This is a genomic window from Gimesia benthica (genome assembly GCF_009720525.1).
GTDB classification, from domain to species: domain Bacteria; phylum Planctomycetota; class Planctomycetia; order Planctomycetales; family Planctomycetaceae; genus Gimesia; species Gimesia benthica.
In genome coordinates, this window is the sequence record NZ_CP043930.1 from 5300335 (window position 1) to 5357036 (window position 56702).

The 56702-nt window shown below is 54.8% G+C and carries 57 protein-coding genes and 1 pseudogene (2 of these 58 only partly in view); 26 read left to right on the forward strand and 32 right to left on the reverse strand.

Going from position 1 to position 56702, the window contains the following annotated elements; genetic code table 11:
• Positions 1-341: the 5' end (the start) of a hypothetical protein gene (locus F1728_RS20625; RefSeq protein WP_155365656.1), read on the reverse strand. 487 nt of this gene lie to the left of the window's left edge; only the first 341 of its 828 coding nucleotides appear in the window; it begins with the start codon at positions 339-341; its stop codon lies off the left edge, out of view.
• Positions 342-390: 49 nt separating this feature from the next.
• Between F1728_RS20625 and F1728_RS20630 the strand changes: the two genes are divergently transcribed.
• Entirely contained in the window at positions 391-663 is a 273-nt protein-coding gene (locus tag F1728_RS20630; RefSeq protein ID WP_155365657.1) for a hypothetical protein, read from the forward strand.
• A 191-nt stretch (positions 664-854) separates the two neighbouring features.
• Here the strand turns inward: F1728_RS20630 and F1728_RS20635 are convergent, their stop codons facing one another.
• From F1728_RS20635 to F1728_RS20670, 8 genes are all read right to left on the reverse strand, one after another.
• On the reverse strand, positions 855-1304 hold the full coding sequence (locus F1728_RS20635; protein WP_155365658.1) for a hypothetical protein: 450 nt from the start codon (positions 1302-1304) through the stop codon (positions 855-857).
• 35 nt (positions 1305-1339) lie between these two features.
• The gene (locus F1728_RS20640; RefSeq protein WP_155365659.1) at positions 1340-3067 is read right to left on the reverse strand and encodes a CocE/NonD family hydrolase; all 1728 of its coding nucleotides are present in this window, start codon (positions 3065-3067) and stop codon (positions 1340-1342) included.
• Between the two features lie 131 nt (positions 3068-3198).
• Positions 3199-3357: a hypothetical protein gene (locus F1728_RS20645; RefSeq protein ID WP_155365660.1), complete on the reverse strand. Its 159-nt coding sequence runs from the start codon at positions 3355-3357 to the stop codon at positions 3199-3201.
• A 27-nt stretch (positions 3358-3384) separates the two neighbouring features.
• Positions 3385-3939, reverse strand: coding sequence for a hypothetical protein (locus tag F1728_RS20650; RefSeq protein ID WP_155365661.1), 555 nt, complete (start codon positions 3937-3939; stop codon positions 3385-3387).
• Positions 3940-4074: 135 nt separating this feature from the next.
• Complete coding sequence (locus F1728_RS20655) at positions 4075-5400, reverse strand: Gfo/Idh/MocA family protein (RefSeq protein ID WP_155365662.1); 1326 nt, start codon at positions 5398-5400, stop codon at positions 4075-4077.
• A 271-nt stretch (positions 5401-5671) separates the two neighbouring features.
• Positions 5672-6265, reverse strand: coding sequence for a hypothetical protein (locus F1728_RS20660; protein WP_155365663.1), 594 nt, complete (start codon positions 6263-6265; stop codon positions 5672-5674).
• A gap of 33 nt (positions 6266-6298) precedes the next feature.
• On the reverse strand, positions 6299-6793 hold the full coding sequence (locus F1728_RS20665; RefSeq protein WP_155365664.1) for a GNAT family N-acetyltransferase: 495 nt from the start codon (positions 6791-6793) through the stop codon (positions 6299-6301).
• 44 nt (positions 6794-6837) lie between these two features.
• Positions 6838-7575, reverse strand: coding sequence for a class I SAM-dependent methyltransferase (locus tag F1728_RS20670; protein WP_155365665.1), 738 nt, complete (start codon positions 7573-7575; stop codon positions 6838-6840).
• A 211-nt stretch (positions 7576-7786) separates the two neighbouring features.
• On the opposite strand from F1728_RS20670, the gene F1728_RS20675 reads away from it, so the two are divergent.
• Positions 7787-9409 carry a mechanosensitive ion channel family protein gene (locus tag F1728_RS20675; RefSeq protein ID WP_228030262.1) on the forward strand — a complete coding sequence of 541 codons (1623 nt, stop codon included), beginning with the start codon at positions 7787-7789 and terminating at the stop codon, positions 9407-9409.
• 85 nt (positions 9410-9494) lie between these two features.
• On the opposite strand, the gene F1728_RS20680 is transcribed toward F1728_RS20675, so the two are convergent.
• The 5 genes from F1728_RS20680 to F1728_RS20700 all read right to left on the reverse strand — a co-directional run bounded on the left by F1728_RS20680 (position 9495) and on the right by F1728_RS20700 (position 14007).
• The gene (locus F1728_RS20680) at positions 9495-10517 is read right to left on the reverse strand and encodes a carbon-nitrogen hydrolase family protein (protein ID WP_155365667.1); all 1023 of its coding nucleotides are present in this window, start codon (positions 10515-10517) and stop codon (positions 9495-9497) included.
• A 92-nt stretch (positions 10518-10609) separates the two neighbouring features.
• On the reverse strand, positions 10610-11374 hold the full coding sequence (locus F1728_RS20685) for a DUF3050 domain-containing protein (RefSeq protein ID WP_155365668.1): 765 nt from the start codon (positions 11372-11374) through the stop codon (positions 10610-10612).
• A gap of 239 nt (positions 11375-11613) precedes the next feature.
• A complete protein-coding gene (locus tag F1728_RS20690) occupies positions 11614-11997 on the reverse strand; it encodes a VOC family protein (protein ID WP_155365669.1) in 384 nt (127 codons plus the stop codon).
• A 36-nt stretch (positions 11998-12033) separates the two neighbouring features.
• The gene (locus tag F1728_RS20695) at positions 12034-12588 is read right to left on the reverse strand and encodes a DUF3239 domain-containing protein (protein WP_145442544.1); all 555 of its coding nucleotides are present in this window, start codon (positions 12586-12588) and stop codon (positions 12034-12036) included.
• A gap of 153 nt (positions 12589-12741) precedes the next feature.
• Positions 12742-14007 (reverse strand): tetratricopeptide repeat protein, encoded by a 1266-nt coding sequence (locus tag F1728_RS20700; RefSeq protein ID WP_155365670.1) that lies wholly within the window; start codon positions 14005-14007, stop codon positions 12742-12744.
• Between the two features lie 307 nt (positions 14008-14314).
• On the opposite strand from F1728_RS20700, the gene F1728_RS20705 reads away from it, so the two are divergent.
• The 9 genes and pseudogenes from F1728_RS20705 (at position 14315) to F1728_RS20740 (ending at position 21453) form a co-directional block, all read left to right on the forward strand.
• Positions 14315-14764, forward strand: coding sequence for a beta-lactamase hydrolase domain-containing protein (locus tag F1728_RS20705; protein ID WP_145043338.1), 450 nt, complete (start codon positions 14315-14317; stop codon positions 14762-14764).
• Positions 14765-14796: 32 nt separating this feature from the next.
• Complete coding sequence (locus tag F1728_RS20710) at positions 14797-16203, forward strand: MBL fold metallo-hydrolase (RefSeq protein WP_155365671.1); 1407 nt, start codon at positions 14797-14799, stop codon at positions 16201-16203.
• A gap of 118 nt (positions 16204-16321) precedes the next feature.
• Entirely contained in the window at positions 16322-17644 is a 1323-nt protein-coding gene (locus tag F1728_RS20715) for an APC family permease (protein WP_155365672.1), read from the forward strand.
• A 271-nt stretch (positions 17645-17915) separates the two neighbouring features.
• Complete coding sequence (locus tag F1728_RS20720) at positions 17916-19253, forward strand: DUF1501 domain-containing protein (RefSeq protein ID WP_155365673.1); 1338 nt, start codon at positions 17916-17918, stop codon at positions 19251-19253.
• Positions 19254-19265: 12 nt separating this feature from the next.
• Positions 19266-19496 carry a hypothetical protein gene (locus F1728_RS20725; protein WP_155365674.1) on the forward strand — a complete coding sequence of 77 codons (231 nt, stop codon included), beginning with the start codon at positions 19266-19268 and terminating at the stop codon, positions 19494-19496.
• Between the two features lie 193 nt (positions 19497-19689).
• The gene (locus F1728_RS20730) at positions 19690-19989 is read left to right on the forward strand and encodes a Rho termination factor N-terminal domain-containing protein (protein ID WP_155365675.1); all 300 of its coding nucleotides are present in this window, start codon (positions 19690-19692) and stop codon (positions 19987-19989) included.
• 30 nt (positions 19990-20019) lie between these two features.
• Positions 20020-20670: a class I SAM-dependent methyltransferase gene (locus F1728_RS20735; RefSeq protein WP_155365676.1), complete on the forward strand. Its 651-nt coding sequence runs from the start codon at positions 20020-20022 to the stop codon at positions 20668-20670.
• Between the two features lie 122 nt (positions 20671-20792).
• A pseudogene (locus F1728_RS32835) lies at positions 20793-21128 on the forward strand (DUF7710 domain-containing protein).
• Entirely contained in the window at positions 21088-21453 is a 366-nt protein-coding gene (locus tag F1728_RS20740; protein WP_155365677.1) for a hypothetical protein, read from the forward strand. The pseudogene F1728_RS32835 and the gene F1728_RS20740 overlap by 41 nt, the downstream one beginning before the upstream one ends.
• Positions 21454-21459: 6 nt before the next feature.
• Here F1728_RS20740 and F1728_RS20745 read toward each other — a convergent pair whose 3' ends face one another.
• On the reverse strand, positions 21460-22023 hold the full coding sequence (locus F1728_RS20745) for a fused DSP-PTPase phosphatase/NAD kinase-like protein (protein ID WP_155365678.1): 564 nt from the start codon (positions 22021-22023) through the stop codon (positions 21460-21462).
• Between the two features lie 493 nt (positions 22024-22516).
• On the opposite strand from F1728_RS20745, the gene F1728_RS20750 reads away from it, so the two are divergent.
• The 5 genes from F1728_RS20750 to F1728_RS20770 all read left to right on the forward strand — a co-directional run bounded on the left by F1728_RS20750 (position 22517) and on the right by F1728_RS20770 (position 27785).
• Entirely contained in the window at positions 22517-23260 is a 744-nt protein-coding gene (locus tag F1728_RS20750) for a type 1 glutamine amidotransferase (protein ID WP_155365679.1), read from the forward strand.
• Between the two features lie 37 nt (positions 23261-23297).
• A complete protein-coding gene (locus tag F1728_RS20755) occupies positions 23298-24629 on the forward strand; it encodes a glycosyltransferase family 4 protein (protein WP_155365680.1) in 1332 nt (443 codons plus the stop codon).
• Positions 24630-24779: 150 nt separating this feature from the next.
• The gene (locus tag F1728_RS20760; RefSeq protein WP_155365681.1) at positions 24780-25988 is read left to right on the forward strand and encodes a 2,3-bisphosphoglycerate-independent phosphoglycerate mutase; all 1209 of its coding nucleotides are present in this window, start codon (positions 24780-24782) and stop codon (positions 25986-25988) included.
• Positions 25989-26235: 247 nt separating this feature from the next.
• On the forward strand, positions 26236-26892 hold the full coding sequence (locus tag F1728_RS20765) for a MotA/TolQ/ExbB proton channel family protein (RefSeq protein WP_155365682.1): 657 nt from the start codon (positions 26236-26238) through the stop codon (positions 26890-26892).
• Positions 26889-27785 (forward strand): hypothetical protein, encoded by an 897-nt coding sequence (locus F1728_RS20770; RefSeq protein WP_155365683.1) that lies wholly within the window; start codon positions 26889-26891, stop codon positions 27783-27785. Before F1728_RS20765 ends, F1728_RS20770 begins: the two co-directional genes overlap by 4 nt.
• On the opposite strand, the gene F1728_RS20775 is transcribed toward F1728_RS20770, so the two are convergent.
• Positions 27782-28966, reverse strand: coding sequence for a glycine C-acetyltransferase (locus tag F1728_RS20775; protein WP_155365684.1), 1185 nt, complete (start codon positions 28964-28966; stop codon positions 27782-27784). The genes F1728_RS20770 and F1728_RS20775 overlap by 4 nt on opposite strands.
• A gap of 45 nt (positions 28967-29011) precedes the next feature.
• Positions 29012-30043 carry an L-threonine 3-dehydrogenase gene (gene tdh / locus F1728_RS20780; RefSeq protein WP_145190381.1) on the reverse strand — a complete coding sequence of 344 codons (1032 nt, stop codon included), beginning with the start codon at positions 30041-30043 and terminating at the stop codon, positions 29012-29014.
• 133 nt (positions 30044-30176) lie between these two features.
• Here tdh and F1728_RS20785 point away from each other — a divergent pair, with 133 nt between their 5' ends.
• Positions 30177-30794, forward strand: a complete 618-nt coding sequence (locus tag F1728_RS20785) for a helix-turn-helix domain-containing protein (protein ID WP_155365685.1) — start codon at positions 30177-30179, stop codon at positions 30792-30794.
• Between the two features lie 25 nt (positions 30795-30819).
• Here the strand turns inward: F1728_RS20785 and F1728_RS20790 are convergent, their stop codons facing one another.
• The 4 genes from F1728_RS20790 to F1728_RS20805 form a co-directional block, all read right to left on the reverse strand.
• On the reverse strand, positions 30820-31860 hold the full coding sequence (locus tag F1728_RS20790) for a bile acid:sodium symporter family protein (protein ID WP_155365686.1): 1041 nt from the start codon (positions 31858-31860) through the stop codon (positions 30820-30822).
• A 43-nt stretch (positions 31861-31903) separates the two neighbouring features.
• Complete coding sequence (locus tag F1728_RS20795; protein ID WP_155365687.1) at positions 31904-33619, reverse strand: hypothetical protein; 1716 nt, start codon at positions 33617-33619, stop codon at positions 31904-31906.
• 159 nt (positions 33620-33778) lie between these two features.
• A complete protein-coding gene (kdsA, locus tag F1728_RS20800; RefSeq protein WP_149344159.1) occupies positions 33779-34621 on the reverse strand; it encodes a 3-deoxy-8-phosphooctulonate synthase in 843 nt (280 codons plus the stop codon).
• A 39-nt stretch (positions 34622-34660) separates the two neighbouring features.
• The gene (locus F1728_RS20805; protein ID WP_155365688.1) at positions 34661-35557 is read right to left on the reverse strand and encodes a diacylglycerol/lipid kinase family protein; all 897 of its coding nucleotides are present in this window, start codon (positions 35555-35557) and stop codon (positions 34661-34663) included.
• Positions 35558-35973: 416 nt separating this feature from the next.
• On the opposite strand from F1728_RS20805, the gene F1728_RS20810 reads away from it, so the two are divergent.
• Together F1728_RS20810 and F1728_RS20815 are read left to right on the forward strand one after the other, a co-directional pair.
• Positions 35974-37704, forward strand: a complete 1731-nt coding sequence (locus F1728_RS20810) for a response regulator (RefSeq protein WP_155365689.1) — start codon at positions 35974-35976, stop codon at positions 37702-37704.
• A gap of 177 nt (positions 37705-37881) precedes the next feature.
• On the forward strand, positions 37882-39189 hold the full coding sequence (locus tag F1728_RS20815) for a Gfo/Idh/MocA family protein (RefSeq protein ID WP_155365690.1): 1308 nt from the start codon (positions 37882-37884) through the stop codon (positions 39187-39189).
• Positions 39190-39291: 102 nt separating this feature from the next.
• On the opposite strand, the gene F1728_RS20820 is transcribed toward F1728_RS20815, so the two are convergent.
• Together F1728_RS20820 and F1728_RS20825 are read right to left on the reverse strand one after the other, a co-directional pair.
• Positions 39292-39675, reverse strand: a complete 384-nt coding sequence (locus tag F1728_RS20820) for a hypothetical protein (protein ID WP_155365691.1) — start codon at positions 39673-39675, stop codon at positions 39292-39294.
• A gap of 278 nt (positions 39676-39953) precedes the next feature.
• Positions 39954-40919, reverse strand: coding sequence for a mannonate dehydratase (locus F1728_RS20825; protein WP_155365692.1), 966 nt, complete (start codon positions 40917-40919; stop codon positions 39954-39956).
• Between the two features lie 215 nt (positions 40920-41134).
• Here F1728_RS20825 and F1728_RS20830 point away from each other — a divergent pair, with 215 nt between their 5' ends.
• A complete protein-coding gene (locus F1728_RS20830; RefSeq protein WP_155365693.1) occupies positions 41135-42832 on the forward strand; it encodes a formate--tetrahydrofolate ligase in 1698 nt (565 codons plus the stop codon).
• A gap of 16 nt (positions 42833-42848) precedes the next feature.
• On the opposite strand, the gene F1728_RS20835 is transcribed toward F1728_RS20830, so the two are convergent.
• Together F1728_RS20835 and F1728_RS20840 are read right to left on the reverse strand one after the other, a co-directional pair.
• The gene (locus F1728_RS20835; RefSeq protein ID WP_155365694.1) at positions 42849-44066 is read right to left on the reverse strand and encodes a mandelate racemase/muconate lactonizing enzyme family protein; all 1218 of its coding nucleotides are present in this window, start codon (positions 44064-44066) and stop codon (positions 42849-42851) included.
• Between the two features lie 29 nt (positions 44067-44095).
• Positions 44096-45568: a M81 family metallopeptidase gene (locus tag F1728_RS20840; RefSeq protein ID WP_155365695.1), complete on the reverse strand. Its 1473-nt coding sequence runs from the start codon at positions 45566-45568 to the stop codon at positions 44096-44098.
• 45 nt (positions 45569-45613) lie between these two features.
• Here F1728_RS20840 and F1728_RS20845 point away from each other — a divergent pair, with 45 nt between their 5' ends.
• Both F1728_RS20845 and F1728_RS20850 read left to right on the forward strand, forming a co-directional pair.
• Positions 45614-46483 carry an IclR family transcriptional regulator gene (locus tag F1728_RS20845; protein ID WP_228030263.1) on the forward strand — a complete coding sequence of 290 codons (870 nt, stop codon included), beginning with the start codon at positions 45614-45616 and terminating at the stop codon, positions 46481-46483.
• A 7-nt stretch (positions 46484-46490) separates the two neighbouring features.
• Positions 46491-47159: an RraA family protein gene (locus tag F1728_RS20850; protein ID WP_155365696.1), complete on the forward strand. Its 669-nt coding sequence runs from the start codon at positions 46491-46493 to the stop codon at positions 47157-47159.
• Positions 47160-47169: 10 nt separating this feature from the next.
• Here the strand turns inward: F1728_RS20850 and F1728_RS20855 are convergent, their stop codons facing one another.
• Positions 47170-48624 (reverse strand): sulfatase-like hydrolase/transferase, encoded by a 1455-nt coding sequence (locus F1728_RS20855; RefSeq protein ID WP_155365697.1) that lies wholly within the window; start codon positions 48622-48624, stop codon positions 47170-47172.
• Positions 48625-48969: 345 nt separating this feature from the next.
• Between F1728_RS20855 and F1728_RS20860 the strand changes: the two genes are divergently transcribed.
• From F1728_RS20860 to F1728_RS20875, 4 genes are all read left to right on the forward strand, one after another.
• Entirely contained in the window at positions 48970-50202 is a 1233-nt protein-coding gene (locus F1728_RS20860) for a hypothetical protein (protein WP_155367444.1), read from the forward strand.
• Positions 50203-50270: 68 nt separating this feature from the next.
• A complete protein-coding gene (locus tag F1728_RS20865; RefSeq protein ID WP_155365698.1) occupies positions 50271-51632 on the forward strand; it encodes an NAD(P)/FAD-dependent oxidoreductase in 1362 nt (453 codons plus the stop codon).
• Positions 51633-51651: 19 nt separating this feature from the next.
• A complete protein-coding gene (locus F1728_RS20870) occupies positions 51652-51918 on the forward strand; it encodes a hypothetical protein (RefSeq protein ID WP_155365699.1) in 267 nt (88 codons plus the stop codon).
• Between the two features lie 94 nt (positions 51919-52012).
• Positions 52013-52219, forward strand: coding sequence for a hypothetical protein (locus F1728_RS20875; RefSeq protein WP_155365700.1), 207 nt, complete (start codon positions 52013-52015; stop codon positions 52217-52219).
• Between the two features lie 25 nt (positions 52220-52244).
• On the opposite strand, the gene F1728_RS20880 is transcribed toward F1728_RS20875, so the two are convergent.
• The 6 genes from F1728_RS20880 to F1728_RS20905 all read right to left on the reverse strand — a co-directional run.
• A complete protein-coding gene (locus F1728_RS20880) occupies positions 52245-53684 on the reverse strand; it encodes a mechanosensitive ion channel family protein (protein ID WP_155365701.1) in 1440 nt (479 codons plus the stop codon).
• A gap of 227 nt (positions 53685-53911) precedes the next feature.
• The gene (locus tag F1728_RS20885; RefSeq protein ID WP_155365702.1) at positions 53912-54391 is read right to left on the reverse strand and encodes a hypothetical protein; all 480 of its coding nucleotides are present in this window, start codon (positions 54389-54391) and stop codon (positions 53912-53914) included.
• Positions 54392-54413: 22 nt separating this feature from the next.
• Positions 54414-55223: an oxidoreductase gene (locus F1728_RS20890; protein WP_155365703.1), complete on the reverse strand. Its 810-nt coding sequence runs from the start codon at positions 55221-55223 to the stop codon at positions 54414-54416.
• 70 nt (positions 55224-55293) lie between these two features.
• Entirely contained in the window at positions 55294-55680 is a 387-nt protein-coding gene (locus F1728_RS20895; protein WP_155365704.1) for a hypothetical protein, read from the reverse strand.
• Between the two features lie 105 nt (positions 55681-55785).
• The gene (locus F1728_RS20900) at positions 55786-56262 is read right to left on the reverse strand and encodes a hypothetical protein (protein ID WP_155365705.1); all 477 of its coding nucleotides are present in this window, start codon (positions 56260-56262) and stop codon (positions 55786-55788) included.
• A gap of 38 nt (positions 56263-56300) precedes the next feature.
• On the reverse strand, positions 56301-56702 hold the 3' portion of the coding sequence (locus F1728_RS20905) for a hypothetical protein (protein ID WP_155365706.1). The gene runs 63 nt beyond the window's last position; only the last 402 of its 465 coding nucleotides appear in the window; its start codon lies beyond the right edge, outside the window; its stop codon occupies positions 56301-56303.

A 56702-nucleotide genomic window follows, 5' to 3' on the forward strand; every position in this document is an offset into this window, starting at 1 on the left:
TTCTCTTCCGATCCATCGTACCACCAGTCATCATCAAACCACTGGTCGTCGGGATTGTCGTCTCTGCGTCGATGCTCCGCAGGCCGATTCACATAATCCGGCGGATTCTTCGCTCCCCGTCGTGCGTTCTCACGTCGTGAATCGTTTGGCATTTTTCGATCACCCTCTTGATTCTCTTCATTGAAATTCACAGACAGATCACTGTCGTCAGGTTGATTGGCCGGATAGTAAGGGCTAAAACCCAACCCTTCGCTCGGGGTCTCCTGGGCCGCTGCCGAGGACAACCCACCCGGATCCGGCTGCAGCAGCACCAGCCCCAGACCCAGACCGAGAAATATCAAATATCGCATCCCTCGAATTAGCATCATCTCTCCCTTGTGGTTGGTGTGGTTGGCATTTGAAGTCGGAGCAGAGACCGACGATTACGCCGATATGCTGGGCAGTGGCAACACTGCCGGCAGGACATTCTTCAACACAGAAGCGGGCCGGCTGAATCACTGCGACATCCTGTCACCCATCAGCGACAGTCATGCAGGATCGGGTGTGACTCACGATAAAACAGCACAGCCACAGCGTTGCCCGCATGGTTTTGAAAAATGTGCAACCACTATGCCAGCAGGCAAGATCATTCAAATCCGTTGTCATGAAAAAACAACAGATTGAAAACACCTCTTCGCATCACTCAATTTATAAAAAATGAAGTGCCGGAAAATTTCATCGGAATCGAAAGAGGTCTGATCAGACAGTGTCGATCAGAGTCCTCGCGCTGAATGCTGAGCCACCAGCCTGATCGCGCAGAAAACATGACAGTCTGGCAGAAGGGTTTCTCCCGACCGAAAATTTCGCTCCACAAGCTAATCCAGAATCGCCAGGTAAATGATGTAAGCGTCCATACCTGCGATGTAAATGAAGATCAGGCTGGCGTCGATGAATGTCAGGTTCCGCTTCTGATATTCTCTCTTCTTCCACCGTTTGTAAAGCTCCTGGATTCCGAAGCCTTCGGTCAGTCGAGCTTGAACGTGGACTACCAGAGTCCAGACCAACAATACCAGAAATGCCTGCAAGGTCCCATTCCACGAACGTGATCCCAGTAGAGCCAGTCCTGTCAACCAGAAGATCATCCAGAACAATACCATCTGCAGAAACAGCGCGACAAAATTCAGTTCGGGATGTTTCAGTTCCGCTTCCCCATGCGAAGGAATTGTACTGTCTGAATTGCTCTGGACTTCACACATCGCGGCTTCTCCGCACGGCATCAGCCGCAGGGCGTTAGCCCCGGTTGAAACGACTTTGGTATATACCATCCAGGTTAAGAAACGCTACCTGGCACCCGTGCCGCTCAATACCGACACGGCAAAATAATCTGTGACGGCCGGACCGCATCGTGATACACCTTCTCGGTCGCCACTTTGGTCCCCTTGCCGAACGGACCTTCTCCCGTATTCGGATTTCGATCGAACAGCGGAAAATACGCACCGCAGATATCCACCCGCAACTTGTGCCCCGCGCCGATCTGGGCGGCAATCGGTCCCAGGTCGACCGTGATCTCATACACCTGCCCCGGCTGCAAAGGTGTTGGCTCTAGTTCCGAATCGCGAAACCGGCCGCGGAGAATTCCCACCGCCAGGTTCTGTGCGAACCCGTCCGGATGCACGTCGATCAGTTTCACCACCCAGTCCGCATCGGGGGTGTCGGCTGAGACGAACAGCTTCGCCCGCGCATTGCCGGCAAACCGCAGTGGCTCCGTAAACGCACCGGACGTATACACCAGCACGTCCTCCCGCTTCTCAATCGGGCGCTGATCGACGGGAGCCCAGGTCGCCGCGATCAACGGACGCTTGTCCGTCACCGGGCAGGCCGGTGCGGGATCTGCCGGATCCGCTTGGAATATATCCGCAGTTTCCGCATCCGTCGGCGGACAGTAAGTCAGCGTACCGTCTCCGCCACCTGTATTCGCGTTCCCCGCAGAATGCAGATAGAACGGTGTTTCACAAAACCCTTGGGGCGGCCACGTCTGTGCTTCCCGCCAGACGTTATCCCCCATCGAGAAATAACGTACGGGGACCTCAACCGCAGAGTCGTTCTCGGACCCCGCTTTCAGATAACGTTCGAACCACTGCAGATTCTCCCCCGCCTTATCCATGACCGCGTTCTGACCAAAGTCCACCTCACCAACCTGGGCGCGGCCGATCGAACCATGATCCCAGGGCCCCAGAATCAGCTGTTGCTGTCGACGTGTTTTCGGATCGAGAGCCTGTTGCTGCATCCGTACAAAATTCCCCACGGTTTCCCGCGAGAAGAAATCGTAAGACCCCACGATATGCTGCATTGGCAGTTTCAGGTCGACGATTTCATCCGTCAGTTCGGTCCGGTTCCAGTAGCCGTTATGCTCCGGATGAGTCAGCATTCCCTCCAGCCAGGGGATCGACCAGCCGATCTGTTCGTCGATCTCACTCATCGGCAGATGCAACAGCGTCTTCCGCCAGTCGGTGGTGACTTCGGCCCCCTCCGGTTTTTGGGAATTCCCCGAGGCCCACCGCGTAATCAGCGAGAGCCGCATCGCGCCACCCAGATACAGGTTGCGATAAAAACTGCTGAAGGTCGCCATCGGTGCGATCGTGACCAGTCCCGGCGGACGCTCGTTCGCCGCCAGCCACTGGGTCGCTCCCACATAGGATGCCCCCCACATGCCGATCCGTCCGTTGCACCACGGCTGCTTGCCCAGCCACTCGATCGCATCGTAGCCGTCACGCCCTTCATGGTCGTAAGGATAGAAGATCCCCTCCGACTGAAACTTACCCCGGCAGTCCTGCACGACGGTGATAAAACCCGCAGCCGCATAACGCTCCGCGATCTTTTTCACGCGGTCCTTATTGTAAGGCGTCCGCATCAGCAGCACCGGCGCCTGTTTGAGTTGCGGATCACGATAGACGTCGGTCGCCAGCAGCACGCCGTCCCGCATCGGCACCATGATGGTCTCTGACGTGACGGAAGGCGTCTCCGCGGCGTAAAGGCAGGGCGCGACGAACAGACAGAAACAGACAGCCAGGACATGCGAGCGTTTCATGGGCACAGTCTTTCCTCAGCAGGGGAATGGAGAACAGGTTCAGGCAGGTCGCTCTCTTGTTCTTACCAGCTTCCGCAGGAAACTGCAATTCCACCGACCGTTCACTCAGCTCTTGAATCTGGTATCTCGCCTCAGCAGTCGGTAGCCACGGTATGTGTTTCCGGTTCTTCTGGTGGAGACTCTTCTTCCGGCAACCAGTCCAGATGCTCTCGCCGTGCGTGATAGACATCCAGGCTAAATGGCTCCAGCAGGCCGATGGCTTTCATCCAGATGCGAAAACGAAGTAGCATTTCAGAAATCCCCCATGAGCGAGTTTGTCACAACCATTCACCGGACACAGCGGAACCAGCAATGAAAGCACAAAAGAAATTGAGCAACAGCGCCAGCAGGCAGAATGGAATCACAAATGAGTTACGTCCGTAATTGAAACCGATCGCCAGAATTGCGTTTAAGAATATCGCATGGAAAATGAATCGCAGAAAGGCAATATGGCTTCGGTCATAATTCCCGCTATATTTCTCAGGGTTATAAAACAGAGTCCCCCAGAACAACATCGACAACGGCAGGACAATCAGAGGCACCAGCCAGAGCAGGCGCAGGCTGCTCATTTCATTGCGTTCCAGACAGCGACGCCAGCCAAGATAAAGCCAGATGAGTAACGGAATGGACATGGGCCAGGCCGCCAACATTCCAGGAAGCGCCTGGCGACACAACCAGAAATAAATTTTTAATTGTCCCGTTTGCAGGATGATCAGGAACTCACTCAAAAGAGGTCCGCAGACCAGCACTACCCACCACCAGGCAGAGAATGTTCCCGGTGAACCATTTAGTACAGCGCAAGGTTTTGTATTCTGTGAAGAGAACGGGGACATGGAGACCTCCTGAAGAATTCAGGTTTCTAAGTCTCATCATATCTCAGCGCAGGACGATCAGCAAACAGAAACTGAGCGGCACGACAACCGGTGCCCTACCGCTCAGCAATGTGGTACATTCAAACCGCAATCAACCTAACTCGTAAACTCTTCCCACCCCTTGCGGAATTGCGAGTGGAGATACTGGTTCGCGTTGTCATTCCCCTTCGCGGTCAGCGTCGAGGCATCCCAGTCGAAGCCGCCGCCCGCGCGGTAGGCGGTGTTGCCCAGCAGCACGGTTTCGGACAGCGGTCCTGAATAATCAAAGTTGCAGGTGGCCGGTTCGCCCCCCTTGCAGGCTTCGATCCATTCCTTATAGAACCCGGGTGAATCGGGAATGAACTGTTCGGGGGCTTTAAAGTTCGCGAACGATTTTTCGGGGAACAGTTTCAGCGAACCGAAGCCGGTCAGCAGCATCCCCTTGGAGCCGATAAACAGCGTGTTGGCCCCTTTCAGATTGAGCCCCTTCTCTTTCAGGATCGCCGGGCCGCCCCGTTCCTGTGACCAGTGCAGCTTGATCGGTCCCCGTTTGTCGTTGGCCGGGAAGTCGAAACTGGTCAGCATTTCGGTCGGCGTCCGCTCAGCATCCCGTTTCGGTCCCGAGGCATCCACGTGCGTCGGATATTTCAGATCGAGGGCCCAGAACGGAATGTCCAGAATGTGGCAGCCCCAGTTGCCGGTCTCCCCGGTGCCGTAATCCCACCAGAACCGCCAGTTGTAAGGTGCCAGCACGCCCTCTCCCTTGGAATTGACCGCGTACGGACGAAACTTCCCCGGACCGATCCACAGATCCCAGTCGAGAGTTTTCGGCGGCGGAACTTCCTTGACCGGTTCGGGAGGCATTCCGCGACTGGAACTGATCCAGCTGTAAACTTCGCTCACATCGCCGATCGATCCCGACTTGATCAGTTCCACGGCCCGGTGCATGTTCGACAACGCATGCCGCTGCATTCCCAACTGTGTCGCCAGTTTGTTCCGCGCCGCCAGTTTCGTCATCTCGCGGACTTCCCACACCGAATGCGCCATCGGCTTCTCACAGTAGAGATGCTTGCCCATCGTCATCGCGATCATCGAAGGATGAAAGTGCGTATGGTCGGGCGTGCTGACAACGACGGCGTCGATCTGGTTTTCCATGTCGTCCAGCATCCGCCGGTAGTCGGCGTATTTTTTCGCTTTGGAATATCGCTCATAGGCTTTGCCCGCCCGCTTGTCGTCGACATCACACAGCGCGACAATGTTTTCCGTCTTGCCGACGCCGCTGAGGTTCGCTGCCCCTCGTCCTCCGACGCCAATCACCGCGACATTCAGCTTCTCATTCGCGGCGGCCCGCGTCGGTTGCGTCGACGTTCCCAGCCAGAGGCCGGCTCCCAGGGCAGCAGTCGTCTGCAGCGCTTCGCGACGGGTAATCTGATGGACGGACATATGATTTCTCCTCTCGGTTGAGCGTTAAAGATGAAATTCAATGCTGTCAGTATAGTCAAACAGCTAAGAAAATTTGACCACAGTTTTTTACCCCTGTCGAATTTTCGCGTTTTAGTTACATAAGAACTGTTATTAATTGAGCTGTTTGGTGTGAGGACGAAGATGAACTGAGCGGCAAGGCGCTAGCCGCCGGTAATTTATCTGCCGCTGATCATTGTTGCTGCCAGGAAACGCCATTCGGTCCAGAATGAAGAGTATTATCATTCCGGTTTCACTCTTGCACCTGCTCCCACTTCACCCCGGATTCAATATTCTCGAACACATTCTCAAATACCCAGAACTTGAAGTCACCGAAGTTGCTATCGTTGCGATGGACTCTGTTCGGCTTCTCTCTGTTAAACGTCAGTGTCAGCTCAGAGATGACGGGGGGTGAAGACGGAATTTCGTGTCCGAACTTCTCCGGTGTCTCTGCTTCCCGAAGCAACGCTTCATACAACAGGCAGAGCCGGGCATAGTCTCTCAGGTCAATCGTTCCTGTATACACGCCGTCTTTCTTAGAACCGGAAATCGCGTGCAGCAGCGCTTTCCCATCAACATGAAATTCAACGTACTCGTTAACAGCCCGACCGCCGTTGAGAACATCAGGCGAGCCGAATCGCTGCAACTTGATCCGCCGAAACGGCAGCGACTGGCGAATGGATGCTTCCTTCTCTTCTGTCAGGGGGGCTTGCAGGAATTCATATTTCCCTTGAGGCTGCGCCGCCCAATCGCTTTTGACGGACACAGGTTCCTCTGCCCCCTGCAGCAGACTGACGCCGATGACAATCAGCACGCACACAACTGCCTGTTTGGCTCGCGATGACATTGCATCTCCTCCACTCGATAAGAACGCGTTCCGTTACTTCTGTGTAATGACAATACGCTCCATCTTCACATCATGCACTTGTGAAAAGGTTTTGCTCTGACACCAGGTCGCCACCTCTTCCCGGGTAGCTCTGAATCCCAGTTTTTCGAAGAGAGGGACGTTTCCTGTTTCTTTAATGGTATCCAGTACGACCACTGGTTGCCCAAGTAGTACTGCCCGCTGATCGATTTCGTCCAACAGACAACGGGCCACACCGCGACGTTGATAATCGGGATGCACGGCCAGGCCAATTACGTGCAGATGCCGAGTGTGCAGATCATATTGAACGGTTCCGACAAGAGTGCCCGCGAGCTCTGCCACCAGTCGCGTTCCCGTTTGAGCGCGTTCAGCCTGTCGGGCAAGCGCTTCCCCCTTCGGTCGATAAATGGAACGCAATGGAGCAAAAGCGGCTTCGCAGATAACCGCGACTCTCTCTGCATCATCGTTTCTCGCATCACGGACATAAATGTCAGCAGGTGAATCAGGCATTTCATTAGTCTAGGCGATTTTGAAATCGATGCCATCTCTGAATCTCACTTCACGCATTCAATAAACGCGATCGGGGAGTTCTCCAGCAGCGGTGACCAGAAGTCGTCGGTCTGATCCTGCAATCCCTCCGGCGAGAGTTGAGGCGGATGCCAGCGGACCTCGCTGAAGCCGGCCTGGCGGAACGCATCTTCGTGGGTCGCGACGCTCAGGTAATAGTTTTCAATGTCGAAGGGGCCGTCCTCCAGGTGGAACGTCCAGGTGATCGGCGTCCCTTCCTGCCAGTCGCCCACCGCTCTGGTTTCAAAGCCGAACTGACGAAACGAGGGAGACGCGGGAAAGTGAAACGCCGGGCTGCTGTTGACGGTTACAAAGCGTCCCCCCGGCTTGAGCGCCCGCGCGATGCCGTTGCACATCGACTGCAGTTCCTCGCGCGTACGTGCGTAATTCAACAGATACGCGGCGATCGCCAGGTCGTATTCTTCCTGAACCGGCAGCTCACGTGCATCGCCGACAATATAAGCGATGCCCTGCTGATGCGCGTCTTCCTGCTGTTGGGCCAGAGAGATCATGCCCTGAGAAAGATCCACGCCGGTCACTCGGGCTGCACCGCGCTGACGAATCATTCGCGTATAAAAACCTTCACCACAGGCAATGTCCAGTACCGAGAGACCGCTGGGATTCCCCGCCAGTTCCATCAACGTAAAACATTCCACAAAAGTCCGCCACGGCATCTGCTTGGACCGTTTGTACTGCTCAGCAATCGGGTCGTAATTCGTCGTCATGAGCGCAGGTCACTTTCAAAAATGTGGATCTGTTGATTTGAGACAAAAAATTTTACGGCTGCACAAATATAACGTAAGATGGGATAGTGGATTCACTGTGTTCTGGAAAAATTCATCAGAATCACTCTCAAAGACGCTCAGAATTCATTAGAGTGCTCGCAGGATAGTCGGGCCCGCGACCAGATTTTTATTCCAACCCTCGGAGTTGATTGTGAGATTGCCAAAGCTGTTACTGTTTATAGTGTTATTCTGTTTTGTATTTATATCGGGGGCACAGATCCATGCCCAGGAAACCAAAGAGAAAACGGAAGCAAAACAGGCAGAACCCCCTCCTTCGGTAAAAGAGTTAAAACCCGTCACCACAATCGATCCCCTGGTCCCCCTCGATCAACTGCGCATCATGGTGCGCCCCCTGACCAAAGACGAGTTGCAGGTCGAAGCCAATGCCTGGTTTGAACTGCTGCGCAACAAGGCCCGCCAGATTGCAGCGGCCCGGCTGGGGGTCAAGAAAACCAACGAAGCCATCGCCACGAACGATGATCAGCAGGCCCTCGATTCGCTGAAAAAAGCAGAAACGGTTCAGCACATGGCCGACGAAAAGGCCCGGCAGACCGAAGAGGAACTGACGAAAAAAGCACAGGAAACTTTAGGCGTGGATGCCGCCGTCGATGCCGCGAAACCCGATCCCGCCCAAGCGGAAGAGGGAACAACCGCATCCACGGAAGAAAAATCAGTAACAACAGCAGGCAGCACGACCACGCCTGACAATGCTACCACCACACAATCCGCCGAAGCGATGAAGGCGGCGTTCCTGCAGAATATCAATCGGTTGCAGGACGAACGCACCGCGCTGAGTGACCGGCTGGAAGTGATCCTCACTTCACTGGCCGCCAAGGGGGGCGATGTTGAAACCTATCGTAAATACATCGCCGCCGTCTCCGGTCTCGAACTCGATACCTCGGATGCCAGTGCGGCCTGGTCGGGCATCAAAGGCTGGTTCATCTCAAAAGAAGGGGGCCAGCGGATGGGCTGGAACCTCGGGAAATTTCTGATGATCCTGTTTCTGACCTGGGTCGTAGCCCGCGTCGGTTCGACCGTCATCAGCTGGCTGCTCGAACGGAAGGTCCGTTTAACACAACTCGCCGAAAACCTGATCAGCGGCACGATCCGCAACGTGATCTATCTCGTCGGTTTTGCAGTCGCCTTGACGGCACTCGAAGTCGATATGACCCCGGTCCTCGCAGCCATCGGGGCCACTGGTCTGGTTGTCGGTCTTGCACTGCAGGGAACCTTGAGTAACTTTGCCAGCGGTCTGATGATTCTGATTAACCGTCCCTTTGATGTCGGCGATGTCGTCACCGCAGGCGGCGTTACCGGAACCGTCAAACAGATGAACCTCGTTTCCACGAACTTCCGCACCTTTGACAACCAGACCATTCACGTGCCGAACAACTCGATCTGGAATGGCGTGATCACCAACATCACTGCCAACAAGGTCCGCCGCGTCGATCTCGAATTCTGTATCGGGTACAGTGATGACTTCGAACAGGCTGAGCAGATCATCCGTGACGTACTGGCGGACCAGGAACTCGTTCTCCGCGAACCCGAAGCCGTCGTGGTCACGCATGCCCTCGCCGATTCGTCGGTCAACATCGTCTGTCGCCCCTGGGCCAAAACCACCGACTGGTGGGCCGTGAAAACCGCGGTCACCCGCGAAGTCAAACGCCGCTTCGACCAGGCCGGCATCTCGATCCCCTTCCCGCAGCAGGACATTCACGTCTACTCAACGGATGCATCCAAAGGGAACGGCAAAATCGAAACGGTCAGCAAGTAACACTTGCAGCTGCTTCAGATAATTCACAGCGTGCCTCTGAATTCCTCATCGAGTTCAGAGGCACTTTCTGTTGACGCGATTGCCTTTATGAATGGAACGTCAACGTATCCGCGTCTGCATCAGGAGTATCCCCATTGTCGTGGAAGCGAACGGGCCGTTGCGCTCTGCGATCGACGGTCAGCTGGAAGATATCAAACCGGTTGTAACCGCCCACCAGGTCGTGCAACTGTTTGGGCTCGACGCACAACGCCAGATCGACGTCCGCGTAGAGCAGCCCTTCGTCTGCCTGTTGAATCTCACTGATGGGGGTGCCGCTGGGACCGATGGCCACCGAAATCCCCCGCGGACTCGCATCCAGAATGCGGCCCGCCTCTTTGTCCCGGCTGGCCAGTTGATCGCGTGCTGCACGATCCAGATAGCCCGCAGCTACCAGGTTGAACAGTTTTCCTTCGAAGGCATGGGCACCCGCGCGAATCAGAATCGCGTTTTTCAGATCGTAGTTCTCGTGTACCGCAGGATCGTGCGAGGGCCAGACCGGTGGATAGGTCGAGAGATGCACCTGCTCTCCCTGGGCAAGCAGCGTAAACCGCGCCAGGGGATTCGTATTCTCACCGCAGATCAGCATCCCTACCTGCCCCAGACGTGTCGGGTTAACCACCAGGCCGGCCCCATCGCCGGGAGCCCAGACCAGCTTCTCATAAAACGTGGGTACGATTTTACGGTGATGATTGAGAACCGTCCCCTCATCGCTGATCAGCACATTGGAATTCCAGATGCAGCCGCCACTGACGTGCGTTCCTTCGTTGAAGCCCATCGAAACGAAGATCCCGCACTCCCGGGCGACCTCAGCAATCATCGCCAGTTCCGGTCCGTCCACCTGAATTGTATTCGCCGCCAGTTCGCAGAACAGATCGTGGTTATGAATGGGGGCCTGCAGTGCGCACCAGACCGGAAACGTCGGAATGTAAGTCTCCGGAAAGACAATGATCTCCGCTCCGTTACGGGCCGCCTCGCGAATCAGCGAGCAGGCTTTTTCGACCGTCCGGTCTTTATCGAGAAATACGGGAGCAACATGCGCGAGAGCGGCTTTGAATGCAGGGTAAGTCATCTAGGAACGCCACCTGTTGAGAACAGAATGTAAGGGAATTCAAACGGGCGCTCTGATTGTAGAGCATCTAAGTCATTGTCGCTACCAGATTTTCAGACCGATGCCTGAATGCTCTCCAGCACCCCGTCCCACAACTGCAGCCGGGCCTGAATGGCCTCCTGCGCCGCTGTGATTGCTTCCTGAATTTTAACTTCGTCTCCCCCACACAGTCCGTTGAGCAGTCGCAGTGACAGCGGGGCATGGAAGTCACCATCCAGTTCCACGTGCCGATTCAGATAGTAATGAAACACGGGCGCCTGTTGTTCTGAAACACCGGTCTGCTTCAGGATCGCACGGAACATGCTGGGAATGATGTGTTCGCGCCCCAAAGCGAAAGCAGCCGCGATTTTATGTGGCGCGCCATCGGCGATGAACTCAAATGTTTTGGTGGTGAACTGCCGCGACGGTTCGGGCAGAGAGGGGAGAGCCAGCGCACTCTCGATCCCGCTCGATTTGACGGTGGCGATAAATTCCTTCAGCGGTCCCGTGTCGGCCCCCACTTCATTCATGGCTGTCTGATACAGTTCGAAATGGCTCGCGAATTCGCCGTCCGCGGTTTCGTCGCATTCTTCTTCCAGCACGATCTCGTTGATAAACCGTCTAATGCTTCCGTCACCGACCGGCACCCAGGGCGCTCCTGTGGGAGCGACAATCCCCTGCAGCGTCTTCACCAGCGACATGAAATCCCAGACCGAATAGACATGGTGTTCCATGAACCGCTGCAGATCCTCCAGCGTCGCCATCGACTCATAAATCGGATGAGTTTCGAGTGGTTCGGAAAACGAAGCAATGATTTCAGACGTAATTTCCCGTGACATGAACAGACCATTCTCTGGAGATTTAATTTTAAGCGGCGCGGAGTAGCCGTCGGTAAATTGAATTAATGATCTGAGCGGAATGGCCCTGGATACCGTGGTAACAGAAAACGTCTGTTACCTGCTCACCGACGGTGGGCAACGATCCCCTCACTGAGCGCGTTTCCAGAACGAACTCTCCCGCGATTATAGTTCTCAGCGGCTGTTCTGGTAGGGCTTTCAGAATAATTTCCGGGGACCTTTCAAAGATCGCCATACTTCGTCGCCAGTACGACAGTGTAGCCGTCCGGATCGCGCACCCAGAGCTCACGATGTTGTGCATTTGGGTTGACCAGCGGCCCGTCCAGAATCTCTGCGGACATCGAATCCGCCCGCGCGACCGCCTCGGTGAAATCATCAATTTCAAACCAGAGCAAGGCACCGTTCCCTTTCAATGCCTCGGGATCTCCCAGAAAGGGATGCTCGTGCACGTCCCACTGGTGCAGTTGCAGGATCAGTGTACCATCCTCGCGGACCAGCTGTTCGTACTCATCGCCGCCATGTCCAATTTTGACATTCAGCAGACTCTGATACCAGCGACTGCTGGCCGGGACATCATTCACAACAATCATCGGCTGTGGTCGCATGCTCGTTTCCTCCCCTGTGTCAGGTGAGCTGGGGAATCAGAGTGGATAGATCCCCGCTTTATAAGGTTGATCCAGCTTCTTCACGACTTTCAGCAGCAGTTCCCACTCTTCCTCATCGATGGCGTTAATCGCCCGTTTAATGGTTTTACGACTGGCAGTCGCACAGTTGACAGCAATCGGATTGAAATCGGTCCAGCGCTTGTTGCTCACGATATTGCTGTTATGAAATGTGGCGACTGTCGCCAGCCGCGATCCCTTCTTGAACGGAGCGCCGGTCGCACTTTTAATCGGTCGTTTGACGATCTTGACCACCGGATACGGGCGGCCTCCCTGAGCATCCATGTTCGCGACGACCGCAATCAACCCCTTATCCGGGTTAACCACAATCGCTGGTAACAACGCACCCTGAGCGAAATGACCTTTCCAGGAATTCAGATTCATGATGCAGGCAATCACAGAAACACCGGCAATCGCTCCGCCCAGTGCAGTATGCACCGTCATCAGGGCCAACCCCACGATCACACCGACCACATAAAAAATGACTTCCCCGGGATAACAGCGGAGCAAGACTTTATAGTTCACTTTAATCATCGGTATTCGCTCTGGTGCCTGGCAGTGTTGTAACAACTGGAGAGAGCGGCTCCTTGATTGCGGAGGAACCACTGGAACACCCGGCAGTATACACTCGTGATTGGGTTCTGGCAATTCGTTCACGGAAAAGAATCAAGAGATTCTGCCCGTCACCTAGTTAAACCAGAATGCCAGCGTGAAGAACCGGTTACGGCCGAACGTCCTGTTAATCCGGGCCCACATTTCGGGATTGGCGAAGTCTGTGATCTCACCCTTTTCAAGGTACGGGGCCGCCGCGGTTCCCTGGAACCACAGAAACGGATCGATCTCCCGCGGTTCGGTAAATACCCGTCGCAGGTTCACACCTTGTGTCCCCGGTTTGCCCCGCCAGAAGGGAATCAGCTTCTTGCCCTGCAGTACCTCTCCCGCTTCGTCCAGCACGACCAGCCAGGTATCGACCATCTCCTGCGTAACCTTGATTTCGAGCACGCCGGTCTGCTGTGGATTGGGGATCCATTCGCGTTCGTTGTCGGTTTCCGTCAGATAAAACTTCCACATCGATTTCGCGTGCCGCTGCATATCTTCCAGGTGTGCCAGCGCCGCTTTCATGCGCTCCGGTTCCTTGAGTTCAAACCGCCAGAGGTGAATGAACGCCAGGATGTCCGAGACGAGCGGTCGATCTACACCAACGATGCTGTCTACATTTCCGTGCTCTTCCAGCAGAAATGGGTATGGCGTGTCGACCTTTTCAAAAAACAGATGCGCCGTACAGTTAAATAATTCCTGTCCGTCAATCGCCAGCAGGACCTCGCCCCAGGCACACAGGAAGTTGCAGTAACCGGCCAGCCAGTCCGCATCGCCGCGATCAAAATCAATTAAGAACTGTTCCGCATCTGCCTGTTGCTGAGAGACGCCTGCTCTGCTCAACAGGAATCGTGCTTCGACCGGTTTACCAATTCCCAACAGATCAACCTTGATCAGCCCCACATGCAACGGCAGTTTCACATTCGGATCTTTGACGGCAGACAGGGTTTTCTCAGCAGCTTTCAGATCATCAACCCACGTCTGCAGCATTTGACGGGTATCGGCATAGGTGGCCGTTTTGGAAGCGGGAGCTTGAGACAGAATCTCCTGGATTGGTTCCGGCAGCCCGCGTCTGACATCTTCTGTCCGTAATCCAAACCGATTCAAATTTCCTCCCACATACTGAGCCAAAGTTCCTCCCAGATGCTCAAACGACTGAAAGAACTGCACCACTCCCAGACCAAACCGCGCCTCGTCATCTTCCGGATTCGCCTGCAATTGTTTCTGCAGGGCCTGAGCCCCTTCGTCCAGTTTTCCTGATGTCAGGTATTTTTCCGCCAGCGGGGCGGCAGCAGCGAATTGACTCATCAGCAACAACGTTCCCAGACAGACTGGAATCAGAATCGAACGACGCATGACAGGGCTCCTGGTTGAAATAGGTAAGTCTATTGCACATCAGTCATTTCGCAGAGAATGTACCGCCGACGGAATGACATCCCACATTGTAAGGCGTTTATCGTGGAGGAACATCACGCATTTTTTTGAAAAAGGGTTTTCAAACTGACGGTTCAGCAGGCGCAGCGGACGCTGATCAACCAGCAATCCACGCTGTGAGTGGCAAAAGCAGGAACTTAACTGGATTTGCATGTCTGGTATGTTATTTGCGGCTGTTTTAACAGCGGAAAGTGAATCACTCGACCTTCAAAAGAAGAGGAGTCTACACATGGATAACACGATGAAAATCAGTGACCAGATTACCGTTGGACCTCAGCCAAACCGGGACGAAATTTACGAATTCGGCAATGAAGGTTTCAAATCGATTGTGAACTTTCGCACTGCCAATGAAGAGGGAATGCCGATCACTCCCGAAGCGGAAGGCAAAGCAGTCGAGTCCGCAGGAATGAAATACTGCCATATCCCTGTTTCCATGAACATGCTGGACGATAGACAGGTCGACGAATTTCGTGAGCAGTTTGAGGCATTGCCGAAACCGATTTTCGCACACTGTAAAAGTGGTAAGCGCGCCGGTGCGATGGCGATGATGAAACGCGCTGTCGAAAACGGAATGTCCGGCGAACAGACCCTGCAGAAAGCAGAAGAGATGGGCTTTCAGTGTGACAAACCTGAGCTCAAGGACTTCGTCAAACATTACGTTGACACGCACCACAAATAAGCGTCACACTCACTCAGCAGAGAGCACGTATCATGATTTTTTATCCACGGTTTGTGCCGGGGCTGGCGATCAGTTCGTACCTGATCGGCGATGATCAGAGCGGGGCCGCGGTCGTAATCGACCCGCCCCGCGATGTCGAGGAGTTCATTGAATTTGCCCGTCAGCACGATTTGCACATAAAATATATTATCGAAACCCACGTGCATGCCGATTTTGTTTCCGGCTCACGTGAGTTGAAAGCGCGACTGAACAATGAACCGCAGATTTACTGTTCAGCGTATGGCGATGCGGACTGGACTCAATCATTCGCTGATCGTCATGTATCAGCAGATGACACGCTGTCGTTAGGGAAGCTTCGGTTCGAGTTTCGGCATGTTCCCGGTCACACTCCCGAACACATCGCCATACTGCTGTTCGACGAATCCCGCAGCCAGGACACGCCCTGGTGTATGTTTACAGGAGACTTTCTGTTCGTCGGCGATGTCGGACGCCCGGATCTGCTGGGCGAAGCGGAGCAACAAAAACTCGCGCACCAGCTCTATGAAAGCGTGTTTACGCGGATGGAGGCCCTGCCCGATTTCCTGGAAATCTTCCCCGCACACGGAGCCGGTTCTCTGTGTGGAAAAGCGATTGGCTCGCGACGTTCTTCCACGGTGGGCTTTGAACGGCGTTTCAGCGATGTCTTGCAGAAGCAGGACGAAGAACCCTGGATCGCAGACCTGCTGCAGGATATGCCGCTCTCCCCTTCCTATTTCAGCCGCATGAAACGCATTAACAAAGAAGGTCCAGCGATCATCGGGCCGGAACTCCCGGGACAGAAACGCTGGTCGGCGAAACAGGTTGCAGAGCGACAGTGTCAGGATTGCCTGATTGTCGATGTCCGTTCCAAAGAGGCGTTCGCGGCAGCACACATCCCGGATTCTATTAACATTCCAATGGGATCGAATCTGCCCACTTGGGCGGGCTGGGTTCTCCCGTACGACCGACCGATCCTGCTCGTCGTCGATCAGCCCTCTCAGGTCAAAGAAGTCGTTACCAATCTGCTCCGCGTCGGCTTTGACGACACTCAGGGCTATCTCGAAGGGGGCATCAATGCCTGGGAAACATCAGGATTCCCCTTGGAAATGCTGGAAACCATTTCAGTCCGGGATCTGCATCACAAACTGCGCCAGCAGCACCCGCTGACGGTGCTGGATGTGCGCACCGAGCGGGAATGGAACTCCGGTCATATAAAAGGGGCACTCCACATTCACGGCGGCGCTTTACAGGAACGATTTGAGGAAATTCCCCAGGAACAACCGGTGGCTGTGGTCTGTGGATCAGGTTATCGCGCTTCGATCGCCTCCTCGTTCATCCGCCGCGCCGGGTTCACTGATGTGGCAAACGTCCTGGGAGGCATGTCCGCCTGGAAAGCCGCTGAACTGCCTCTGACGACGTAATCTTTGTCTGATTTCTCTCTCAGTTTTGAAGGGATTCTCGTTTCCTGCTGAGCAGAATCTCGACTATTAAGAGCTTGAGTGAAGGAGTTTCTTGCCGAAATCATCAAACAGGAATCACATGCAGCACTCACAGGATAGATCGACCGACTACCAGGAAAACAGTCTCACTTTGATGGGAGCCGTGGCCATGGGGACTGGTGTCATGATTGGCGCCGGTATCTTTGCTCTGACTGGTCAGGTTGCTGAACTCGCCGGAAGCTGGTTTCCCCTGGCCTTTCTGGCTGCGTCCATTGTCGCTTTATTCAGTGCCTATTCCTACGTAAAACTGGCGCACGCGTATCCCTCCGCAGGGGGCATCGCCATGTTCCTGAATAAAGCCTATGGCAAAACTGCATGGACCGGCAGCTATGCTTTGCTGATGTACTTCTCCATGGTCATCAATGAGAGCCTTGTTGCGCGGACCTTCGGAACCTATACGCTGCAGTTATACGAGGTGGAAGAGAATACCTGGCTGGTTTCCGGACTGGGTGTGGGTTTGCTGGTAGTCGCCTTCCTGGTCAACATACTCGGCAATCGATTCATTGAGTCATTATCTTTTATCACTGCCTTCATCAAGCTGGCTGGGATTGCAATCCTGGCTTTCGGAGGCATCTGGGCTTCCGGGTTTTCCCTGGAGAACTTTTCCCAGTCTTCTGGTGAGACGGGATACGGAAGTTTTCTGGGAGCGGTTGCCCTCGCACTTCTGGCCTTCAAGGGGTTTACCACAATCACCAACAGCGGCAGCGAACTGAAAAACCCGCACAAGAATGTGGGACGGGCGATTCTGATTTCAATCGGGCTCTGCCTGGTTTTATACCTGCTGGTCACGGTCGCAGTGGGAGGCAGCCTGACGATTGAAGAAATTGTGAAAGCCAAAGATTACTCTCTGGCCCAGGCGGCCCGACCAACCTTTGGTAAATACGGTGTCTGGTTCACGGTTGTCTTCGCAATTATCGCGACTGTTTCCGGAGTCATCGCGAGTGTCTTTGCCGTATCACGCATGCTGGACATGTTGACCGAAATGAAACTGGTTCCCCACTCACATTTCGGCATGCCGGGGAGTATTCAGAAACATACGCTGGTGTATACGGTCGTGATGGCTATCATTCTCACGCTGCTCTTCGATCTCAGTCGCATCGCTTCGCTGGGGGCCATCTATTATATCATCATGGATATCGCCATTCATTGGGGTGTTCTGCGAAAACTCCGCGAGGAAGTGCAGGCGAACTCGGGAATTTTGGTCACGGCGATCGTGTTGGATCTCATTATTCTTGTCGCATTTGTAGCGGTGAAAGCACGCACGGATGTGCTGGTGCTGTATGTGTCCCTCGCCGGTTTGCTGGTGATCTTCATCGGCGAATTTCTACTTATTCGATACGGCCAGAAATCTGTAGAGCATTGATCCCGCTAAATAGTTTCTGTCACTGCATTTGTGTCGTCTGGGGGATGTCGGATTGATCGACTCGGTCCGCCTGATCCTGTTTTGTTAATTGCGAAGGCAGTCTGGGAAGAATGTCCGGGGAATCCACTCATGTGAATGGATCTTGATGGATCAACGTGGACAACTCGGCCGATCAGAGATAAGATGGGAAACTGAAACGCTTTCCATCCAGACTGACCATACCCTGCTTGGCGTCATTGGACGCACTGCTGACCCCGCCCTGGAGTAGATAATGCTGAATATTTTCGACGGAGCTGCTAATCGATTCTGTAATCGTGTCTCACGCCGTAATTTCATCAAGGTCGGCGCGCTGGGATTTGGCGGATTGACGCTCCCACAACTTCTGCGGGCAGAACAACAGTCGGGCACTGGGAAGTCACACAAGTCGATCATCATGATCTACCTCCCTGGTGGACCGCCGCATCAGGACATGTACGATCTCAAGATGGATGCACCTTCCGAAATTCGAGGCGAGTTCAACCCGATCTCCACGAATGTACCTGATATCAAAATTTGCGAGCATCTGCCCCGCCTCGCCAGTCTTGCTGATAAAAGTATCTTCGTGAATTCGCTCGTCGGTTCTATCGGTCAGCATGCGTCATTTCAATGTATGACCGGACACAGCGATCGGAATCAACCTGCAGGGGGCTGGCCGGAAATTGGTTCTGCTCTCTCGCGTCTCAAAGGTGATCCGCGGGCAACGGCCCCCGCGTATGTGAACCTCTCGCCGAAGATGCAGCACACACCCTACAACTTTGGAAAAAATAGTTTTCTGGGCACCTCGCATACTCCATTCAATCCGAACGGGGAAATGAAGGGGGATATGACCCTCAACGGAATTACTCTGGACCGTCTGCAGGATCGAAAGCAACTCTTAACGAGTTTCGATCAGTTCCGCCGCGATGCGGATAACAGCGGCTCCATGGAAGGCCTGGACGCTTTTAACGAACAGGCATTCGGCGTCCTCTCCTCCGGACGACTCGTCGAAGCACTCGATGTCTCCAAAGAAGATCCCGCGGTTCGGGAACGCTACGGCAAAGGAACTTCGCGCAAGCAGGGTGACGCCGCCCCTCGTCTGAACGAACAGTTCCTGCTGGCCCGTCGACTCGTTGAAGCGGGGGCCCGCATGGTGACGTTGAGTTACAGCTTCTGGGACTGGCACGGCAGCAACTTCAAACGGGCCAAAGAGAACTTCCCCGATTTCGATCAGGCCATCACCGCCCTGATTGAAGACCTGCACCAGCGGGGACTCGCCGAAGACACGACCGTCATCGCCTGGGGCGAGTTCGGCCGGACTCCCAAGATCAACAACAACAGCGGCCGGGATCACTGGCCCCGCGTCTGTAATGCACTGCTCGCCTGTGGTGGAATGAAGACCGGCCAGGTAATCGGTACCACTGATCGTCTCGGCGGTGAAGCGGATGACCGTCCTGTCCACTTCCAGGAAGTCTTTGCGACCCTCTACCACAATATGGGAATCGACATCGAGCGGGTCACCCTGCCCGATCACGCCGGTCGCCCCCAGTACCTGGTCGACAGCGGCTATCTCCCGATGCCGGAAATCGTTTAGAATCCAAAGCTTATGAAGTTCTGGGACGGGCAGCCTTTCTGCGCGGCTGACGCCCTGTTTCACTTCAACTTTCGCGAGAAGACACCCTGCGTTAATGGCTCGCCAGAGACCAGCCTGGTCGCTCAGCGACCGCACCAGGTTTGGGAGCAGCTGCTCGTTCATTTCGACGTTAAGCTGCAAGGAAGAACCGGAAAAATTTCTCAACACGCTCTCCTGCCTTCCACGCTGGATTTCAGCCGCTGACTTTGTTGCATACTGCTCAGCCGTGAAGTGGTATTGGCACGGGAAATGCAATACTAACCACTCTATCTAACTCCGATAAAAACTGGAGCGAGTTTCTATATCGGGTATGGCTCTCGAGCGGGCCATGCTAATGAGAATGGGGGGGAACTCGCTTCAGTTTTCTTTTTAATACCGGCTGCCAGGAACTGAGACCATGCCGACCACTTGGACACAAAAAGATGAAAAGCAGTACAAGAAAATCAGAGAGAGTGCCCTCGAGCGAGGTAAATCCAGTTCCGAGGCGAAAGAGATCGCCGCGCGCACAGTCAACAAGCAACGGCGGAAAGAGGGAAGAACGCCCCGGGAAACCACTCAGGGCACCGGCAATCCTCATACGCGTCTGGAAGAACGCACTGTAGATGAACTTTACAATCTCGCGAAAGAGCATCACATTCAAGGCCGCAGCAAGCTGAATAAAGCTGAGCTGATCGAAGCCATTCGTGACAAACGCTAGCCGAATCACCTCTTCAGTCAGGATTACATCATGGATATTTCACGTTCGCCAGGTGAGGACACTACGTCGGTAACTTCGACTTTACCCTGTTTTCTGCGTGGCTTCTTCGAGAACCCGCTGCAGGTGGCCTCCTGTATTCCCAGTTCCAGTTACCTGCAACGCAAACTGAGCTCACTTGCCTGTCTGCGTTCCGCAAAAACCGTCATCGAACTCGGACCGGGAACCGGCGAGACGTCGAAGGCCCTGCTGCAGGCCATGCCTGATCAGTCCAAGTTGCTCTGTGTAGAAGTCGTTGAAGAATTCGCTGCATCGCTACAGCAGAACGCAGACCCACGTCTGATCGTCGAGATCGGATCCGCCCTTGATCTGGAATCCATTCTCAAGCGGAACTACTTTGCCTCGGCTGATGTCATCGTCTCGGGAATTCCATTCTCAGTCCTCTCGCCGGAGGAAGGTCGCACATTGATGGAATCCATCTATCAGCAGCTCGCCCCCGGCGGTGCCTTCGTGACTTACCAGTTCCGCAGCAGTGTCTGTGACCTGGCAACAGAATACTTCGGTCCTCCCGAGAAACGTTCGATGGTATTGTGGAATCTGCCACCCCTGGAGATCTTCGTCTGGAAAAAGACAGTACTGGAATGCCACCATATCAGTCACAACGCCAGACCGATCAATGCCTGACCACAACGGGGCCAACTGCCTCTCATTGATACAGCGTGAACCTGTTTTTCTGGAACGTGTCCTGGTTTCCGGTATGTTCAACATCTGGAAATCCGGAGCCAGGTATCGTTTCGGGACTGGTCATGACTAAAAAAAATGATGCGGTGTGGGTATTTCATGGAACTACGGCGCAGTTTTGCAGTGGTGTATTTTCCACAAAAGCAAAAGCGGAGGACTTCATCGCCCAACATTAGCTTTCAGGCATTCTGACAAGATATCCTCTCGATACAGGCGTCTATGACTGGGCTATAGCGGAAGAAATTTTCAAACCTTCCAGGGATTATCAGTCCAGCCCTCGGTTTATCGGCCGCTTCACCAGCGCGAGCCAGGAACATTTCCATTACGAAATGGGAATTGAGGGAAGAGAGGGCAGCGAAGATGATCACTCTGCAGGCCGGCCAGACGTTCGAGATCAATGATACGCTGCTTGCAGACTTTCCCTGGCATGAGTTTACGAACGTCGCTCGTTTTGTCATGGAGTGGCCTGCTGCACCTTATCCAGACATTGAGTTGATACTGGAATCCGATTTGGTGACGAGCCTGGTTGCCTGTCTTTCTCTGGAACAGGTCGCAGAATGCAGGCTACCGACCATGGGGATAAGGCGCTTGCAGTTTTCCTCTCTGACTGCAGAAAACGTCCGCTCGCGTCAGTGGGAGCAGGTCAATTATCACATCTTTGACGCAGATTTTGAGGAGCCGGTTCTGATGTTCAAATCGGGGCAGATTCAAATACAAACACAATAATTCCGCTTACTCCGCTTTCCCTTGCTGGGCAATATACGCTCTGGCCTGCTCGATGTAGCCCGGGGTTTTCAGCCCTACCTGTTTGGCTTCTGCGAGGGCGGCATCGAAGCAGAGGCCATCATCCAGTACACGATGGGCCAGCCAGATTGCTCCCACGCGGTTGGCTGATGCACAATGCAGAACCAGTGGCTGCTTCGATTTGTCGTTCAGCAGTTTGCGGCACTGGTCAAAAACCGCTGGCGTTAATGATTCCGGAGCCCGAAAGGGAATCTGCACGTAATCCAGATTCAGCATCTTCAGGTACATCGCCTCGTCCCATTTCAACTCCCGTGAAGGACGCAGGTTAACCACTGTCTTGACGCCCGCTTTCTGGATCAGATTGAAATCTTCTTCTCCCGGCTGACCTGCGAGGTAAATTTGACCACTACGGTGCAGGGGAGAGATCTGCCCCAGTTCCTCCAACTGCAGCATGCGGCACGCTGATTCTGTTTTGGAGTCACCCCAGACAGTCGTCGGGGAAGTTGCGAGGCAGAGCATCAGCAGCAGTGGAGCGGTTTGAAAGCATCGCATGCTTGATTCCAGTCAGGAAAACAGGTCGGATCAGACAAAGTTCAACGAATTCTAACAGAATCGGAATGCAGACACAAAAAAACGCCAGTCAAGACGAGCTGACTGGCGTTGAATAATTCATGCATCGAAGAGGTTCAAAAAAAGGAAAACTTATATATCCTCCTGGGAGATGACGCACGAGATAAAAACAATTTGTGTATAGTGAATATCGCCAGAATCGCGATTTTTGTCAAGCGATATATAAACCGAAAATGAATTCCTTGTAAAAAATCTGATTTGACATCTGTTTATATATAAGGCAATGCTGATGCCTGGTGTTGTGCCCCTACAAAATCCATGATTCTGACGACCTTGATATCATTTCCTGCAAGGGAATAGTAAGATAAAATTGCTGTCAAATTAGCGGCAGTGAGCTCAAGCGCCATTAGTATTCTGAATACATGATTACCGTTTTCCCGATTGCGGGACAACGTGAGGAAATGAACGGACTGTAATGCTGCAACAACTACGCTACCTCCTGTTACAGGTTCGCAATTCAGACGATCCGATGAAACAACAGGAAGTCAACTGTTTCGCCCGCTCCCTGGATGTCGACACCAGCCAGATCGCCGTCTTCGATCTGCTCGGCGGTCCACTCAGGGAAGTCGATCTCGTGTCTCATGATGTCGTCTTCATCGGCGGCAGTGGTCACTATTCCGCCGCAGGAGAAGGTCGCTGGCTGGAGATCGCCCTGGAAAGTCTGCGAGTCGTGCACGATCTCCGTAAACCCACGTTCGCTTCCTGCTGGGGATTCCAGGCAATGGCCCGCGCCATGGGAGGCCGTGTGGTCCACGATCTCAACCGAGCCGAAATCGGCGTTCATCACGTCAGTCTGACGGCTGCCGGTCAGGCTGATCCCATCTTCGGCCCCGCAGGCGATATTCTGCAAGGTCTGATGGGGCATGAAGATACGGTCGTTGAACTTCCGCCGGGAACCGAACTGCTGGCCTCGACAGATCGCGTGGAAAATCAGGCGTATCGTTTTATCGATCGCCCCATTTACTGCACTCAGTTCCATCCCGAACTCGACCGGGAATCGTTCCTGGGCCGCCTCAATACCTACCCCGAATATGTCGAAAAAATCGCCGGCCTCTCCCTCGACGAGTTCCGCCACTCGATTCACGATACACCCGAAACCATGGCTCTGTTAAAACGTTTCGTGCAGGAGATCGCCCCCCGGCATCTGAACCAGACCTGATCCTCTTCCCGCCCGTAAATACTCAGGTATACCGTTTATGACCCCACCGCCAGACAAGAAACTGCATGTCGCCATCATCACCTCCGGAGGAGCAGGGATGTTCTGTGGCGCATGCATGCACGACAACACCTGGACCAAAGCCATGATGCTGCAGGGGGCTGAAGCAACCCTCGTCCCCACCTACACTCCCATTCGCGTCGACGAAGAAAACATGACTGGATCACCGGTCTTCCTGGGAGGCATCAACGTCTATCTGAATTATCGCTCCCGCATCTGGCGTGCTCTGCCCCGCTTCCTCAAGCACTGGCTGGATACACCCTGGATCATTAATTTCGCGACCAGCTTCGGCGTCAGTAACGACGCCCATGAACTGGGGGCTCTGACCGTCAATCTGCTGGAAGGAGATCAGGGAGCCGAAGGAGTCGAAATTGAAGAACTCGCCCGATTTCTGGGAGAGACGCTCAAACCCGATGTCATCTGCCTCAGCAACGCCCTGCTCTCGGGGACCATCAAAGCCATTAAGCAGCATTTCAAGGGACCTCTGTTCTGCATTCTCCAGGGGGATGATGTCTTTCTGGAAGAACTCGGAGAACCTTACCGCAGTCGTTCGCTGGAACTGATCCGCTCGAACGTGCAACAGCTGGACGGCGTTCTCGTACACAGCGATTACTACCGCGATTTCATGTCTGCTTACCTGGACGTGCCCGTCGACCATTTCCACAAAGTCCTGCTCGGCATCAATCTGGATGGCTATGACGGCACGCCGGAGACCAGCGTCGACGAGCCTTTCACCATCGGTTTCTTTGCCCGCATCTGTAAAGAAAAAGGTCTGCAAAACGCCGTCGAAGCCTTCAAGATCTTCCACGAACGACACCCCGACAGCCGCCTGCTGGTGGGGGGCTTCCTGGGTAAAGAAAACGAAGCCTGGTTCAAGGAGACCACCGCGCCCCTGGATGAACTTCAGGATGCCTACCGTTACTGGGGCAGCCCCGCTTCGCACGAGGAAAAAGTCGACTTCTACAAAAGCCTCTCCGTCCTCTCCGTGCCGACCGACTACCAGGAACCCAAGGGGATCTTCGTGCTGGAAGCTTTGGCGAACGGCGTCCCCGTCGTCCAGCCCGCCCATGGTGCCTTTCCGGAATTGATCGAACAGATCGCCGGCGGACTGCTCGTGCCCCCGGGCGATACCCTGGCACTCGTCGAAGCCTGGGAACGTCTGTACCAGGACAAGGATTACCGTAAACAACTGGCACAACAGGGGTACGAACGCGTCCGCCAGTACTTCAACTCCGAGCTGATGGCCACCGAAAGCCTGCAGTTTTTCCGCGATCGCCTCGCCGCTGTAACTCCCGCCGAGAACCCGCGCTAATTGCCCGCTGGCTGCTGAATGACCCGCCGTCCTGCTTAACAATTTCCCCGGATTCCGCTATGGTATAGCCTCTGACGGAAATCGTGCGGAACGGGCTCACGACCCGCTCCATCATATATAAACATAAGAATATAAGGTTTGAGTATTTCAATGGCTGATTTGCATGCGTTAATGAAAAAACTGCAGAAGAAAAATGATTCCAAGATCGTCCTGCTCGTCTCTGACGGACTGGGCGGACTCCCCCTGGAACCGGGCGGAAAAACCGAACTGGAAACAGCCAACACCCCCAACCTCGACGAACTGGCCAAAAACGGAACCCTGGGACGCAGCATTCCCGTGCTCCCCGGCATCACTCCCGGGAGTGGCCCCGGTCACCTTGGACTGTTCGGCTACGATCCGCTGCAGTTCAACATCGGTCGCGGTGTACTCGAAGCTCTGGGCATCGATTTTGAACTCGGTCCCGATGACGTCGCCATCCGTGGCAACTTCTGTACGCTCGACGATGATGGCAACATCACCGACCGTCGTGCCGGCCGCATCGCCAGCGATATCGGCGTTGAACTCTGCAAGAAACTCGATCAGATCGAAATCCCCGGCGTCGAAGTTTTCGTCCGTCCCGTGAAAGAATACCGTCTGGTGATCGTGCTGCGGGCCAAAGGCCTGGGCGGCGACATCAAGGATACCGATCCTCAGAAAACCGGCGTACCTCCTCTCGAACCGGTCGGACAGAACGAAGCCTCTCAGAAGACCGCCGAGATCTGTAAGGAATTCCTGAGGCAGGCTGGCGAGATCCTCAAAGACGATCGTCCTGCCAACCTGCTCACCATGCGGGGCATCGCCAAGATGCCGGAGATCCCCACCTTCGAAGAAGTCTACGGCACTCGTGCCGCTGCCATCGCCGTCTATCCGATGTACCGTGGACTGGCCCGCCTGGTCAGCATGGACGTCAAAGATGCCGGCCAGACCCTTGAATCGCAGATGGACTGCCTCGAAAAGATCTGGGACGATTACGACTTCTTCTTCGTGCACTACAAGTACACCGACTCCACCGGCGAAGATGGTAACTTCGCTGCCAAGGTCGCCAAGACCGAAGAAGTCGATTCCTGCATCCCCCGCATCAAGGCACTCAAGCCCGATGTGCTCATCGTCACCGGCGACCACAGTACACCGTCCAAAATGAAATCGCACAGCTGGCACCCCGTACCCGTGCTGCTGTCTGCGGAAAACGCCCGCTTCGACGGCTGCCAGAGTTTCGGTGAATCTGAGTGCATCAAAGGTGGACTGGGACAGTTCGAAGCCAAGTACCTGATGTCCATGGCGATGGCGCACGCCGGTCGCCTGGAAAAATATGGTGCCTGATCCCAGCCGGAATCAGTAAAACCAGACCCTCAAAGGATGCCCCTTCTGCGGAAGGCGGCATCCTTTTTCGTTATATTCGTTGTGACTGGAGTGTAAAATGGACTGCAGTCGCCGATCGACAGGAAAGATCAAGGAAACCAGATGATTTTGATCGATCCTGCTAATAAACACGTTTGTTAGACAGGGACTGTGCGCCAGGTCGGACACAGAACAGGGACCAAACTATCTTCAACTCCGGGTGTCATTGATGTCGCAGTACTTAAGCCAGCTTTCAGGACTCTCCACCTTCATCATTATTCTGGCCTGTGGAGCACACCTGTTCTTCTTTTTCGTACTCTGGGTCTGGTCCCGCCGCGACCTGCGAGGCATCGCTTCATCCCTGGATGACTTCACCCGTGGCCTCAAGCACCGCAGCCTGCTCGATTCTACCGGTCACCTCTCCGATCAGATCGAAGCCTTTCTCGCAGACGTCAACGAAACCATTGAACCAGGCGCCAACCCGGCCGACCGCAAGGTGCTCTCCGAACGCGTGCATATTCTCGATGAAAAACGCCGCTATCTTAATTCCCACTTCTTCGAGACCTGCTACAACATCTGTCGCACGATGATCGAAGCCTACCCCCTCGCCGGGGTCCTGGGGACGATCCTCGCCATGGGCGCGGCTCTGCAGGCAAATACCGGTGCCGAAAACGGCTCCGCCATCAGTTCCATCGTCAGTCACTTCGGCGATGCCATCTGGTCCACATTCGCCGGTCTGGCTGCTGCCATTCTGCTGATGTTTATCAACAGTATCCTCGAAACCTCGTTTCTCGGTCTGGTCGAAAACCGGCAGCATGTCCGCGATACCGTAGTCTGCGCCAAACGGGAGCTGGCATTCGCAGAGGGGAGTGCCGCGAAATCATGATCAGCCGCCGTCGCTTAACCTTCCAGCTCACACCCCTGCTCGACCTGCTCCTGATTGTCATCTTTGCGCAATTCATGGACACGCAGGAGACGACCGCCCGCATCGAACAACGCGCCGAGACCAAAGTCACACAGGCGGAAGAACAACTCACACATCTGCAGCAACTCCAGGCATCGGAGGCGGAGCGGTTAAAACAACTCTCCGCAGAGAAAACCAAAGCACTCGAGGCGATCGAGAAAGCCCGGGAAGCCAATGCCGTCACGCAGGAAAGCATGAGGTTGCTGCAGCAGCAGTCAGAAAAAACGCAGATGGAACAGTCCGAGCAGATCGAACGCCTGCGTGATCAGCGCGACCGGGTCGGCGAACTCGTACAACAGTTGTTCCAGCTACCGGAAGACACGCTGGATCCGCTGCTGAAATCCAAGGGGACTCCCGATTCCCCGGAAACCCGCGAACAACGGGAACGCGTCAGAAAACAGCTCAAGGAACTGGCCGAGGCTCGCGGCGAAGATGTCGTGCGGCACTTCCTGACCTACGACGAACTCACCAAACGCAGCGACATCTGGGATCTCTATCTGACCGAGAATGGCGTCTTTGAACTGCAGATTGGTGACAAGTCAGCCAGTTTCCGGGCGGAATCGCAGGCAGAGTTCGTCGATCGCTTTTATGCTGTCTACAAAACGACCCCGCAGCCTAAGAGCCTGGTGATCATTCTCTTCTCTTACGGCGATGCCAAAGCCTCCGTTCGTTTCGCCGCCACACAGGGACTCCCCCTGGTCGCAGAACGGATGCGGACCGACAGCAGTGGTCGCACCCGCTTCGAATACGCGGTGATGGGCTTTGTGCCGCAGCCGACTGCTACAACGAAGCAACCGCCGGCCGAGTCCCGTTAAATTCCCAGCTCTTCGCGGACCTCTTTGAATTTCTCGATCGCGAAATCGAGGTCTTCAATCGAGTGCGCCGCGGAAATCTGGGTCCGAATGCGCGCCTTACCCTGTGGCACGACGGGATACGAGAACCCGATCACGTAGATCCCCTTCTGCAGTAATGCGTCGGCAACCTGGGCCGCCAGCGACGCATCACCCAGCATGATGGGCACAATCGGATGCTCGCCTGGCAGCACATCAAAGCCGACCTGTGAGATTCCCGCGCGGAAATGTTTCGTGTTCGCTTCCAGCTTGTCGCGGAGTTCCGTCGAAGCGGTCAGCAGGTCGATGGCTTTGATCGACGCAGCCACAATCGGCGGTGCGACGGAATTAGAGAACAGATACGGACGCGATCGCTGCCGCAGCAGATCGATCACTTCCTTGCGACCACTGGTGTAACCACCGCTGGCACCACCGAGTGCCTTGCCCAGCGTTCCCGTCAGAATGTCAATTCGCTCCATCACGTCGTGGAATTCATGCGTCCCTTTGCCGTGGGCTCCCATGAAACCGACCGCATGCGAATCGTCGACCATCACCAGCGCATCATATTTATCCGCCAGATCACAGATCGCCGGCAGATTCGCAATGTAGCCGTCCATTGAAAACACACCATCGGTGGCAATCAGGCGGAAGCGGGCCGACTCAGCCGCCTTGAGTTGTTCTTCCAGGTCCTGCATATTGTTGTTCTTGTAGCGGAACCGCTGCGCTTTGCAGAGCCGCACGCCGTCAATGATGCTCGCATGGTTCAACTCATCCGAAATGATCGCATCCTCTTTCGTGAGCAGTGTCTCAAACAGCCCGCCGTTGGCATCGAAGCACGAAGTATACAGGATCGTATCTTCAGTCCCCAGGAACGTACTCAGTTTCTGCTCCAGGTCCTTGTGTATCGACTGGGTCCCACAGATGAACCGGACCGAGGACAAACCGTAACCCCACTGATCCAGACCCTCGTGGGCAGCTGCAATCACCTCCGGATGTTCGGCCAGTCCGAGATAATTGTTCGCGCACATATTCAATACCGGCTCACCGGCTGCCACGCGAATGTGTGCATCCTGCGGCGTGGTGATGATCCGCTCCGACTTATACAGACCGGCGTCCTTGATTTCTGCGAGCGTCTTTTCCAGTTCCTGTTTGATCGATCCGTACATGGGATTTATCCTGCTAAAGTTTGTGGCGTCGTGACGTATTCTGTCTTACATCTCATTCCAGTCGAGAATCACCTTGCCGGACTGGCCCGACATCATCACCTCGAACCCTTTTTCAAATTCGCTGGCATGAAAACGGTGTGTAATGATCGGACTGATATCCAGCCCGCTCTGCAGCATGACTGTCATCTTATACCAGGTCTCGTACATTTCGCGACCGTAGATCCCTTTCAGCGTCAGCATGTTGAACACAACAATGTTCCAGTCGATGGCAATCTCTTTTTCCGGGATTCCCAGCATCGCGATCTTACCGCCGTGGCACATGTTGTTGAGCATGTCCCGAAACGCGACCGGGTTCCCCGACATCTCCAGCCCCACATCGAAGCCTTCGGTCATCCCCAGTTCTTTCTGGGCGTTGGCAATCGTATTATCCCGCACGTCCAGCGCGAGTGTTGCCCCCATCTTTTTCGCGAGTTCCAACCGGTACGGGTTCACATCAGTGACGACCACATGTCGGGCTCCCGCATGTTTAACGACAGCTGCCGCCATCACACCAATCGGTCCTGCACCGGTAATCAGAACGTCTTCTCCCAGCACGTCAAACGAGAGGGCCGTATGTACGGCGTTACCGAAGGGGTCGAAAATCGAAGCCACATCCCGGTCAATGGAGTCGTCATGATGCCAGATGTTGGTCATCGGCAGAGAAATGTATTCGGCAAACGCACCCGGACGATTCACTCCCACGCCCCGCGTATGGGCACACAGGTGTCGCCGTCCCGCGAAACAGTTCCGACAGCGACCACAGACCACGTGCCCTTCTCCGCTGACGATTTCGCCGGGAACATAATCAGCCACGTTCGAGCCGACTTCCACAATCTCGCCTACAAATTCGTGGCCGACCACCATTGGCACCGGAATCGTCTTCTGTGCCCAGTCGTCCCATTTGTAGATATGGACATCGGTGCCGCAGATCCCCGTCCGATCGACTTTGATCAGCACATCATTGATGCCGATTGTCGGTTTGGGGACTTCTTCCAGCCAGAGACCCGGCTTTGACTCTTTCTTTACGAGTGCCTTCATGATTTCACCCCGGCGTGCAGAAATATTTTGGAGGATCAGCGGACTGAATCCTTTATAATGCCTGATTATCCAGTATAATAGAAAATCGATATCCATTTTGCAAGAGTCATAATCCGATATATTGGAAAAAGAAATGGCTGCGCCTTCGCCAGGAAAACAGACCGCCAGCAAACCTGCGCCTGAGCTCTCCCCCGATGAGATCAGCGGGCAGCTTTCGCAGCGCGTACGCACCCTGCGGAAAGAGCGTGGCTGGTCGCTCGATTCCCTCTCGGCCGCCTGCGGTGTCAGTCGTTCCATGCTGAGTCAGATCGAGCGGGGCGAAGCCAATCCCACGCTGGCCGTCACGGTGCGGATCTCACAGGCCTTCGGCATCGCCCTGGGCGAACTGGTCGAAGCACCGATTTCCACCTCATCAATTGAAGTCATCCGGGCCGACGATCGCACGTTCCATTATCGTTCCGACGACGAGTGCCGCATTCGTACGCTCTCCCCGCTGCACCTCGAAAAGGACGTCGAGTTTTATGAAGTGCAACTACACACCAACGGGAAGCTGCAAAGCGCACCCCACTTTAAGGGGACTCGCGAATTTCTGACTGTCGAAAAAGGCAAAATTGAACTGCAGTCCGGCGACGATACAACGGTGCTCGGCCCTGGCGATTCCGCCAGCTATCGGGTTGATGTGCCGCACACCATCAGTAACGCCGGCCGCGGCGAAGCCTTCCTGTTCCTGGTCGTTATCTATCAGAACTGAGTCTGACAAAACCCCGGGCGATAGCTTACTGCTCGCAGGCAGAGACCGGCTGTGCTTCCGTTTCCACGGACTCCGGTTCCGACGAGGTCATGTACTTTTCGCGGTGTCGATCAGCCAGGATCGTGTCGATAAAGAACTGCGACGTGTGAAACATCAACAGGGGAAAGACTGCCGACGGAATTCCCGCGTTACCAAACATCGACGCGTCCGTTGCCACGAAGACCGCGATCGGCAATGTCTTCTGACTCCCTGCAATCGCACTGGCAATCTGGTCCCGCGGATGAAACTGGAACGTTTTACCCAGCAGCAGATTGGTGAAAAAACCTCCCACGTGCACCACGATGCAGCTGATCCAGACCACCGCAACCGCTGCCAGTGAGATGCCTACTTCCGAAGTCTGAATGCCATAACCGGTCTGCACCGCAGCCAGCAGTACCATGAACAGCACGAAGATCAGTGCCACGGTGCCCAGTCGCGAAGTAATCCGATCGGCAAACTGTTTGATGGTCTTGTTCATCCGCAGGATCTGGCCGAACAGTACCGGCAGCATTGCTGCATAAAACAGCTTGGTGACCATGGCGAAGCGGTCGAATTCGATTTCGCGCGAGGTGATCAACAGAATCCAGAAAGGGACCGTCAGAAAGCAGGCACCGTTGGTGATCATCGTCACCATCAGCGACACGCCGTCGTTTCCGCCCCCCCGCCGGGTCCAGACCGATGCACCACACAGGGTGCACGGAACACACGCCATGATTACCAGGCCAATTTGAAAGTCGGCAGTCAGCTGTAGCGGCAGCAGTGCCCAGGCAATCAACGGCAGCAGTATGATATTCGTTGCCAGCGAGAGAAACATCGGTCCCGGCTTGCGGATCGAAGAGAGCAGATGCTCGGAGTTGAGACTGAGTGACATCAGAAACAACACAATCGCCGTCAGCCACGAAGGGCGAATGAACTGCTTTAAGTGTGACAGCGTTTCCTGCGATCCTTCGTGACCGGCATAGACGCCGCAGGCAATTACAACCGTAATGCAGAGCAGAAACCAGCGGCGTCGAAAAAAGGCAAGCATGACTCAGTTTTCAGTTCGTATGGGGCGGGTGAGCAGCAGGGGGTTACTTTTTGTTGTTATCCCGGATTGTCTTCCAGCGTTCACTGAAATAAGCAAACGCGGGCTGCATCGCTTCGGGGCTGTGTTTCTCGTTCTCAGACAGCGAAAAGATCGCACTGTTCAGCTTGTCCGATTCTGCATCCGCAATCGCCATGTGGAACATCACAGACAGCGAGCGTCCCAGCCACTTTCCCTGACCGTCACGGTGAATATAGAACCGGTGTCGCAGGAAGGTGTCAAACGAGCGCGCTGCACTCGCGTATTCACCCTGGATGAACTGTCCAATCGCCATGAAGTAGGCTGCATTCTGAGCGGCCAGAACGTGCATCTGCCGGATATCCGGCGGGACAACCAGATCCACGGGGAAGCGTTCCTCCAGTCGGGTCGAGACATAACTTTTGATCGCCGCCGACTGATTCCCCATCAACTGTGTGATGCGGGTCTTGAGCAGCTTCTTGGTCGGGCTCCCCCAGGGAACTTCAAAGAATCCCTGGGCGTTTTCTTTGCGCCCTTTGACGTCATAAGGCACCGGAGCGCGAAACGGCAGTTTGACCATCGCCAGTTTCTTGGCTTCTTCACCGGTGACCGCTTCACTCTTGTCGATTTCCTGATCGGCATATTCCGAAACCACGAGCGGGTTTTCTTTCAAAATTCCTTTACCGATCGATTGGACGTGGCCAATGAACCCCGGGTCCCCTTCCAGGGGATCCAGGTTTCGATACAGCACGAATGTCTGTTTCCGCGACAGCGAGTCTTCCAGGCGACGCATGCGTGATGCCCACTCGCAACTGCGACCGATGATTTCAACCTGGGCCGTTTTCAGTTCCTCAGCAGAGAAACGACTCTCGGCATATTTACCGTACAGATTTTTCAGCAGCGCGGGATCTTTCTGGACCTCAGCAAACGTCGCGGGTATTTGAATCTGAATCGTATCCGCAGGCTGCTCAGGCGATGGGATCGGCATGCCGAGTACCGGATCGTAAAGATAAATCTGGTCTTCCAACAGCACACCGACCAGCAGCTTATACGGGGCCGGTTTCGCTGCTTCGAACAGCACCGCATCAATCCGCAGTTGACGCATCAGGTCGATGAAGACCCAGGCCCGCTGCTTCGCACTTCCGGATCCAATGACACAGATTTCATACGGTCCCAGAGGCAGTGCGTTCTTTGCATCGGGAACCAGATCGATGTTGTTCATGCAGTAATAAAAGGCAGCGGTAGCGCGATCCCGGTCATTTTTCTTGCCCTCGATCGCCGCGGTCACCATTCCATTAAACAGCTGTGAATCTCTGATGAATTTTCCGTCGATCTCCGTGAAGCGGGTCAGCTCCAGCTTTGCCAGCTGTTCTTCGCTCAGGTATTTCTTCAGGAACGTTCGCTGAGAATCTTTCAGGGTCGGAGGCTCTGCATCGAATTTGCCACACATGCCAGCCCACTCGTTCAAGAGGGAGAGAGCCCCTGTCAGCGTCGAACTGATTCCCATCCGTTCCGGCTGCATCATGTTAATCGCATTATCGATATAACTGTGACACTCCGGATCTTCCTGTTCCGCTGCCGGATTGGCGGCACTGGTTTTCGTTCCGCCGCCTTTCTTTTTCGTGTTGTCTTTGCAACCCGGAAGCGAAATCAGACAGTTGAGCAACAGGCAGAACAGACTGACGCCGGCCAGAACAGACGGGCGTTTTCCGGAATCTTGGCGGAGCAGAGAAGTCAGAATCATAGCAGTTGTGGTTTCGTAGTATGGTACATTTCCACCTGTCACTGATGGAAATGTGATGTTGAAGATGCGGTGCATTCACAGGTGATGAGCCGACAGAAGATCGATCATTCAACTGTCTGTTATCTATACTATAACCGATTCCCGGGCAGATGGAATGTCTTAAAGGGCGCTGTTTTCATTCACCAGGGTACGAAACCGCTGCAAATCCAGCGCAAAACGGGCAAACTCTTCCAGCGGCAGCATATTCGGGCCGTCACTGAGCGCCTGTGAGGGATCGGGATGCGTCTCGGCGAAGATCCCGTCACAACCGCAGGCAACAGCAGCCCGGGCCAGGTAGGGGATCATCTCCCGCTGTCCGCCGGTCGATTTGCCTCCCGGAGTCTGCACGCTGTGAGTCGCATCAAAGATGACCGGCGGCCCCATCTGCTGCATGATGGGGATACACCGCATATCATTTACCAGCCGACCGTAGCCGAAGGTCGTGCCCCGTTCGGTCAGCAGCAGCTGTTCCTGTCCGAAAGCCTCACATTTCTTGACGGCATGGATACAGTCTTCAGGAGCCACGAATTGAGGCTTCTTGATATTCACCACACCCCCATGTTTGAGAGCTGCTTTGGAAGCCGCTTCCAGCAGATCGGTCTGTCGTGCCAGGAAGGCAGGGATCTGCAGAATCCGACAGACTTCCGCCGCCGGAGCCGCCTGCCCCGGTTCGTGAATGTCGGTAGTCACATCCAGCCCCGTCACCTGTTTGACTTTCGCCAGAATCTCGAGGCCCGCTTCCAGTCCCGGTCCACGGAAACTGTCGACGCTGGTTCGGTTCGCTTTATCAAAGCTGCATTTAAAAACCAGTGACAGGTTATCCCGGGCGGCGATCTCGGCCAGTCGCTCCGCGGTGCTCAGTACCAGTTCTTCGCTTTCGATTACGCAGGGGCCGGCAATGAACAACAGCGGTAACTGAGTGCCGCACTGCAGCTTGCCAATCGTTACGGGGTTTTGAGCCACGGGAGAATCCTTTCAGTGGGAGTCGGAGATTTTTACGAATTATGGTTCAATCGACGGAGCGGGGCAAGGGACGATCAGCTTCAGCCCCCGGGGAATCACCCTGATTTCGGCCGGTGTCAACCCGGAGGAATCTCCGTCGGTCTGAATCGGTACCGGCCGGGTGGCCTGAATCCGCAGCGAGCGGGCCTGAATCTTCTGAACGTGTTTCGACGTCAGATGCGTTCCACGGATAATCTGCCACAAGTAGAGCAGCATGCTGAAGACGCCCCGCCGACGAAAAAGGATCAGGTCCAACATGCCATCATGGTCGACCGAGTCCGGCGAAAAATTCAGATTCAGACCATAGGCGGGAATATTCACAATGATCGCATGATAGGCGGTCTCTTCTTCAGCACCATCATCAATGCTGATCAGCAGCGATTCGAACGGGTAGTCGTAGAGCGTTCTGAGGATCGGTTTCAGATAACTCAGGTAGGAAATGTTCCCTTTTCTCACCTGTGCCAGGTTTTCCACCACCGCGGCATCAAAGCCGATACTCGCCATCAACACGAATTTCCGCTGATCGAGCTGGCAGACGTCGATCTCCCGGCACGCGCCCTGTTTGATCATCTCCGCCACAAACGCCCCGGACTTCGGAATACCCAGGTAACGCGCCAACAGGTTTTCGGTTCCCAGAGGTAACACCGCGATCCGCTGGTCGGGATAGCGGTTGACCACATCCTGCACCGTTCCGTCTCCCCCCGCTGCGACGATGCATACCGGCGGCGTGTCACGCGTGCGTTCTTCGACATATGTCTGCATCCGCTCCCGGTTGGAAAACAGACGCGGCCGGATGCCCCGCTGTTTCAGATGCTGTACCAGTTCCATGATCAGCGCAGCACGATCGCCCTTTCCGGAAATCGGATTTCTCTGAATGGCGGCCCAGGCTTCAGACATTGTCAGTCGTTCTCAAAGTGGCGGTCGTTATCGAAAGGATCAGGTCAGGTAAACGGGAAATGCGGGTTTGTCTGTGTTTCAGGTCAGAATACTTGAGAAAAACTCTTCAAATCTGCGAAGAACTTTCTAAAAATAGAAGATTCGCTACCTTGCTTCTTAATTTTGGCTGACGGAAAGCCGATTTCATAGGTACTGTCCCTCGAATGTTTCCGGCTTTCGAAATATTTTGAAGCAAAGCCTGAAAACCGGAAATCGTGTTCTATCATTTATGAGTAGAAATACGTAATAAAAGATTGAGATTACTTGTGTTCCAGTGAGCCTATCCGGTAAATTGGATAATATAACAGGTGTCCTCGCTCATGATACAACTCAAAGTCAGGCAACAAGTGTCTTAGTGGACAAAGGCTGTTTTCATAGTGACCAATCCGCAAAAAATTCTTTTCTGTGGGCCTTCAGACGACCAGACCTCTGAATTGAGGCAGCAGTTCTCTTCAGAAGACTATCTGGTGGTGACCCCGGAAAATCTGGCACAGGGGATTGCGGAGTTTGACCAGGGAAATGTTTCCGCGCTGGTAGTACCTGCGACTGAGGGTACCCTTCCGCTCGCACTCATCCAGTCTGGCTCACTGCTCGAATACCTGCCCCACGCTGTCGTTGTCCTCGATGCGGATCTGCGCATCATCTGGGCCAACCAGCGCCTGAATCAGCTCTGCGATCAACGCGAATCATTGATTGGTCATTCTTTCTACGATGCCTTCGGTGCCCCTGAAATTCTGGGACCGGACTTCAGTCCCTTCCATACTGCCTTCTCCACACGCAAACTGGCCAAGAGTGGTCTGCGTGTGGGCGATAAGAACTACTTCGATGTGGAAGTCACGCCGGTTATCACTGAGCCCGACAATACCAGTAAACAGGAACCCGCCTACCTGGTAGCCAGCGTACGAGATATCTCCGCCGAAGTTCTGCAGCGTCAGAAACTGAATGCAATCTATCAGGCCGGTCTGGAACTGGGCGACCTCTCACCTGAAGAAATCTACGAGATGTCGACCGAGGACCGCATCGAACTGCTCAAAGCCAAGATTCTGCATTACACCCAGGATCTCCTCGAATTCGAAACCGTCGAAATCCGCATTCTGGACAAAGCCACCGAACGGCTGGATGTCCTCCTCGCCGTTGGTATGGAGCAGGTCGCCACGAACCGCACGCTCTACGCCAAACCGGAAGGGAATGGCGTCACCGGTTTCGTTGCCGCGACAGGCAAAAGCTACCTCTGTGAAGACACCACCCACGACCCTCTTTATATGACCGGTGCCCCGGATGCCCGCAGTTCCCTGACCGTCCCCCTGCATCTGCACGACGAAGTTCTGGGAACGTTCAATGTGGAAAGTCCGCATGCCGGTGCCTTTGACGAAAACGATCTGCACTTCCTGGAACTCTTCAGTCGCGAAGTCGCGATTGCCCTTAATACACTGGAACTGCTGGTGGTCGAAAAGATGACCACCGCATCTGCCAGTACCGAGTTAATCATGCGTGGGGTCGTCGATCCGGTCGACGAGATCCTCAACGACACTGCCTGGATTCTGGAGCGGTACATTGGACACGAACCTAATGTGTGCGAGCGATTGCAGCGTATCCTTAAAGACACTCGCCATATCAAGCAACTGATCCAACAGGTGGGAGACGAAATTGCTCCCCAGACTCCACACCACCACAAAGTGCCTACCATGCGACAGGTGAACCCCAAGTTGCTCAACAAGCGGGTTCTTGTCGTCGACAGTGATGCCACTGTCAGGCGGGCCGCCCACGAACTGCTGGGGCGCCTGGGGTGTGAAGTCGAGACCGCCCATAACGGAGAAGAAGCATTTCTGATGGTCCGCAGCTTCCACTACGATGTGGTCATCGCCGACATCCGCCTGCCCGATATGAACGGGTACGAATGCTTCGCCCAGATCCGTGAAATCCACGAGCATTTGCCCGTCATCCTGATGACAGGCTTCGGCTACGATCCCACGCACTCGATCGTCAAAGCCCGCCAGCTCGGCTTGAAATGCGTCCTCTACAAACCTTTCCGCCTCGATCAGCTGATTACAGGCGTCGAAAAAGCAGTCAGTATTTCCGAAGACATCACCTCGGAAACCTCCAACTGATTCGTCTGCGCGTCCTCCTGCTTCTCTCCCAAAATTTCCCGATTTCCCATAACAGTCTCGATTTCAACGCGCCCCGGCTTTATATTAAAAAATTAATATATAGACCGGCCCCCGGCTCTGGTTCGCCTGATATTCCTGCTTCCCACCGGATGACTTCTCACTCAAGGAGAATTGCTGATGTCCCGTTCCGTCGACCGCCGCGAGTTTCTTAAGAAAGCACTCATCGCAGGAACCGCGGTCCCCGCATTTTCGTCTGCCCTCACACTCCCCTCTCTCGCAGCAGCGAACAAAAGCAAAAGCCCCAACGAGAAACTGAACCTGGCGACCATCGGCGTCGCTGCCCGCGCTTATGCCAATATCACAGGCACCAAATCCGAAAACTTTGTTGCCCTGTGTGATATCGATGCCCAGCGGCTGGAAAAGGCCTCCAAAGAATTTCCGCACGCGGACACTTACGATGATTACCGCAATGCCCTCGATCGGGACGACCTGGACGGCGTGCTCGTCAGCACTCCCGATCACATGCACGCGCCCGCCGCAGCCATGGCCCTCCGCAAAGGCCTTCCCGTCTACTGCGAAAAACCGCTGACCCATTCCGTCTACGAAGCCCGCGTCCTCACTGACCTGGCCGCCAAAGCCGGCGTGCCGACCCAGATGGGGAATCAGATCCACGCTACCGACAACTATCGCAAGGTCGTCGAAATGGTCCAGTCCGGCGTAATTGGTCCCGTGCGTCGCGTGCATGTCTGGGTCGGCGGAGGTGTGCGCATCGAAGGCAAACGCTCTAAAGAAAACAATCCCCCCTCCTACGTCAATTACGATCAATGGATCGGGCCAGCTCCCTTCCGTCCCTATAACGAAACCAGCTTCCACTTCAACTGGCGTTACTGGTGGGACTTCGGCAACGGTCAGCTCGGCGACTTTGGCTGTCACTACATGGATCTGCCCTTCTGGGCCCTGAAACTCAAGTACCCCAAAACCGTCGTCGGGGTTGGTGAGAAAGGCCATAAAGGCGAAAACGACTGCCCGAGCTTCATGCGCGTCGATTATGAATTCACCGAACGCGACGATCTGCCCCCGGTCCACATGACCTGGTATCACGGCGGCTGGAAACCCAAAGGCGCGGAAGTCTATGGGAAGAACAGCGCGGTCCTCTTCGAAGGGGACGACGGGCGCCTGCTCGCCGACTACGGCAGCAACAAGGTCTTCATGGAAGCCGGCAAAGAAGCCAAACCGGTCAAACCCTATCTGACCCGCCCCGAAAGCCATCACATCGAATGGCTCAACGCCATCCGTAGCGGCACACCAACCGGCAGTAACTTCGCCTACGCTGGACCACTGACCGAAACCGTCCTGCTGGGCAACGTCTCTTACCGTCTCGGCGGAAAGAAACTGGAATGGGACGCCGAAAACCTCAAGGTCACCAACGCCCCCGAAGCCGACCAGTACCTCAAACGCGAATACCGCAAAGGCTGGACACTGTAGGCGAAGGTAAGCGAACCTGCTTCACTCGGAACACATAAAAAAAGAGCCTGCTGATTATGAATCAGCAGGCTCTTTCTGTTTTTGATATCAGATCGCGTCAGCTTATTTGTATTTCACAACCGTTTTGTAGTTGGGGGCTAAAAACCGGGGGCCGCGAGTCTTGTAAACGACCTTGCGAGGGGCGTAATAAGCGCCGGGAGCATAATAGGTGGTTGTCGTTACCGGTGCGACAACTGCGGGTGCCGTCTGGTAATAGACGGGAGTCACTACCGGGGCGGGCACGACAGCGGGGGCATAGTAAGCGGTCATTGCGGGCACATAGTAACTCGTGGTCACCGGAGCAGGAACGGCGTAAACTGGTGCCGGACCGACATAAGCAAACGGAGAACTATAGTAAGTCACCCGGCCGCCAGCTTCGGAAACTTGTGGCAGCATGGCAAAACAGGCCGCGATTACGGCGATTGCAGACAGCATTCGAATTCTCATGAGACTGACTCCTGAAGTGAAGGACATCGTGTTTCTAAACTTGCCGAGCCGGCGCGGCTCAGGTCAATTCAGCAGTAATTCGCAAGTCGCAACCTCCTGCAACTGCTTCTGACATCCCTGTCCGTCTCTCGCAATTGTTGAACTGCACAGGTTAGCCCTGCATTATCGATTATACAGGATACGGCGAAGACATCCACCAGCCACTCCCCTTTTTTCTTTCAGATCAACAGACCGTGATGTGATGTTCAGCCACCCCCAGATGGTTCCCCTGCGCAAAATCAGCTGTTTCCGGCTTTCCGGGCTGCCTCCATCAATCCCTGCAGATAACCGAAGGCATGCAGCCGCCCCAGCATCGTATACCCGGGCTCACCCGCTTCCTCTCCCACCAACTGGGGGACATGGTCCGGACGGATCGGCCCTGTAAAACCGATTTCCTGGTACGCCTGCACCGCGGCATACATGTCGGTTGGACCGTTATCGTGAAACGTCTCCACGAACCGCTCGCGGGTTCCCTTGATATCGCGAAAATGCACATACCTGATATGTGGACCCAGCCGCCGGATGGTCTCCGGAATATCCACGCCCATCTCGGCGAACGTCCCTTGGCAGAAACAGATCGCATTCGCCGTACTGGGCACCAGCTGCACCAGCCGTTCAAAATTTTCGACACAGTTCATAATCCGTGCTTTGCCCATGAACGTCTCCAGCGGCGGATCGTCCGGATGCATCGCCAGTGTCACGCCGCATTCCTCTGCCACCGGCACCAGTTCTGTGAGAAACCGTTCCAGGTTGATCCAGAGTTCTTCCGCTGTAATCGGGCTGGATACCTGATCCCGCGTGGTCTCCGAAAGGGAAACGGCCTGCTCTGCTTCATCAACATCAAAGCCGGTCACCAGTGCCCCGCCCCGCTCGCGGGCATCCAGTTTGGTCCGCACCCAGTCTGTACCCGCCATGAAGTTGTAGCAGATAAAGGGAATGCCCACCGCCTGCATGTCGCGCAGCAGCGTTTTCATTTCCGCAATCTCGGCGTCAAACCGTTCGTTCCCCAGTTTGATATTTTCGATCGGCAGATAACCTTCGATGGCGGCAATCTTCAATCCCTGTGCTGCTACCTGATCACACAATGCTTGCAGACGTTCCCGGCCTGGCCCGGGATAGCGAATTGTGACATGCGTCACTCCAATCTGGGCCAGCATTGTCAGGTTCTCGTCGGTAAACGGCGTAACCACCGATGTCAGTTGCATGTGATGCTTTCTTTTTTCAGCTGGGATGAGGTTCACGGCAAACACGTTCTTGTATGTGTCATCCAGAATTCATTTTCATATTAATCCACTGATTTCACAATCACCGTCGTACAGAATTAACAGCTTCTGGCTTTTCACTGATGCAGACTCTGGAGTAAAATTCTGCATTCATTTTTGAATCAAACAGCAAACCAATTTCTGACAGGCGTTCTCAGATGCATCGCATTACCCCTTCGAGCCCCGACGGGCCGATTCTCAGAGACATCGATTCCCTTGCCAAAGATCTCGGTCTGGCGCCTGGCGACTATGAACCGTACGGACGCCTCAAGGCCAAACTGGTGCACGGACTCGCGAACAAATTCACCGATCGTCCCCTGGGAAAATACATTGGTGTCACCGCGGTCAATCCCACGCCACTGGGTGAAGGCAAAACGGTGACCACCATCGGGCTCGCGATGGCCCTCTCTCAACTCGGGCATACCACCATCGGCACGCTTCGTGAGCCTTCCCTGGCGCCGGTATTCGGCATCAAGGGGGGCGGCGCCGGCGGTGGAAACTGCACGCTCGAGCCCCAGGCCGATATCAACCTGCATTTCACGGGGGACATGCACGCTGTTACCTCGGCCACCAACCTGCTGGCCAGCATCATCGATAACCACGTCGCCCGACGAAAAACTCCCGAAATCAACCCGAAGACCATCACCTGGCGACGGTCCCTGGATCTCTGTGATAAAGGACTGGCTCACATCATCAGTGGACTGGATCAACCGCCGCAGGCCCCACTTCGCGAGACCGGCTTCGACCTCACCGCTGCTTCGGAAGTGATGGCAATTCTCGCCCTTGCCAGCGATCCCCGCGATCTCCGCACGCGCCTGGGACGCATCGTCGTCGGCATGACTTTTGACCGCCAGCCGGTGACCGTCGAACAGTTGGGCTGCGCCGGTGCGATGGCCGCCCTGCTCATCGATGCCCTGAGACCTAATCTGGTCCAGAGCTGTGAATCGACGCCCTTTCTCGTGCACGCAGGACCTTTCGGTAACATTGCCCACGGCAACAGTTCGATCATCGCCGATCAGATCGCCCTGCGACTTGCCGAGTACGTCGTCACAGAAAGTGGTTTTGGTGCGGACTGCGGTGCAGAAAAGTTTTTCGATATCAAATGCCGCGCCAGTGGACTGCAGCCCGCTGCGGAAGTCCTCGTCTGTACCGCCCGGGCTCTGAAACTGCAGAGTGGTCAGTTCGACGTCCATCCGGGGAAACCGCTGCCACCTGCACTCCTGGAGGAGAACCTGGAGGCCCTCCGCGCAGGGGCCGTCAATCTGCAGGCGCACCTGGATATTATTCAGCAGTATCATCTGCCTACCGTCGTCGCCATCAATGCCTTTCCCGATGATTCCGAACGCGAACTGCTGGAGATTCAAAAGATCGCCCTCGAACAGGGGGCCACAGCGGCCGTCATCACTCGCGCCTTCAGTGAAGGGGGCGAAGGTTCTTTTGCATTGGCCGAAGCGGTCGTCCAGGCCGCTGAACTGCCGAATCAGTTTGAATATCTCTATCCCTTGGAAATGCCGATCGCGGAAAAAATCGAAACGATCGCGACCCGCATCTATGGAGCTGCCTCCGTCGAATTCGAGCCGCTGGCCCGCCGACGTATGTCGGAGTACGAACAACTTGGCTACGGCAACCTTCCCATCTGCATTGCCAAAACGCAGTACTCGCTCTCTCACGATCCGCACCTCCTGGGACGACCGACCGGCTTTACCTTCCCGGTTCGAGATCTGCGACTCTCTGCGGGCGCTGGTTTTCTGTATGCCTTGAGCGGCGAAATTCGCACCATGCCCGGACTGCCCTCGGACCCGGCGGCACTGCGAATTGACATCGACGATGCCGGTAAAATCATCGGCCTGCATTGACGGGCAACCCGAGTGACTAAGTCAGCGTCGTCGCGCGATACTGGTTCGTTCCCGGCGTGAACAGTTCAGGCAGCCAGGCGACTCCCAGACCCGGCTTCTGTGGAATCTTGATTCGTCCCGCTTCGACTTCAATGGCTGTGTCGATCAGTTGAGGATACAGAATCCGCAAGTGGGCCCGCAAACTTTCCTGCCAGGCCACATTATTCGAACTCGCGGCGACGTGCACGCCGTTGAGCAACGTCAAAGGTCCGGTGCAGTCATGCATCACCACGGGAATGTTATAGAACTGTGCCAGACGGGTGATATTTCGCGTCTGTGATATACCTCCCACCCATGTCGGATCGATCATCACAAAGTCCGCGGCCCGTTTCTCCAGTGCCAGCCGAAAGTCGTCCGGGCCGTTGAACATTTCACTTACCGCCACGGGAATTCCCGCTTTGCTGCGGAAGTCGCTCAGCGTATCCACACAGTCAATCCGCAGCAGGTCCTCGGCCCAGAGGATGTCATATTCCTGCAATCGTTTCGCGATGCGGAGTGCCGGCGCGAGCTGAAAGAACCCGTGGCCGTCGATAATCAGTTCGATATTACTTCCCAGCGCATCCCGGATTTTCTGAAACGGTTCCAGCGCTCGCGTGATGTCTTCGTGTGTGATATGCAGAGGCCCATTCGTCTTGTGCGCCGCGAAGTCCAGCGTCCAGACTTTAAGAGCCTGATAACCTTCTGACAGCAATGACCGTGCCAGCTCCACCGGTTCATTGACGGCGGACCAGTAGTCATTCAGCGGCCCCTGGTTTCCTACCGAACCGTAACCCGGCCAGGTGTGCTTGCTCTCTTTTTCGGTGGTGCCTCCATAGGAAGGACCGCCACAGCTGTTGTAGGTACGAATCGATTCCTGCACACAGCCACCCAGCAGCTGCCAGACCGGCTGTGAAGTGACCTTGCCGAAGATGTCCCACAGCGCGAGGTCAATCGCGGAGATCGCCCGCAGCTCGGTTCCCCGGGAGCCGAAGTTCGTTGCCCGTTCATACAGGAAACGCCAGTGCGCCTCGATGTCGAGGGGATTCTTCCCCATCAGGTAGTGTGACATCCAGTCGTGGATCATCGCTGCTACCGCATGCGGTGCATAGTAAGTTTCGCCGCATCCGACAACGCCTTCGCTGGTATGAATGCGCACCAGCAGCAGACCGGGCATGATCGATTCGGCAATCGACGTTTCTATTTTCGTGATCTGCATCAGAGTTCCTTTAGCAGCAGTGCAAACAGTTAATTGATCGGTTCAAACGGGAACAAAGGCTTGCGGCGGTACTGGTAGTCGAACTGTTCCATGTCCGCCGAAGTGACGCCTGGCGTATTGACACGAATCAGGTTCGGGCAGACCGGACGATAAGCGGCCAGCGGAGCCTGGACACCCTTGGCGACCAGAATCTGGTAGTCGCCCGGATGGATATTACAGGACGTTAACTGCCCCAGGCTGAACGGCGGCGTGCGGTGACTGTTGAGCATGATCGTCAACCCGAAATCAGTCTGGACCACGGCCGTCGGTCCCATATGGAATTCGGTTTTGCCTCCGTGCCTGACTTCTGCTTCCGTGAAGTCTCCATCATGCACACTGATGACGGTGACATTCGCCACCAGGGGGGCACCATGCAAGTCATCTGTTTTTCCACCCATCGCCAGTTCGGGGAGATGAATTCCGGGTCCGGCTGTAATCGCCGTTTGTGCTGCCTCAGGATCGTACAGACACGCGAAGCTGGTTGGCCCCCGGCGGGCTTTAATCGCATGTAGAATTGTTGTCCCATCCGCCGGAGAACCGCCGCCAATATTATCGCCCATGTCCAGGAAACAGACCGGCCCTTCCATCTGCTCTGCCCGGTCGAGTGCGTCTTCGATGCCAATCAGGTGCGCTTTGAATTCATCGCGGCGGTTGATCAGCGTCTGTCCCAGTTCATCGGCCAGTTCCCGGGCCTGAGCGGGATTATCGTCGGTCACTACAATGAAGCCTGAGCCCATCTCTTCGACATCCGCGTAAGGAAACCCCAGGATTATACTGTTTGAGAGCACGCCAGGCGTCTGCAGCATTTTGTTGGCGACATAATACAGCGAGTCACACGGTTCAGAGGAGGTATGCTGGCGTTCGATGTTAATCGCCACGGGCACAAAACAGGCCGCCTGCGTTGGTTTGACCTCCCCTTTCAGAGTCCGGTCCATCAGTCGTGCTGCTTCAATTCCCCGGTCCTTCTGATCGATGTGCGGATTTGTCCGGTAAACGATCGTCGCATTACAGGCATCGATCATCTTCTGGGAAACATTCGCATGCGCATCCAGCGTACAGATGATGGGAAGATCCGGACCAACGGCATCCCGAACCAGCGAGAGCCAGTATCCATCCAGATCACGTTCACTTTCACTCACGCCTGCACCATGCGGTGCGACCAGCAGACCATCCAGCGGTCCTGCCTGCTTCAGCGCCGCGAGCATCAGGTTGATCAGTGTGTTGACGGTTTCCGCTGTAATCGTTCCTCCCGGCAAGGCCCGCGCCACAAAGATCGGTACCACTTCCAGTTCTGTTTCCGCTAGCCCCGCGAAGAAGCCGCCGATTTCATGGGCCGAACTTTTAAAGATCGGGTAGATCTCGTCGCCCGTCGCCAGGACATCGTATTCGAAATCAGCCAGAGTGGTCGCGGTCCGGATGAACGTATTTGATTCGTGCTGTAAGGCCAGGATTCCGACACGCATCTCAGGTTCCTCCAGATCACATTAGTGAAACTCAATAAAAATTCCATGTCGTATCTTAAAATGGAACGGTGTATTCACTATAATGAAACGCAGTGGGGGATGCAAGCCGATCCCTGTAACCTGTCAGCGCACTCCAGAGATGAGACGCCATCCAATATGCCTGCCACTAAAGAAGCCTCTTCGCTGGGCAAAGCATTTCAGGTTCTCGAAGTTTTGGCGACCGCCGCCGGACCGCGGGCGCTCTTGGAAATCGTGCAGGATCTGGGGCTGCATAAACCGACCGTGCACCGCATTCTCGGCGAACTGGTTGACCTGGGATATGTGAGTCGCGTTGAAAAAGGCGTCTATGAAATCACTCCCAAACTCAGAAGGCTCGCGTCCGGCGAACTGGAAGATCGACTGGTCGAAATCGCGGACCCCTGTCTGCGGGAGCTGCATACGGAGACGGGAGAGACCGTTAACCTGGGTGTCCTGCGGGGCACCAATGTTCGTTACCTGCGGGTGCTGGAGAGCACACATCCCCTGCGGCGGATTGTGGAGCCGGACAGTGTCGATCCCTTTTATTCAACTTCTCTGGGGCGGGCGATCACACTGCAACTCACCGATGCGGAATGGGAAGCGCTGATTAACCGCACGCGTCTGCTGGCACGAACCACAGAGACCGTGACCGATGTCAAACAGCTTCGCAAAATTCATCAGCAGGCCCAACAGGATGGCTACTCCGTCGAGCAGGATCAGAACGATGTCGGCGTAACCTGTATCGGTGCCCCCGTCTATCAGCAGGAAAACATCGTCGCCGCCATCAGCCTCAGCGTTCCCACCGCCCGCGCCGATGCGAAGGCCTTAAAGCGTTTCATTAAAGCCGTGCTGCGAACGGCCGAACAGATTTCTCAAAAACTCGATTTCAACAGATGAGCACACCATGAATAATCCGACCCCTGAAACAATTACGCTGGACATGATGCGGGAATCCCTCTATTCGGCCATCGTCTGTGATGCCCTGGATTCCATCGGCCTGACCAACCAGTCTCCCCGCAAGGAGCTCTTCCCGATGACGGTCGAGGATGTCGTCGTGGGCCGCTGCAAAACCAGCCTCTGGGCCGACATGTACCACACGGACTCCAGCCCTTACGAACTGGAACTCAAAGGCGTTGATTCGATTAACGCGGATGAAATCTTCATCGCCGCTGCCAGCGGTTCGATGCGGTCGGGCATCTGGGGCGAACTCCTCTCTACCGCTGTGAAACACCGGGGCTGCTGCGGAGCGATCATCGATGGAGCCGTTCGCGATGTTCGACAGATGCGGGAAATGTCCTTCCCCGTCTGGGCCGTCGGCACATCCCCTTATGACAGTAAAGACCGCCAGCGGATTATCGACCTCGACATTCCCGTCGAGATCGGAGGTGTCAACTTCTCCCCCGGTGACCTGGTGATCGCCGACGTGGATGGCATCGTGGTTGTCCCCCAGGAAGTCGAAGACAAAGTCATTCGTCTCGCCTGGCAGAAGGTGCACGAAGAAAACACATTCCGTGACAGTATTAAGGCGGGCATGTCCGCCACCGAAGCCTTCGCCAAATACGGGATACTTTGATCGACGGCCGTTACGATTCCGGATTCCACCACTGGTTCAGCAGCTTGTGTAATGTTTGCTGCCGGGCTTTGAATTGGGGATCGTCGATCAGGTTATTGGATTCCCCCGGATCTTTGACCACATCATACAGCACATCGCCTCGCGTGTAATTGTTCCAGGTTTTACCCTGCGCGTTCGCGTTGTGTGACGTGATGAGCTTGAGATTCCCTTGACGCACCCAGCGATGGGCAACATCCCGTTCCGGATGTTTGAGGGAACTCGCATCGCCTGGAAAAATCGCCCCATACACGGCGCGGTCAGATGGTAACGCTTCTTTGCCTTCCGCAGCCGGTAACAGGTTTACGCCGGGCAGTCGCTGTGCCTCTTTTTTGAGGCCGGCCGCGTTGAGCAGTGTCGGCACCACATCGATGCTGCTGACCAGTTCTGTGAGCGTCGCAGGCTGGGTCACGCCATCCCAGCGGATCAGGATCGGCGAGCGTAGTCCGTCTTCAAATGGAGATCGTTTGCTGGCCTTCGTGTGGTGATAATTTTCTCGTGGCTGCATGGGTCGCTCACCCGGAGTCCAGCCGTTGTCGATCACGAACAGGAACAGCGTGTTTTTTACGTCCGCTTCTTTTTCGACGAAGCGGACTAAGTCTCCGACCGTATCATCGAACTCCGTGCAGCTGGCATAATAAGCGATTTCGTTTTTCTTCACACCCGGTTGATTGCGATAAAGATCGAAATACTTCTGGGGAGAATCGTGGGGCTGATGCGGCAGATACGGGGCATACCAGACCAGCCAGGGGGTGGAGTCTTTTTCGCAGTCTTTGACGAAATCATAGATCGGCTGCATCGTCTCGCGACCGATCTTGAGGCCCCAGTCTCCATTACCGTGAGCCGCGAGAGTGCCGTTAGCCAGCTTGCGATTCCCTCCAAAGGTCTGCCCCGGGACCGGTTCGAAAATCGTCATCCCCTCTGTGAAGCCGGCATTGCGGTAATGGCCTTCCCAGAACTTCCCGGTCTGCAGGCAACGATAGCCGTGGGTAGCGAGCAGCCGCGGTAGTGTATCGACGGACTGAATCAATTGAAAAGCCGTGCTGCGGGTCTGCTCGTACTCCTTGCGGGAGGTCATCCGGTTGAAGGCACTATTGCCTGGCGGAGGGTGATTGTAATGAATACCGCTCTGATGAGGATAGAGGCCGGTCAGCAATGTCGCCAGCGAGGGGCTGCAGACGCTCGTTGGCAGATAGCCGTTGACAAACCGGGCCGACTGGGCCGCCAACTGGTCAATCTGTGGCGTTTTGATCTGCCTGTTTCCCATGAACCCGAAGTCCCGATAGGTCTGATCGTCGGAAATGATCATCACAATATTCGGGCGTCGGGAGTCTTCCGCCAGCGATGTCCGGCAGAAAGTGAAGCCGCCCAGGACCAGCAGCAGGCAGTACAGGAATGCCTGAATTCTCAATTCAATCAAACGTGGCATGGTTCTCAAATCCCCCTACACCTCAAACGCATGAATTGCTACAGTAACCCCAGCATAGTCGTTGAGTCGACGCCTGTCATTCCGGATTTGCGTTTCAGGTTTCTGCTTTAGCATCCGTCTCCCGGAACTCGGCCTCTGTGAAGAATCCAATAATTAAGAACGGACTCGAAAAGTTAAGAAAACAGCGATTACAAATCGAATTGGACAGGGTAACATAGCATCTGCCATGGAAGAATGTCCCGGGCTGACACATTCCCTCCCTGGTTCTTTTCTCCCGTTCAGTTCAGGAAGATAACCACGCATTTCAGGTTTCAGAAAAGGAAAGCATCCGTGAGCATTGATCCCATGACCTATCAGCCGGGCGGCGATAAAAAGAATTCTGAGTTTTTCGAAGAATACCGGATGAAAATTTTCGAACGCCGCAAGTCCAGCGGGATCGAAGATCTGCTCGGAACGATGCGGGGGATCGTCCTGCAGGTTGAAACCGGAGAAGTGCTGCCTTACCTGCATGAACTCTATCTGATGGGCCCCTATCGTTTTTCAGCGGCCTTCAAGAACAATACACACAACGTCTACGTGCTCACCTCGCACCCCGATTACCCGCGGATGTTTGTTCTGGAGCCACGCGACAAGGATTACGCCGACGAAATCACCATGTTCAATCGGCTGTATCCGCTCTCCAGCAAAAAGCCGAACGCCCGCTACATCGGAGAAATCTTCAGTACTAAAGATGTGAACGAAACGCGGAGCACGCTCGAATCGCACAGCGTCCGTTTCAATTATCATCATGAAACCAAGAACCCGTTCTTCACTGACGCGCATTTCGTCTTTACCTTCCCTTCTGATTTTACCTGTAACCGCGTCGGCTATACGCAGGAGAACATCGACGATTACGACGTACTCCAACTGGGTACCCCCTTCGAACTCGAACCTGAAGTGATGGATTCCCTGAACCAGGTACTCGCCTTCGGTGAAGCTCATAAGCTGAATAAGCTGGTTTTGGGGGTCGATCACCTGGCAACCCGGATTCTGGCCGGCGAGCGGGAAGATGCCATCCTGGAATTTCTGACGATGTCCAATCACTACTTCTGGGGGGCATACAATATTTCGGAGATGAACTCGTCAACGAACGTGACCCGGAATGGCTATGTCGACAACGATAAAAAGTCACCGGCCAAGGTCTTCACAGCCAACAACACGCCTTCCTTTGTGAATTCGTTCGAAAATCTGCCGATGCCTACCGAAGACTTCGTACGCAATTATGGACGCCGTCTGCACCACGTGGCGTACGAAGTACTCGACGGGGATCACAAGTCTGGTGAGAAAAACGTGGATTACGTCGTCCAGACCCTCAAAGACAAAGGCATTCCCTTCCTGGCACACGTAGTCGGGGAATGTCTGGATGAACCCAACCTGAAGCAGATTTTCTCCAAGCATTCCCAGTATTCGATTCTGATTACCGAATATGTGGAACGCTGCCACGCCTATGAAGGCTTCTTCACCAAGTCCAACGTGGCTGCGTTGACCGAGGCGGCAGGCAAGGACGAGCGCTATGATCACGGGCACGTCTTCGACTGACAGATGCTCCGCCCTGACGTCCCCCGGAATTCTGCGCTGCTCTACTCACACCAGGAATTGAGAACTCTATGAATCAGACTTCTAAGGAACTGCCACGGCTGGTCATCATCGGCGGAGGCTTCGCGGGCATCAACGTCGTCAAGGCATTCAAGAATGTCGCGGTGGAGATTGATCTGATCGACAAACGGAATTACCACCTGTTTCAGCCTCTGCTGTACCAGGTGGCAACCGGAGAGCTCGATCCCGCGAATATCGCCGCGCCGATCCGCAAGATCCTCTGGAAACAGAAGAACGTGCACGTGGCCCTGGGCAAAGTCACCGACATTGACTTCGATAAAAAGCTCGTGCAGTTTGACGGGGGCGAAATGGACTACGATTACCTGGTCATCGCCACCGGTGCCCAGCAGTCCTACTTCGGACATGACGAATTTCGCGTGCACGCGCCCGGTCTCAAAACGATTGACGATGCCCTGGAAATCCGCCGCCGCCTCTTCCTCGCATTCGAAGAAGCGGAATGGGAAGCCGATGAAGAGTCCCGCCGCAAGAAGCTGACCTTCGTTATCGTGGGGGGCGGACCGACGGGCGTCGAACTGGCAGGCGCCGTGAAAGAGGTCGCCACCGAAACGCTGCCGAAAGAATTCCGCAACGTCCACTGTGACATGGCCCGCGTGATTCTCGTCGATGGCGGGGAACGTCTCGTGGGCCCCATGCCTGAAGATCTGGGTAAGAAAGCTCAGGAAGTGCTCGAAAAAATGGGCGTCGAAATCCACCTGCAGGTTCACGTAAACGACGTCACTTCGGAAGGGGTCGTCATCGGCGACGAGACGATTCCCGCAGAGAACGTCTTCTGGGCGGCGGGCGTCCAGGGACAGGACCTGGCTAAAGAACTGGATGTCGAAACCGATCGCGGCAGCCGGATTGTCGTCAACCCGGACATGTCAATCCCCGGTCATCCCGAAGTCTTCGTCGTAGGGGATGCTGCCCACGCGACCGATGCCAAAACTGGAAAGCCGGTTCCCGGCGTCGCCCAGGGTGCGATCCAGACGGGGCGCTTTGTTGCCGAGATCATTAAGCAGGAGCTCGAGGGGACGGCGCCCAAAGAACGTCCCGCTTTCAGTTATTATGACAAAGGTTCGATGGCGATGATCGGCCGGGGGAACGCGATCGCTGCGATCGGGAAGGTGCATTACAGCGGCATCCTGGGCTGGATCTCCTGGAATATCCTGCATGTCATGTTTCTTGTCGGATTCCGTAATCGCTTCAAAGTCATGCTCGACTGGCTCTGGAACTACATCTGGAAGACCCGCCGCTCACGACTGATTACCGGCGATCCCCAGGTACATATCAAACGCCTGTACTCGGAACGACAGAAACGCGAAGAGGAAAAACGTCGCCACCTGTTGCATCGTCATAAGGACGAAGAGCAGTAAACCTGACAAGGGAGCTTCAGTGAATTTCCTGATGGCACTCGTCGTGGCCGGCCTGTTGATCCTGGGAATGTTTTTGTTCCGCTGGGTGGTCAGACATGTGTTTGGACAGGAACTGCAGCAGCGCGGTGGAGATCTCTCACGAGAACAGAACTATGGAATGGAAGTTCCTTCCGGAGTCCTCGTCTGGTTGAGTCTGGCTGACTTTGTTTATGTCTATAGAATTCCGATTTCCCTGCTGATCCTGGTGTGCGCACTCGGCTGCGCCTGGTATTGTGGAAATGGATGAGAAAAACTGCTGACTGCAATGTCGCTGGAGAACCAAAAGTTTCAGAGGCTCACTGCAGACGTCTCAAGACTATTTAATCTAAGGAGACACACTCATGGAAACAACAAATCAGGAAACTGAACTCCGTCAAAAAGCCACCGCTACCGCAGGCATGGTTTATTTTGGATCGATTGTCACCGGGTTTCTGGGCATTGTGGGTGCCTTAATTGCCATGACTGAGAACCTGGGGGCAGGGGGAATCTATCTGCTGGCCTCCGCCTTTGCCTTCGGTCTCCTGGCCAATGCTCTGTACCGCAACTGAACTGCTATCCTGCTCGGCGGTCGGGTTACTCCACATCCTGCTTAGGCGTATCCGCCAGCAGATCGGTTGAGTCTTCTTCCGGATCGCGGGCCTGTTGGCTCTGGCGTTTGATGTCGTTGTATTCGTTGGTCAGTTCCCCTTCCGCCTCCGATACCGTCTCTTCGTCCTTCAGATTGACGGGCCGCGGTCGGGCAGGCAGTCGCGTAGGGGCTGGTTCCACAGAGGGCTCCTGATCTCCTTCCAGCATCTGAACTGGTACTCCCTGCGGGAAGATGACTTCGCGGGCGTCGTCGGGCATCGAGAAACCCTGTTCTTCGAACGCCGTCTTGACCTGACGCATTAAGGCGGAATTGACTTTGAGTACGCTGTGCTTATGGCCGTCGATCCAGTAATACAGACGCAGATTGACGGTCGAGGCTGCCAGGTTTTCGACCAGCACCAGAGGTTCGGGATCGTCGAGCACAGCCGGGTGCTGTCCCAGCGTCGTTTTCGCAAGTGTCTGCGCTTCGATGAGCGGTACGTCATACCCCACGCCGATGAGGAAGTCGAGCCGGACTTTGGGATTCGAGGTGAAGTTCTCAATCTTGCTTTTGTAGATGATCGAGTTTGGAATCTGAACGTGATTGCCTTCCAGCGTCATCAGCAGGGTACCGCGGGTATTAACCCGTTGAACAAAGCCCTCAACCCCTTCAACCTCGATCAGATCACCATAGCGAAACGGATTCTGCATGCTGATCAGAATGCTGGCCAGGAAGTTTTCTGCAATGTCCCGGAAGGCGATCCCGATAATCAAACCGATCAGCCCGGTCCCGCCAATCACAGTGGTCGCCAGACGCGTCAGACCGGAGATCTGCAGCACCAGGTAGATGCCGAACAGCAGGACAATCAACAGCAGTGCTTTCCGCAGTACCCCTTTCAACAGCTTGTTATCCACGCGACTCAGAAGCGTCCAATCCGCTACCCAGCCGCAGAGCAGCATACTCAGCCAGGTCAGCAGCAGGATCAGGAGTGCCATGATGATAGTCGGAATTGCGCGCACCGTGTTCCGCAGCATTTCCCGCATTGGCACAAATGACGCACTCATGTCCCACAAGGGCGGCTGTCGCACTTGAATCCGGTTGACCACCGCCACGACATCCTGAGTGTTTCGCGCCAGCTCCCCAGCCCAGGTGCGGTACCTTTCATCGTCAGTCGTTCCCGTGAGAAAGGCGACTCCTTCATCGACGTCTGCTTCCGGTTCGGTAAACCATTCAGTCGCTTCCAGAATATGCGTCAGTCGTCGCGAAATATCAACATCAAGGGCAGCGGGTGTGACATTCACCGCTTTCGGCGCCGGCACGGTCTCCTCAACCGACTGCGGTTCAGCGGGCGCTGATTCTGCCGGTTCCTGTTCCTGCCCCCTGCTGACCGACGGACCTCCTGCCACCATGCTGAGTATGAGAAAGAACCGAATCAGTGCAGGCATGGAAAACTCCCGTCTGTGAAGTGTAGGGGTGATGTCATTTTTGAAGCTGCTCTGCAGAAGAGCCGCTCAATATTTAAAGCACATGCCGTACCATTGGCGCTGATTGGTTAAATACATTTCAGGCATGATCTACCATGCAAAGCCGCTGGCTCTCTCACAACGGCATACTCAACTGGTCGTTGAACGCGCACCCTGATCGATCGTCAGTCAGGAAAAGGACTGGATTCTCAACCCGGATGAGACTGGGGAGACGCAGCGGTTGCTTCAGAGTCAGAGAACTTGAACCAGCGGAAGAGAACAATCAGACAGGCGACCGCCAGCAGTGGTAATGAAAAAAACAAAATATCAGACCAGTCCGTCTGATGCTCCATGCCTTTGTGAGTCGGGGGTGAAGGCCCAAGGATCAGATCCAGAAAAATCATCGGGAGCAACGAGCACAGAGTCAGGATTCCCAAAGTGCCGACAAAGCGATGTTTTCCGGGTGGAGTGTAAGTCGCCCAGGCACTCAGGCCAAAGAAGAGTGCCATACCAATTACCGTTCCCGCCCCATAGGTGCGCCAGTAAGCCAGATCAGCTTCGCGGTCCATTGCGGGGGAATCGTGCCAGAACCAGTAAAACAGGGTATAGCCGCCAATCAGGATGATGGGCAGCAGAGCACCTGTCGCGGTACCAATCACGCCGGCGATGAGTCCCCGTTTGAAGTTCATGGTGGAACTGCTCTGAAAAATATTATTTCATCTGACTCAATACAACCTTATCGAACAGCTTGTCCGTCAACAGTCGCTTCACGCGGGGTAGCAGCTTGGCGTCCATCGTTGTTGCGTAGCGGGTCTTGGGGTTTTTGGCCTCGATCGCTTTGATCACGGCGTTCGCTGTCCCTTCCGGACCCGGGCACTTGGCATACATTCCGCCGGTATATTTACGGAAGCCGGAGACTAAAGGCTTATAGTCTTCCGCGAGATCCAGACTATCGAGGGTACCAAAGGCGACTTCGTCGAATTCAGTTTTGACGGCTCCAGGCTCGATGATGACCACGTCAATTCCCAGCGGCTTGACCTCCATCCGCAGCGCATCCGAAAAAGCTTCGACGGCGTGTTTGGTCGAAGCGTACCAGCCCACCACGGCTGTTGAAATCTGACCGACTACTGACGATGTATTGATGATAGTCCCCGAACGCTGCTGACGCATCTGTGGGAGAACCGCCTGGATTAAGCGTCCCATGCCGAAGACATTGACATCATACTGACGCTGAATCTCTTCCAGTGGGATGTCTTCAATTGTGCCGTACGAACCGTAGCCCGCGTTGTTGAACAGCACATCGATTCGCTGCTGTTCATCCAGAACTCGCCCCACTCCTGCTTTGACGGATTCGTTATCGGTCACATCCATGTGCATCACATGAGCGCCTTTGGCTTTCAGGTCCTGCATCCGCTCGACCCGCCGTGCTGCCGCGTATACGGTATAGCCTTTCGCCAGCAGTTTTTCAGCAACCAGTTTTCCAAATCCGGCAGAAGCACCGGTGATCAAGACTGTCTTCATACTGTTCTGACTCCGTTCAGTTGAATTGCTTGTTGTGTTAGTCGCCGACCAGTCGCGGTTCGTACACGCATTATCTCTGCCAGGCCAGTTCGATGTCACCATCCACAAACCCGATGCCGACCGCGGCTCCGGACTTCAGCTTTTCAGCAGGGCCCTGTACTGTATTGAGATAATTCTGAACCAGAGACTTCATGCAGGAGAGACACGCCTCCCACTCTGTCCCGGAGGCCTCAAGGGGAATATACAGCATTCGTTGCTCAGGCGTCCAGACCTCCTCGCAGGCCCAGTCATCATCTTCAAGATCGAAACTCCCTGTGCCGACCAGGTCGATGCCAAACCTGATCTCATCGTCACCCGCAGATTCATACAGATTAAAATGGAACGCTGCTACATCATCCGGGATGTCCTCAGTGAGCGCAGCGGTCAGCCAGTTGTTGAAGTCTTCGTTAAAGTCCATGCGGGTGAGACTATCTTTTGAAGGGAGGCAAACAAACAGGGGGCTTTGTGTGATCCCCGATAAACGTGTGATTTTATCGCGATTGCATCGAACAACACAATCCGCTTATTCCTGGGAACTCGTTTCGTCAGAAGCGAGGCGTTCTGCCTGCTGTTGTCGCCAGCGGGCCTGATAGATAAAGTGCTCGATCTGAAACGCCTCGTAGAGTCCAGCGCGCAGCAACTCGAAGCGTTCCGGGTTCAAAGTCGTCTGTCTGGGGTCATGATACGAGGGATAGGCGTTCTCGCCAGCGGTGTTACAGACACGATCATTTAATTTTGCCTTGAACCACCAGTGCCCTCCGTCCAGCACATCCATTTGCACGTCCTGCGGATGATAGTCGTCCCGCCAGTTCCAGGTATCCAGCAGATCCAGAGCTGCAACGAAACATTCAACCTGCTCGTCAGAGGCGGGAATACGACCTTCAATCAGCCCCGCATATTCCCGGGTCCCGCGATAGCGCAGTTCTCCCTCTTTCAGACGCCAGGAATATTGGCCGCCCAGTTCCAGAGAGAACCCCAGTTCAAAACAGGGGTCGATCATGATTTATACTTTCGCGATATGTTTTTAAAATTTAGTCTTCACATTTTTTCAGCATGTTCCGCCAATCGCTGGTACTCGTGCAGCGGAAACTCTTTACCCCAGCGCCGGTGATAATCCCTGGCTTCAATCTGTTCGTGAATTTTCCAAAGAACCTGGTTAATCTGTTGCACGATGCGCCGGCCTGTTGTCACACCTTGCAGGAGAATCTCACTATCTTGGCGAGAAGTTGTTTTTCCTCTAATCCCATCCGGAAACCACAGGACTTCATAGCTTGCCTTTTCATCATTTTGTCTGACTATCAGTTGTAATTCCCCCGGCTCGTCGAGGAAACAGGCTGTTGAATCCGAGGACCCACTGAGAATTGATAATGCCATCTGTGCCAGATCAAGCAGGCTGTCATGCAAACCGGAGGCAGCACGTTCCACTGTTGTCTGACCGTC

Excerpts from the sequence above, each read along its gene's own strand:
- F1728_RS20670 (WP_155365665.1), bottom strand. The coding sequence starts at position 7,575 with ATGACGACGAATTACGACCCGATTGCTGAGCAGTACAAACGGTCCAAG.
- F1728_RS20885 (WP_155365702.1), bottom strand. The coding sequence starts at position 54,391 with ATGAACTTCAAACGGGGACTCATCGCCGGCGTGATTGGTACCGCGACA.
- F1728_RS20640 (WP_155365659.1), bottom strand. The coding sequence starts at position 3,067 with ATGAAACGCTCGCATGTCCTGGCTGTCTGTTTCTGTCTGTTCGTCGCG.
- F1728_RS20740 (WP_155365677.1), top strand. The coding sequence starts at position 21,088 with ATGATCACTCTGCAGGCCGGCCAGACGTTCGAGATCAATGATACGCTG.
- F1728_RS20705 (WP_145043338.1), top strand. The coding sequence starts at position 14,315 with ATGGATAACACGATGAAAATCAGTGACCAGATTACCGTTGGACCTCAG.
- F1728_RS20665 (WP_155365664.1), bottom strand. The coding sequence starts at position 6,793 with ATGCCTGATTCACCTGCTGACATTTATGTCCGTGATGCGAGAAACGAT.
- F1728_RS20825 (WP_155365692.1), bottom strand. The coding sequence starts at position 40,919 with ATGCAACTGACATCGGTGGTTACGCCGTTTACCGACGAGAACCTGACA.
- F1728_RS20715 (WP_155365672.1), top strand. The coding sequence starts at position 16,322 with ATGCAGCACTCACAGGATAGATCGACCGACTACCAGGAAAACAGTCTC.
- F1728_RS20645 (WP_155365660.1), bottom strand. The coding sequence starts at position 3,357 with ATGCTACTTCGTTTTCGCATCTGGATGAAAGCCATCGGCCTGCTGGAG.
- F1728_RS20890 (WP_155365703.1), bottom strand. The coding sequence starts at position 55,223 with ATGAAGACAGTCTTGATCACCGGTGCTTCTGCCGGATTTGGAAAACTG.
- F1728_RS20650 (WP_155365661.1), bottom strand. The coding sequence starts at position 3,939 with ATGTCCCCGTTCTCTTCACAGAATACAAAACCTTGCGCTGTACTAAAT.
- F1728_RS20845 (WP_228030263.1), top strand. The coding sequence starts at position 45,614 with ATGTCGTATCTTAAAATGGAACGGTGTATTCACTATAATGAAACGCAG.
- F1728_RS20770 (WP_155365683.1), top strand. The coding sequence starts at position 26,889 with ATGATCAGCCGCCGTCGCTTAACCTTCCAGCTCACACCCCTGCTCGAC.
- F1728_RS20875 (WP_155365700.1), top strand. The coding sequence starts at position 52,013 with ATGGAAACAACAAATCAGGAAACTGAACTCCGTCAAAAAGCCACCGCT.
- F1728_RS20700 (WP_155365670.1), bottom strand. The coding sequence starts at position 14,007 with ATGCGTCGTTCGATTCTGATTCCAGTCTGTCTGGGAACGTTGTTGCTG.
- F1728_RS20900 (WP_155365705.1), bottom strand. The coding sequence starts at position 56,262 with ATGATCGACCCCTGTTTTGAACTGGGGTTCTCTCTGGAACTGGGCGGC.
- F1728_RS20655 (WP_155365662.1), bottom strand. The coding sequence starts at position 5,400 with ATGTCCGTCCATCAGATTACCCGTCGCGAAGCGCTGCAGACGACTGCT.
- F1728_RS20730 (WP_155365675.1), top strand. The coding sequence starts at position 19,690 with ATGCCGACCACTTGGACACAAAAAGATGAAAAGCAGTACAAGAAAATC.
- F1728_RS20860 (WP_155367444.1), top strand. The coding sequence starts at position 48,970 with ATGACCTATCAGCCGGGCGGCGATAAAAAGAATTCTGAGTTTTTCGAA.
- F1728_RS20795 (WP_155365687.1), bottom strand. The coding sequence starts at position 33,619 with ATGATTCTGACTTCTCTGCTCCGCCAAGATTCCGGAAAACGCCCGTCT.
- F1728_RS20755 (WP_155365680.1), top strand. The coding sequence starts at position 23,298 with ATGACCCCACCGCCAGACAAGAAACTGCATGTCGCCATCATCACCTCC.
- F1728_RS20725 (WP_155365674.1), top strand. The coding sequence starts at position 19,266 with ATGAAGTTCTGGGACGGGCAGCCTTTCTGCGCGGCTGACGCCCTGTTT.
- F1728_RS20840 (WP_155365695.1), bottom strand. The coding sequence starts at position 45,568 with ATGCGTGTCGGAATCCTGGCCTTACAGCACGAATCAAATACGTTCATC.
- F1728_RS20790 (WP_155365686.1), bottom strand. The coding sequence starts at position 31,860 with ATGCTTGCCTTTTTTCGACGCCGCTGGTTTCTGCTCTGCATTACGGTT.
- F1728_RS20785 (WP_155365685.1), top strand. The coding sequence starts at position 30,177 with ATGGCTGCGCCTTCGCCAGGAAAACAGACCGCCAGCAAACCTGCGCCT.
- F1728_RS20660 (WP_155365663.1), bottom strand. The coding sequence starts at position 6,265 with ATGTCATCGCGAGCCAAACAGGCAGTTGTGTGCGTGCTGATTGTCATC.
- F1728_RS20815 (WP_155365690.1), top strand. The coding sequence starts at position 37,882 with ATGTCCCGTTCCGTCGACCGCCGCGAGTTTCTTAAGAAAGCACTCATC.
- F1728_RS20685 (WP_155365668.1), bottom strand. The coding sequence starts at position 11,374 with ATGTCACGGGAAATTACGTCTGAAATCATTGCTTCGTTTTCCGAACCA.
- F1728_RS20690 (WP_155365669.1), bottom strand. The coding sequence starts at position 11,997 with ATGCGACCACAGCCGATGATTGTTGTGAATGATGTCCCGGCCAGCAGT.
- F1728_RS20680 (WP_155365667.1), bottom strand. The coding sequence starts at position 10,517 with ATGACTTACCCTGCATTCAAAGCCGCTCTCGCGCATGTTGCTCCCGTA.
- F1728_RS20880 (WP_155365701.1), bottom strand. The coding sequence starts at position 53,684 with ATGCCTGCACTGATTCGGTTCTTTCTCATACTCAGCATGGTGGCAGGA.
- F1728_RS20750 (WP_155365679.1), top strand. The coding sequence starts at position 22,517 with ATGCTGCAACAACTACGCTACCTCCTGTTACAGGTTCGCAATTCAGAC.
- F1728_RS20835 (WP_155365694.1), bottom strand. The coding sequence starts at position 44,066 with ATGCAGATCACGAAAATAGAAACGTCGATTGCCGAATCGATCATGCCC.
- tdh (WP_145190381.1), bottom strand. The coding sequence starts at position 30,043 with ATGAAGGCACTCGTAAAGAAAGAGTCAAAGCCGGGTCTCTGGCTGGAA.
- F1728_RS20720 (WP_155365673.1), top strand. The coding sequence starts at position 17,916 with ATGCTGAATATTTTCGACGGAGCTGCTAATCGATTCTGTAATCGTGTC.
- F1728_RS20865 (WP_155365698.1), top strand. The coding sequence starts at position 50,271 with ATGAATCAGACTTCTAAGGAACTGCCACGGCTGGTCATCATCGGCGGA.
- F1728_RS20735 (WP_155365676.1), top strand. The coding sequence starts at position 20,020 with ATGGATATTTCACGTTCGCCAGGTGAGGACACTACGTCGGTAACTTCG.
- F1728_RS20805 (WP_155365688.1), bottom strand. The coding sequence starts at position 35,557 with ATGTCTGAAGCCTGGGCCGCCATTCAGAGAAATCCGATTTCCGGAAAG.
- F1728_RS20635 (WP_155365658.1), bottom strand. The coding sequence starts at position 1,304 with ATGGTATATACCAAAGTCGTTTCAACCGGGGCTAACGCCCTGCGGCTG.
- F1728_RS20760 (WP_155365681.1), top strand. The coding sequence starts at position 24,780 with ATGGCTGATTTGCATGCGTTAATGAAAAAACTGCAGAAGAAAAATGAT.
- F1728_RS20850 (WP_155365696.1), top strand. The coding sequence starts at position 46,491 with ATGAATAATCCGACCCCTGAAACAATTACGCTGGACATGATGCGGGAA.
- F1728_RS20745 (WP_155365678.1), bottom strand. The coding sequence starts at position 22,023 with ATGCGATGCTTTCAAACCGCTCCACTGCTGCTGATGCTCTGCCTCGCA.
- F1728_RS20695 (WP_145442544.1), bottom strand. The coding sequence starts at position 12,588 with ATGATTAAAGTGAACTATAAAGTCTTGCTCCGCTGTTATCCCGGGGAA.
- F1728_RS20710 (WP_155365671.1), top strand. The coding sequence starts at position 14,797 with ATGATTTTTTATCCACGGTTTGTGCCGGGGCTGGCGATCAGTTCGTAC.
- F1728_RS20820 (WP_155365691.1), bottom strand. The coding sequence starts at position 39,675 with ATGAGAATTCGAATGCTGTCTGCAATCGCCGTAATCGCGGCCTGTTTT.
- F1728_RS20895 (WP_155365704.1), bottom strand. The coding sequence starts at position 55,680 with ATGGACTTTAACGAAGACTTCAACAACTGGCTGACCGCTGCGCTCACT.
- F1728_RS20830 (WP_155365693.1), top strand. The coding sequence starts at position 41,135 with ATGCATCGCATTACCCCTTCGAGCCCCGACGGGCCGATTCTCAGAGAC.
- F1728_RS20765 (WP_155365682.1), top strand. The coding sequence starts at position 26,236 with ATGTCGCAGTACTTAAGCCAGCTTTCAGGACTCTCCACCTTCATCATT.
- F1728_RS20775 (WP_155365684.1), bottom strand. The coding sequence starts at position 28,966 with ATGTACGGATCGATCAAACAGGAACTGGAAAAGACGCTCGCAGAAATC.
- F1728_RS20855 (WP_155365697.1), bottom strand. The coding sequence starts at position 48,624 with ATGCCACGTTTGATTGAATTGAGAATTCAGGCATTCCTGTACTGCCTG.